This window comes from Colwellia sp. E150_009 (assembly GCF_053543955.1).
The window spans coordinates 57,672-115,342 of the sequence record NZ_JBHFOM010000006.1; the positions used below are offsets into that span (position 1 = coordinate 57,672).

General features: G+C 36.7%; 54 protein-coding genes (2 of these 54 cut by a window edge). 27 read left to right on the plus strand and 27 right to left on the minus strand.

Annotated features, from left to right (window positions below):
- Positions 1–233 carry the 5' portion of a hypothetical protein gene (locus tag ACE1OF_RS04445; RefSeq protein WP_448893037.1) on the minus strand. It extends 67 nt beyond the left edge of the window, so the window shows 233 of its 300 coding nt (coding positions 1–233); its start codon is at positions 231–233; its stop codon lies off the left edge, out of view.
- Positions 233–505 (minus strand): hypothetical protein, encoded by a 273-nt coding sequence (locus ACE1OF_RS04450; protein WP_448893038.1) that lies wholly within the window; start codon positions 503–505, stop codon positions 233–235. Before ACE1OF_RS04450 ends, ACE1OF_RS04445 begins: the two co-directional genes overlap by 1 nt.
- A gap of 269 nt (positions 506–774) precedes the next feature.
- On the opposite strand from ACE1OF_RS04450, the gene ACE1OF_RS04455 reads away from it, so the two are divergent.
- Positions 775–2,829: a TonB-dependent receptor gene (locus ACE1OF_RS04455; RefSeq protein WP_448893039.1), complete on the plus strand. Its 2,055-nt coding sequence runs from the start codon at positions 775–777 to the stop codon at positions 2,827–2,829.
- Between the two features lie 80 nt (positions 2,830–2,909).
- Here the strand turns inward: ACE1OF_RS04455 and ACE1OF_RS04460 are convergent, their stop codons facing one another.
- Positions 2,910–3,476, minus strand: a complete 567-nt coding sequence (locus ACE1OF_RS04460; protein ID WP_448893040.1) for a UbiX family flavin prenyltransferase — start codon at positions 3,474–3,476, stop codon at positions 2,910–2,912.
- Positions 3,477–3,754: 278 nt separating this feature from the next.
- Between ACE1OF_RS04460 and ACE1OF_RS04465 the strand changes: the two genes are divergently transcribed.
- On the plus strand, positions 3,755–5,659 hold the full coding sequence (locus ACE1OF_RS04465; RefSeq protein WP_448893041.1) for a methyl-accepting chemotaxis protein: 1,905 nt from the start codon (positions 3,755–3,757) through the stop codon (positions 5,657–5,659).
- Positions 5,660–5,807: 148 nt separating this feature from the next.
- The gene (gene ftnA, locus ACE1OF_RS04470; RefSeq protein ID WP_448893042.1) at positions 5,808–6,335 is read left to right on the plus strand and encodes a non-heme ferritin; all 528 of its coding nucleotides are present in this window, start codon (positions 5,808–5,810) and stop codon (positions 6,333–6,335) included.
- A gap of 204 nt (positions 6,336–6,539) precedes the next feature.
- Here ftnA and ACE1OF_RS04475 read toward each other — a convergent pair whose 3' ends face one another.
- Both ACE1OF_RS04475 and ACE1OF_RS04480 read right to left on the minus strand, forming a co-directional pair.
- Complete coding sequence (locus tag ACE1OF_RS04475; RefSeq protein WP_448893043.1) at positions 6,540–7,730, minus strand: NAD(P)/FAD-dependent oxidoreductase; 1,191 nt, start codon at positions 7,728–7,730, stop codon at positions 6,540–6,542.
- A gap of 153 nt (positions 7,731–7,883) precedes the next feature.
- Positions 7,884–8,519 (minus strand): NAD(P)-dependent oxidoreductase, encoded by a 636-nt coding sequence (locus ACE1OF_RS04480; protein WP_448893044.1) that lies wholly within the window; start codon positions 8,517–8,519, stop codon positions 7,884–7,886.
- Between the two features lie 141 nt (positions 8,520–8,660).
- Here ACE1OF_RS04480 and ACE1OF_RS04485 point away from each other — a divergent pair, with 141 nt between their 5' ends.
- Positions 8,661–9,554 carry a LysR family transcriptional regulator gene (locus ACE1OF_RS04485; RefSeq protein ID WP_448893045.1) on the plus strand — a complete coding sequence of 298 codons (894 nt, stop codon included), beginning with the start codon at positions 8,661–8,663 and terminating at the stop codon, positions 9,552–9,554.
- A 146-nt stretch (positions 9,555–9,700) separates the two neighbouring features.
- Here the strand turns inward: ACE1OF_RS04485 and ACE1OF_RS04490 are convergent, their stop codons facing one another.
- Positions 9,701–9,952: a MarR family winged helix-turn-helix transcriptional regulator gene (locus ACE1OF_RS04490; RefSeq protein ID WP_448893125.1), complete on the minus strand. Its 252-nt coding sequence runs from the start codon at positions 9,950–9,952 to the stop codon at positions 9,701–9,703.
- 8 nt (positions 9,953–9,960) lie between these two features.
- Positions 9,961–10,116: a putative quinol monooxygenase gene (locus ACE1OF_RS04495; RefSeq protein WP_448893126.1), complete on the minus strand. Its 156-nt coding sequence runs from the start codon at positions 10,114–10,116 to the stop codon at positions 9,961–9,963.
- A gap of 403 nt (positions 10,117–10,519) precedes the next feature.
- Here ACE1OF_RS04495 and ACE1OF_RS04500 point away from each other — a divergent pair, with 403 nt between their 5' ends.
- The gene (locus tag ACE1OF_RS04500; protein WP_448893046.1) at positions 10,520–14,476 is read left to right on the plus strand and encodes an ExeM/NucH family extracellular endonuclease; all 3,957 of its coding nucleotides are present in this window, start codon (positions 10,520–10,522) and stop codon (positions 14,474–14,476) included.
- 12 nt (positions 14,477–14,488) lie between these two features.
- Positions 14,489–15,103 carry a PEP-CTERM sorting domain-containing protein gene (locus tag ACE1OF_RS04505; protein WP_448893047.1) on the plus strand — a complete coding sequence of 205 codons (615 nt, stop codon included), beginning with the start codon at positions 14,489–14,491 and terminating at the stop codon, positions 15,101–15,103.
- Between the two features lie 205 nt (positions 15,104–15,308).
- Here ACE1OF_RS04505 and rpoH read toward each other — a convergent pair whose 3' ends face one another.
- The 4 genes from rpoH to ftsY form a co-directional block, all read right to left on the minus strand.
- Entirely contained in the window at positions 15,309–16,163 is an 855-nt protein-coding gene (rpoH, locus tag ACE1OF_RS04510) for an RNA polymerase sigma factor RpoH (RefSeq protein WP_448893048.1), read from the minus strand.
- Between the two features lie 266 nt (positions 16,164–16,429).
- On the minus strand, positions 16,430–17,407 hold the full coding sequence (ftsX, locus tag ACE1OF_RS04515) for a permease-like cell division protein FtsX (RefSeq protein ID WP_448893049.1): 978 nt from the start codon (positions 17,405–17,407) through the stop codon (positions 16,430–16,432).
- Entirely contained in the window at positions 17,400–18,098 is a 699-nt protein-coding gene (gene ftsE, locus ACE1OF_RS04520) for a cell division ATP-binding protein FtsE (RefSeq protein WP_448893050.1), read from the minus strand. Before ftsE ends, ftsX begins: the two co-directional genes overlap by 8 nt.
- A gap of 44 nt (positions 18,099–18,142) precedes the next feature.
- Complete coding sequence (gene ftsY, locus ACE1OF_RS04525; protein ID WP_448893051.1) at positions 18,143–19,504, minus strand: signal recognition particle-docking protein FtsY; 1,362 nt, start codon at positions 19,502–19,504, stop codon at positions 18,143–18,145.
- A 124-nt stretch (positions 19,505–19,628) separates the two neighbouring features.
- Here ftsY and rsmD point away from each other — a divergent pair, with 124 nt between their 5' ends.
- Together rsmD and ACE1OF_RS04535 are read left to right on the plus strand one after the other, a co-directional pair.
- On the plus strand, positions 19,629–20,225 hold the full coding sequence (rsmD, locus tag ACE1OF_RS04530) for a 16S rRNA (guanine(966)-N(2))-methyltransferase RsmD (protein WP_448893127.1): 597 nt from the start codon (positions 19,629–19,631) through the stop codon (positions 20,223–20,225).
- Between the two features lie 2 nt (positions 20,226–20,227).
- Positions 20,228–20,974, plus strand: a complete 747-nt coding sequence (locus ACE1OF_RS04535) for an MBL fold metallo-hydrolase (protein ID WP_448893128.1) — start codon at positions 20,228–20,230, stop codon at positions 20,972–20,974.
- 78 nt (positions 20,975–21,052) lie between these two features.
- Here the strand turns inward: ACE1OF_RS04535 and ACE1OF_RS04540 are convergent, their stop codons facing one another.
- The 3 genes from ACE1OF_RS04540 to ACE1OF_RS04550 all read right to left on the minus strand — a co-directional run bounded on the left by ACE1OF_RS04540 (position 21,053) and on the right by ACE1OF_RS04550 (position 23,810).
- Positions 21,053–21,652: a YjaG family protein gene (locus ACE1OF_RS04540; protein WP_448893052.1), complete on the minus strand. Its 600-nt coding sequence runs from the start codon at positions 21,650–21,652 to the stop codon at positions 21,053–21,055.
- Between the two features lie 105 nt (positions 21,653–21,757).
- Complete coding sequence (locus ACE1OF_RS04545; RefSeq protein WP_448893053.1) at positions 21,758–22,855, minus strand: hypothetical protein; 1,098 nt, start codon at positions 22,853–22,855, stop codon at positions 21,758–21,760.
- Positions 22,856–23,042: 187 nt separating this feature from the next.
- Positions 23,043–23,810 (minus strand): SapC family protein, encoded by a 768-nt coding sequence (locus tag ACE1OF_RS04550; protein WP_448893054.1) that lies wholly within the window; start codon positions 23,808–23,810, stop codon positions 23,043–23,045.
- 279 nt (positions 23,811–24,089) lie between these two features.
- Between ACE1OF_RS04550 and ACE1OF_RS04555 the strand changes: the two genes are divergently transcribed.
- Together ACE1OF_RS04555 and ACE1OF_RS04560 are read left to right on the plus strand one after the other, a co-directional pair.
- Positions 24,090–24,395 (plus strand): hypothetical protein, encoded by a 306-nt coding sequence (locus ACE1OF_RS04555; protein ID WP_448893055.1) that lies wholly within the window; start codon positions 24,090–24,092, stop codon positions 24,393–24,395.
- A gap of 134 nt (positions 24,396–24,529) precedes the next feature.
- Entirely contained in the window at positions 24,530–25,576 is a 1,047-nt protein-coding gene (locus ACE1OF_RS04560) for a CNNM domain-containing protein (RefSeq protein ID WP_448893056.1), read from the plus strand.
- Positions 25,577–25,618: 42 nt separating this feature from the next.
- Here ACE1OF_RS04560 and ACE1OF_RS04565 read toward each other — a convergent pair whose 3' ends face one another.
- Positions 25,619–26,485 (minus strand): LysR family transcriptional regulator, encoded by an 867-nt coding sequence (locus ACE1OF_RS04565; protein WP_448893057.1) that lies wholly within the window; start codon positions 26,483–26,485, stop codon positions 25,619–25,621.
- A gap of 100 nt (positions 26,486–26,585) precedes the next feature.
- Between ACE1OF_RS04565 and ACE1OF_RS04570 the strand changes: the two genes are divergently transcribed.
- The 13 genes from ACE1OF_RS04570 to ACE1OF_RS04630 all read left to right on the plus strand — a co-directional run bounded on the left by ACE1OF_RS04570 (position 26,586) and on the right by ACE1OF_RS04630 (position 44,463).
- Positions 26,586–27,710, plus strand: coding sequence for an S-(hydroxymethyl)glutathione dehydrogenase/class III alcohol dehydrogenase (locus tag ACE1OF_RS04570; RefSeq protein ID WP_448893058.1), 1,125 nt, complete (start codon positions 26,586–26,588; stop codon positions 27,708–27,710).
- Positions 27,711–27,845: 135 nt separating this feature from the next.
- Positions 27,846–28,703, plus strand: coding sequence for an S-formylglutathione hydrolase (gene fghA / locus ACE1OF_RS04575; protein ID WP_448893059.1), 858 nt, complete (start codon positions 27,846–27,848; stop codon positions 28,701–28,703).
- A 137-nt stretch (positions 28,704–28,840) separates the two neighbouring features.
- Complete coding sequence (locus tag ACE1OF_RS04580) at positions 28,841–30,658, plus strand: autotransporter assembly complex protein TamA (RefSeq protein ID WP_448893060.1); 1,818 nt, start codon at positions 28,841–28,843, stop codon at positions 30,656–30,658.
- Complete coding sequence (locus ACE1OF_RS04585) at positions 30,655–34,479, plus strand: translocation/assembly module TamB domain-containing protein (protein WP_448893061.1); 3,825 nt, start codon at positions 30,655–30,657, stop codon at positions 34,477–34,479. Before ACE1OF_RS04580 ends, ACE1OF_RS04585 begins: the two co-directional genes overlap by 4 nt.
- A 174-nt stretch (positions 34,480–34,653) precedes the next feature.
- Positions 34,654–37,734, plus strand: coding sequence for a response regulator (locus tag ACE1OF_RS04590; protein ID WP_448893062.1), 3,081 nt, complete (start codon positions 34,654–34,656; stop codon positions 37,732–37,734).
- Between the two features lie 10 nt (positions 37,735–37,744).
- Positions 37,745–38,134, plus strand: coding sequence for a response regulator (locus ACE1OF_RS04595; protein ID WP_448893063.1), 390 nt, complete (start codon positions 37,745–37,747; stop codon positions 38,132–38,134).
- Positions 38,115–39,836, plus strand: a complete 1,722-nt coding sequence (locus ACE1OF_RS04600; protein ID WP_448893064.1) for a diguanylate cyclase — start codon at positions 38,115–38,117, stop codon at positions 39,834–39,836. Before ACE1OF_RS04595 ends, ACE1OF_RS04600 begins: the two co-directional genes overlap by 20 nt.
- 194 nt (positions 39,837–40,030) lie before the next feature.
- Positions 40,031–40,639 carry a cytochrome c oxidase subunit 3 family protein gene (locus ACE1OF_RS04605; RefSeq protein ID WP_448893065.1) on the plus strand — a complete coding sequence of 203 codons (609 nt, stop codon included), beginning with the start codon at positions 40,031–40,033 and terminating at the stop codon, positions 40,637–40,639.
- 13 nt (positions 40,640–40,652) lie between these two features.
- Positions 40,653–40,910: a cytochrome C oxidase subunit IV family protein gene (locus ACE1OF_RS04610; RefSeq protein ID WP_448893066.1), complete on the plus strand. Its 258-nt coding sequence runs from the start codon at positions 40,653–40,655 to the stop codon at positions 40,908–40,910.
- A gap of 22 nt (positions 40,911–40,932) precedes the next feature.
- On the plus strand, positions 40,933–41,403 hold the full coding sequence (locus ACE1OF_RS04615) for a hypothetical protein (RefSeq protein WP_448893067.1): 471 nt from the start codon (positions 40,933–40,935) through the stop codon (positions 41,401–41,403).
- Positions 41,404–41,491: 88 nt separating this feature from the next.
- Entirely contained in the window at positions 41,492–43,030 is a 1,539-nt protein-coding gene (gene norR, locus ACE1OF_RS04620) for a nitric oxide reductase transcriptional regulator NorR (protein ID WP_448893068.1), read from the plus strand.
- Between the two features lie 276 nt (positions 43,031–43,306).
- Positions 43,307–44,107: a hypothetical protein gene (locus tag ACE1OF_RS04625; RefSeq protein WP_448893069.1), complete on the plus strand. Its 801-nt coding sequence runs from the start codon at positions 43,307–43,309 to the stop codon at positions 44,105–44,107.
- A complete protein-coding gene (locus ACE1OF_RS04630; protein WP_448893070.1) occupies positions 44,104–44,463 on the plus strand; it encodes a hypothetical protein in 360 nt (119 codons plus the stop codon). The genes ACE1OF_RS04625 and ACE1OF_RS04630 overlap by 4 nt, the downstream gene beginning before the upstream one ends.
- Positions 44,464–44,535: 72 nt before the next feature.
- On the opposite strand, the gene ACE1OF_RS04635 is transcribed toward ACE1OF_RS04630, so the two are convergent.
- Entirely contained in the window at positions 44,536–44,934 is a 399-nt protein-coding gene (locus ACE1OF_RS04635) for a group II intron maturase-specific domain-containing protein (protein ID WP_448893071.1), read from the minus strand.
- Between the two features lie 515 nt (positions 44,935–45,449).
- On the opposite strand from ACE1OF_RS04635, the gene ACE1OF_RS04640 reads away from it, so the two are divergent.
- Both ACE1OF_RS04640 and ACE1OF_RS04645 read left to right on the plus strand, forming a co-directional pair.
- On the plus strand, positions 45,450–45,683 hold the full coding sequence (locus ACE1OF_RS04640; protein WP_448893072.1) for a CopG family transcriptional regulator: 234 nt from the start codon (positions 45,450–45,452) through the stop codon (positions 45,681–45,683).
- The gene (locus tag ACE1OF_RS04645; RefSeq protein WP_448893073.1) at positions 45,670–45,933 is read left to right on the plus strand and encodes a type II toxin-antitoxin system RelE family toxin; all 264 of its coding nucleotides are present in this window, start codon (positions 45,670–45,672) and stop codon (positions 45,931–45,933) included. Before ACE1OF_RS04640 ends, ACE1OF_RS04645 begins: the two co-directional genes overlap by 14 nt.
- A gap of 392 nt (positions 45,934–46,325) precedes the next feature.
- On the opposite strand, the gene ACE1OF_RS04650 is transcribed toward ACE1OF_RS04645, so the two are convergent.
- Genes ACE1OF_RS04650 through ACE1OF_RS04665 form a run of 4 tightly spaced genes read right to left on the minus strand, consistent with a single transcriptional unit; the run spans position 46,326 to position 49,215 of the window.
- Entirely contained in the window at positions 46,326–46,763 is a 438-nt protein-coding gene (locus tag ACE1OF_RS04650; RefSeq protein ID WP_448893074.1) for an Rrf2 family transcriptional regulator, read from the minus strand.
- A gap of 12 nt (positions 46,764–46,775) precedes the next feature.
- Positions 46,776–47,954 carry a methyl-accepting chemotaxis protein gene (locus ACE1OF_RS04655; protein WP_448893075.1) on the minus strand — a complete coding sequence of 393 codons (1,179 nt, stop codon included), beginning with the start codon at positions 47,952–47,954 and terminating at the stop codon, positions 46,776–46,778.
- Between the two features lie 12 nt (positions 47,955–47,966).
- The gene (locus ACE1OF_RS04660) at positions 47,967–48,707 is read right to left on the minus strand and encodes an EAL domain-containing protein (protein ID WP_448893076.1); all 741 of its coding nucleotides are present in this window, start codon (positions 48,705–48,707) and stop codon (positions 47,967–47,969) included.
- Positions 48,697–49,215, minus strand: a complete 519-nt coding sequence (locus ACE1OF_RS04665) for a hypothetical protein (protein ID WP_448893077.1) — start codon at positions 49,213–49,215, stop codon at positions 48,697–48,699. Before ACE1OF_RS04665 ends, ACE1OF_RS04660 begins: the two co-directional genes overlap by 11 nt.
- A gap of 200 nt (positions 49,216–49,415) precedes the next feature.
- Between ACE1OF_RS04665 and ACE1OF_RS04670 the strand changes: the two genes are divergently transcribed.
- Positions 49,416–50,558: a cytochrome P450 gene (locus ACE1OF_RS04670; protein ID WP_448893078.1), complete on the plus strand. Its 1,143-nt coding sequence runs from the start codon at positions 49,416–49,418 to the stop codon at positions 50,556–50,558.
- Positions 50,559–50,591: 33 nt separating this feature from the next.
- Here ACE1OF_RS04670 and ACE1OF_RS04675 read toward each other — a convergent pair whose 3' ends face one another.
- From ACE1OF_RS04675 to ACE1OF_RS04705, 7 genes are read right to left on the minus strand one after another with little or no spacing between them, the layout of a single operon-like run.
- Entirely contained in the window at positions 50,592–50,900 is a 309-nt protein-coding gene (locus ACE1OF_RS04675) for a cytochrome C oxidase subunit IV family protein (protein WP_448893079.1), read from the minus strand.
- A 5-nt stretch (positions 50,901–50,905) separates the two neighbouring features.
- Entirely contained in the window at positions 50,906–51,475 is a 570-nt protein-coding gene (locus ACE1OF_RS04680) for a cytochrome c oxidase subunit 3 family protein (protein WP_448893080.1), read from the minus strand.
- The gene (locus tag ACE1OF_RS04685; protein WP_448893081.1) at positions 51,462–52,280 is read right to left on the minus strand and encodes an AAA family ATPase; all 819 of its coding nucleotides are present in this window, start codon (positions 52,278–52,280) and stop codon (positions 51,462–51,464) included. Before ACE1OF_RS04685 ends, ACE1OF_RS04680 begins: the two co-directional genes overlap by 14 nt.
- Positions 52,270–52,533 carry a hypothetical protein gene (locus ACE1OF_RS04690; protein ID WP_448893082.1) on the minus strand — a complete coding sequence of 88 codons (264 nt, stop codon included), beginning with the start codon at positions 52,531–52,533 and terminating at the stop codon, positions 52,270–52,272. Before ACE1OF_RS04690 ends, ACE1OF_RS04685 begins: the two co-directional genes overlap by 11 nt.
- A gap of 55 nt (positions 52,534–52,588) precedes the next feature.
- A complete protein-coding gene (locus tag ACE1OF_RS04695; RefSeq protein ID WP_448893083.1) occupies positions 52,589–54,472 on the minus strand; it encodes a nitric oxide reductase activation protein NorD in 1,884 nt (627 codons plus the stop codon).
- A gap of 46 nt (positions 54,473–54,518) precedes the next feature.
- Positions 54,519–55,919, minus strand: coding sequence for a cbb3-type cytochrome c oxidase subunit I (locus ACE1OF_RS04700; RefSeq protein WP_448893084.1), 1,401 nt, complete (start codon positions 55,917–55,919; stop codon positions 54,519–54,521).
- A 9-nt stretch (positions 55,920–55,928) separates the two neighbouring features.
- The gene (locus tag ACE1OF_RS04705) at positions 55,929–56,375 is read right to left on the minus strand and encodes a c-type cytochrome (RefSeq protein WP_448893085.1); all 447 of its coding nucleotides are present in this window, start codon (positions 56,373–56,375) and stop codon (positions 55,929–55,931) included.
- 349 nt (positions 56,376–56,724) lie between these two features.
- Between ACE1OF_RS04705 and hemN the strand changes: the two genes are divergently transcribed.
- Positions 56,725–57,671, plus strand: the 5' portion of a protein-coding gene (gene hemN, locus ACE1OF_RS04710; RefSeq protein WP_448893086.1) for an oxygen-independent coproporphyrinogen III oxidase. 454 nt of this gene lie beyond the right edge of the window; 947 of the gene's 1,401 nt are visible here — the first part of the coding sequence; its start codon is at positions 56,725–56,727; its stop codon lies beyond the right edge, outside the window.

The following is a 57,671-nucleotide window of genomic DNA, read 5'->3' on the forward strand; positions in this document are numbered from 1 at the left end:
ATCGCTTTCAAACCTGTTTTAAATAAATAGGTAAAACTTAAAATTAACAACCAAATAGGGCTTATTAACCACATATTAAACTGCACTTTAACAGGAGCATCAATGCCTCCAGGGCCATACCAAGCAAATAGAATGACCAACGCATAACTTAATGACAAACCAAGTATTATTCCCGCAAACGTTTTTGACCACCAATGCGGTTGAATTTTCTCACTTGCTAATAGCCTTGCCATCACTCTTCCCCTTTATTTTTGCAAAAAAACTGATTTAATGTCAGCAAAGGAATGCCTACAAGCGCAACATTTAAGGTAAAGAGCCAAGTAAATATTGCTGCGCTAACAACAAATAACTGCAGCCAAATCAATAAAACCAATAAGCAGCACACAATACCAATTAAGCGCCAACTTTTAGTTAGTGGACGAGTAATGATGTGTTGGTTTTTGTTTGAAAGGTAGAGTAGCGTCGCCCCCAAGAGTGTTACCAATAACCCTAAAAATAGCCACATATGAATTTTTCCTCTCACAGAACATTGTTTACATCTCGTTATAATTCGCATCATTTGTACTGTTATTAAATGTTTATTAAAGCATATTCAGGTAAACAAACATAAGTGATAACGCCTGATAACGCAGGGTGAAATTTCAATGATGTATTTTACCAACATAACAATGAATGACAATCATTTTTATTTGCATTGGTGTTTGTATTGGCGTAAATTAGCGCCCATTAAAATTATAAAACTCTAAATTAATAAAACTTAAGGTTAAGACTTACATGAAAAACTTAATATTTAAGATCAGCACACTCTCTGCCGCTTTACTTAGTATACTCTCCACACCCTCCGTTTTTGCTGAAGATGATGCGGGTCAACTACAATCAATGGAGCAAATCACGGTTTTAGGTGAAAAAGCAGAACGTAGTTTAAAAGACACAAGCTCATCAGTTTCTGTCATCACAGAAGAAACCCTAAAAACAATGCAAAGCTTAAGCATGAGTAATGCCATTTCAGATATTCCAAATGTGGTTGTATTGTCAGGTGCAACGCCAGATATACGTGGCGTTTCGGGTAATGGTAGCGCCTCTGGATTTAATGCCTTTAGTGGTGGTGCCAAAGCTCGCGTATCTACCTTAATTGATGGGGTAGTTGAGCCTTTTGTTGCCTTTGTTACGGCTGACTCTGGTATTTGGGATGTTGAACAAGTTGAAGTTTTTCGGGGTCCACAGTCAACCAGCAATGGTCGAAATAGCATTGGTGGTGCAGTTTATATAAAAACAAAAGACCCATCATTTGATTGGGAAGGAGCAGCACGCTTAGGTTACCGAAACCAAGACAGTTATATAGACTCATCTTTTGTAATTTCTGGCCCATTAGTCAATGAAGAACTAGCCTTTAGAGCATCATTCCAACGTCTTGACGGTGACACCGTTGACAATCCCATTATTTTTGAAAACAACCCCAGTGAACATGATCTAAACGCAATCACAACAAATAGATTAAAAACCAAATTATTGTGGAAACCCAAGGCTATTGAAGACTTCGCAGCGATGCTTACCTACTCAACCAATGATGAAAAAGGTAATTCAGGCCGTAAATATTATGCTGGAGATGATCCTTATGCTTTTGAACCAATTAACCCTACTTATATGGACACTGAATCAGAAACCATCAGCATAAAGCTTGACTATGTCATTAATGACTCTATCTCAATAGATTTTTTAGCCGCAATCATGGATTTTGAGTGGGCGATGAGTGTCTATGCAGAAACAGAGGCCACTGAACAATTTGTAAAAATGGACGAGAATAACACCACTGTTGATATGAAAATAAACATTGGAAATAATAATCCAGTAGTTAATGGTTTTATAGGCTTAGCATACTTTGAACGCGAGCAAGATTTTTATAGTGAAGGACAATTTCCATATAATGGTGATGATGCCAGCGAATCAGAAGCTATTTATGGCGAAGTCAGCTATAAATTTGCTGATAATTGGACAGTAATTGTTGGTGGACGAATTGAAAGAGAAACGCAAAAGCGTGATTTTTCGATGCCTAGCAGTAATATTTACAATGCTAAATTAGATAATAGCAAAACCATTAGCCTACCTAAATTAGTTCTGCAATATCAAATTTCAGATGAAACAACATTATCTGCCAGTGCTCGTCGAGGTTACAACGCAGCTGGCGGCGCGTTAAACTGGGCAACACAAACATATTATTATTACGACAAAGAAACCGTTGATACGTATGAATTTACGGTACGCAGTAGTTTAACTAAAGACGTAAATTTTACGGCTAATGCTTTCTTCAATAACTTCGACGGTTATCAAGCGCTTAGCTCAACTCGTGCCATTGTTAATATGGACCACGCGCAAACTTACGGTGCAGAGCTAGATTTATCAGCCATGATCACCGATGATTTTCAAATACATGCTGGCTTAGGATTATTAAAAACTGAAATTAAAGACGCTGGTGAAAATTATGCAGATGCTACAGGCAACGAGTTGAATTCTGCACCTGAAATTACAGCTAAACTTGGTGGAAAATACTGGCTAACTGATGAATTAAACGTTGGTATTTCTGTTAATTATGTAGATGAGTATTTTGGTGATTTTGCCAATACCAAAGAGCGTATTGCCGGTGGTTATACCCTAACCCGTCTTAATATAAATTATACCACTGATAATTGGTTAATCTCGGCATTTATAAACAATGCACTTGATAAACAAGAACTTGTAAGTAATGAACCCATAGGAAGATCATACCCTAAAGGATACTCAGCCGTTGTTGACCCAAGGAATATTGGCGCTTCAGTCACTTACTCATTTTAATCGGCTCAATTTCACAAAACAGCGTAAAATAATAATTGGTCAGCTTCTCATACACATGTAAAACTGACCAATAAAACAAATCAAGTCTGCTGTCCATCCCAGCGCTTTATCGCATGAGTATCTATATCAAACAAATCAAGCACTCTCGCTACGCTGTGATTAACAATATCATCTACGGTTTGAGGTTTATTATAAAAAGCAGGCATAGGCGGAGCAATAATTGCGCCTAATTGAGAAGCTTCATACAATAATTTACAATGCCCGGTATGCAAAGGAACTTCTCTTGGCATTAATACTAATTTACGGCGTTCTTTAAGCGTTACATCAGCAGCACGTACAATTAAGCTGTCAGCATAAGAATGCACAATAGCAGACAATGTTTTCATCGAACAAGGCGCAACTATCATACCATCCGCCTTAAATGAACCACTAGAAATAGCCGCCGCTTGATTTTTATTACTATGAATCACATCAGCAAGTGCCTCAATTTGCGAAAGGGTATAATCTGTTTCAATACTTATATTTAACCGTGCGTACGAACTCATCACTAAATGTGTTTCTATACCTTCAACCTTTTTAAGCATTTCCAATAAGCGAATGCCGTAAACCACTCCACTTGAACCACTTATACCTATAATTAAACGCATTAATTAAGCCCCATAAAAAAAACAAGTCTATGAATGTACATAGATTTCACCTATGCCTATCATAACATAGGCTACTATACTTAATGATAATTTAACCTGCTATACTTTCTGAATATACGCTAAGTATTATTCTAAAAAAACAACTTAAAGTATTGATGAGACTAAAAATGAACATTATTTTACGCCCCGCCACGAATTTAATGAACAGGTTAACCTATTTACAAAAATTCGTTCTAATCAGCCTAATATGCTTAGTGCCTTTATTAGCGCTAGCATATATGCAATTAAATACTCTACATAAAGCTAAACTAGTAACAGAAAAAGAATTAAACGGTTTAACCGAATTACGTAGCACTTTATCTTTAGTATCACTTGCAGCTGAACGACGTGATTTAATATTAGTACGTAGCGATAACGCTAGCGTAAATGTTGAGCTTGATAAACGTATTCAACAAAAAGAGACTGATTATATTCAGCTATTGAAATCTGTTGAAAGAAAGATCGTAAACAATAACAATGCAAGTACCCTATCGTTAATTAAAAAATTAACTAATGATATCCAAGTTGATCATAGAACTGAGGCAACAAGGATGACCATGGCCGAAAAATTTGAAGTGTTCAATCAAACAGTATCGAATACTTGGGGGCTTGTTCGTGCTATAGCTAACGATACTGGCTTGTCTAGAGACCACAGTGAAAAAAACTTCTTTCTAATGAAACTTATTATTGATGAGCTAGAACTCGCCATCAAGCACCAAGGTATGCATAGAGGATTCGCTAGCATTGCCTTTAAAACAGGCGGCTTATCAAGCCAATCTTTAGATGCGTTTGATGAACTCTTAGTCTTTTTAGAACAAGACGCTAAAAATATAGAATTGAAATTACACCCACTATCTAACGATAACCAATTAAAAAACATTAGCCATAACGTAGTAAAACAACTACAACTTGATGTAGTCGCATTAGACGATATTCTATTAAATGAAATGTTTGATCAACCTTGGGAGGACTACTTTACTCACGGTGTAACAGCATTAAAAATTATCAATGATTTTTTAGAGCAAACCATCGCATCTATCGAAGATGATTTACAAATAAGAGCCGCAAGTCAACTGCAAGACTTTTATATACTTTTAATTGCTTGTTTACTTGTTTTAGCCTTTGTAAGTTACCTAATGCTAGGCTTTAACATGTCGGTTAGACGTGGTATCGATTCTATTTTAATGGTTGCGCGCGATGTTTCTAAAGGCGATCTTAGCGCCCAAGTAGTGCCCAAAAGCACCGATGAAATAGGGCAACTCGCTGAGGCATTTAACCAAATGACTCATAATATTCGTAACCTCATTAGTGAAGTTACCAATACATCTGACGTCGTGGTTACCCAAACATCCAAAGTCGATGATATTGCCAGCCAAAGTAACCAAGCCATTGCATTACAAAGCAATGAAATAGAGCAAATTACAACAGCAGTAAATCGAATGTCTAATAGTGTGCAAAGAGTCGCTAAAACAAGTGCAGAAGCATCAGAAGTATCGATTCAAGTAAACAATGAAGCCAACTCAGGAAACCAACTTGTCGCTTCTTCTTTAGAAAGCATAACGTTACTTTCAACCAATATTGACCATTCCATGAAAATGATTGAACTATTGGCAAAAGAAAGCGACGGTATTTCTGTTGTACTCGATGTAATAAAAAGTATTGCCGAACAAACAAATTTACTTGCGCTAAATGCTGCTATTGAAGCCGCGCGTGCAGGCGAACAAGGCCGTGGTTTTGCTGTGGTCGCTGACGAAGTTAGAACATTAGCCCAACGCACTCAACAGTCAACCCAAGAAATAGAACAAATAATACTCCGTTTACAATCAGGTGTTTCAGACACCTCACAATCAATGTCTATCAGCCACGAAAATGTTGGCAAAAGCGTTTCATGGTCGGAAGAAGTTGGTGAAGCATTAAATCGCATATCGGCATCTGCTCAATCTATTGTTAACTTTAATGCCCAAATAGTTAAAGCAACAGAAGAACAAACCACCGTTGCAAAAGAAATAGACAAAAAAATTATTGCAATAAATGACCTAACTAGTCAAACGGCCGTTGGCGCGAAAGAAACAGCACAATCATTAGACAACATGGTTACACAAACAAACCACCTAAAAGATGTTGTACACACGTTTAAAATTTAATCGCGATTTATTAATTGTTAGTTAAAAAAATATGTTCAGAAGATAAACGCAGTTATTATACAGATAAATTCTCTAATACGTTGTTAATTGATTATTATCTATGTCAAAGTATACAACTGCACTTATGATATAAAAGACGAGATTACACATGTTAAAATCAACAATGGTTACCCAACTCAACGCTCAAATTAATTTAGAGTTTTATTCATCAAACCTTTATCTACAAATGAGCGCTTGGTGTGAAGAAAAAGGCTTTGAAGGCGCCGCTCTATTTATGCGTAAACACGCCGATGAAGAAATGGGACATATGACACGTCTTTTCACGTATGTAAGTGAAACAGGTGCATTACCCATTTTAGGTGCAATAGAAGCGCCACCGCATGAATTTACCTCACTAGCTGATGTATTTGAAAAAACCTATGAGCATGAGTGCTACATTACTGAAAGAATTAATGCCTTAGCGCATCAAGCATTTACCAATCAAGATTATTCTACCTTTAACTTTTTACAATGGTATGTTTCTGAACAACACGAAGAAGAAACCTTGTTCAAAAGTATTTTAGACAAAATAAACTTAGTTGGTCATGATGGTCATGCATTGTTTTTTGTAGATAAAGACCTTGCAGAAATGGCTAAAAAAGGTAGTACAAGCATAATGACTGAAGGTAACGCATAAAATCTCAGCCGTAATGAAAATGGGCAAGATCTTATTACCTTCAATGGAGAAATTATCAGACGTCTTCACTCTCGTGCTCAACCTAACGAAAAGATTAAGTTGAAAGCGCGAGATCCTAACTGAATCTGGTGACCACAGTTGTCAAATATAAAATAGAACGCGCGATGCTCGGTCGGTATTTCTCAAGGAAGTTTTAAATAAAAATCATGCATTTTGCCCTGCAACCCAACCGCTACTCCAAGCCCACTGAAAGTTGTACCCACCAAGCCATCCAGTGACATCAATAGCTTCGCCAATAAAATATAAGCCAGATACTGATTTAACTTCCATTGTTTTAGACGATAAGTTATTAGTATTGAGTCCCCCAATAGTAACTTCAGCCGTCCGATATCCCTCAGTTCCCGAAGGTTTTATTCTCCATGAGTGAATATTATCTGCTATTGATTGGACTTGTTTATGGTTAAGCTGTTTGATAGGTAAATTGGGAATTTCAAATAAATCCATCAGCTTTTCTACGAACCTTTTAGCAAAATGCTTCGACAGCAAGTTTTTAATAGATACATTGGGTTGTTCAGATAAAGCCTGGGTAATAATATTCTGTATATTTTCATTAGGAAGTAAGTCTACTTCAACTATATCGCCAGGATTCCAATAAGAAGATATTTGTAATATCGCTGGCCCTGATAAGCCTCTATGGGTAATCAACATGTCTTCAGCAAAGGAGGTGTTGTTTGTTGTTACAATAACATTAGTGGATATACCTGAAACCTCAGCTAAGACATCTTTTAATGCAGGATCTAATGTAAACGGAACTAAACCAGCTCTTGTTGGTAATATTTCAAGACCAAACTGTTCTGCTATTTTGTATGCAAATGGAGTTGCTCCTAACTTCGGCATAGATAAGCCGCCTGTAGCAATAATTAAGCTTTGACATTGATAATCAGCTTTACTAGTTTTTACTAGAAACTCACCTGATACTAGCTTTTCAATACTCAGTATTTCAGTTTGATAACTAAAATTAACGGCGCTTTTCTCGCACTCAGAAATAAGCATCGCTACAATTTCTTTAGCGGAATCATCACAAAATAATTGCCCTAATGTTTTTTCATGATATGGAATATTGTATTTTTCTACCAATGCAATAAAGTCCCACTGAGTGTATTGGTTAAGTGCCGACTTACAAAAGTGAGGGTTTTCACATAAGTATTTTTCTGATTCTATGTAGTAGTTAGTGAAGTTACAGCGTCCTCCTCCAGAGATTAATATTTTTTTACCTGGTTGCTTAGCATGATCAAGAATAACTGTTTTCTTTCCTCTTTCACCAGACTTCGAGGCCGCCATAAGACCTGCAGCCCCCGCTCCAATTACAACAACATCGTATTTCAACACTTTCATACTCTTAATATTACCTTTAATACAATTATACCATTACTACCTGAATAACTTATAACATTGGTTATTTAAACGTTGGGTTAATTTATTGATCGCAAAAAACCGTCCTAAAAACGGCTTTTTACTTTAAGCTTTAAGTTATTTATTAGCAGCAAACTAATAAGCTACACCAATACGCGTATTATGATGTATTGATTGTTCAGCTTTATCTAATAATGCTACTGCATAATCTTGAACAGATATTTTACTATCTCCACTAGCGTCAGTAAGTAAATTATCTCCGCCTGTTCTATAGCTTCCTGTGCGTTTACCAGGAAATATTTCTGCAGCAGGACTCACAAATAACCAATCTAAAGTACTGTTACTATTTTTAAATACGGTTAATGCTTGCCCTTGGGCAATGGCTTCATCTTTATAATCAGCTGGGAAGTCAGGTAACGATACAAGTTGAACATTTGGTGCAACTTCTAAGCTTCCAGCGCCACCTACCCAAATTAAGCGCTTGGCATTAAAAGAGGGTAAGTCATTTAATAATCGTTGCGCAGCTTGGGCTACTATTCCATGATTGCCTTTAGCTCTCCCACCTATGGATGCGATGACAACATCAGCCCCATCTATCGCTTCTTTTAACCCATTACCATTTTCTAAATCAACTGAATGCGTGATAACGCCAGCTTGAGTTATTTTATTTGCCTCGCGGCTAATGGCCACAACGTGATGTTTTCTCATTAAAGCTTCCGCCATAATAGTTGAGCCAATCCAGCCTGTTGCACCAATAATTGCTATTTTCATAATATTCTCCAATGTGTTTAAAGTTTGCTTAACCCGAACATCAGGTTATTTATCTTGGAATTGATTATGAACTCGATATTTATTGAAATAAATATCGATTTATGCAAATAATTGTTTCATAGAGTGAAACAGTAGATAGATATGGATAAGTTTGAAGCCCTGAAAAGTTTTGTTGAAGTCGCTAACACTGGTAGCTTCACCGAAGCTGCAACACAGTTAAATTTAAACCGAGTTAAAGTCACTCGTCATGTGAAAGAAGTGGAAGATTGGTTAAATATTCGTTTATTACATCGTACCACTCGAAAAGTTAGTTTAACTGCACCTGGCTTAGATGTTTTACAGCATTGTGAAAGGATATTAAATGAAACAGCTAGTTTAGAAAGCTTGGCGCGTAGTCATAATGAAGAGCTAATTGGCGAAATTCGAATTGCGAGCCCAATAGGTTTAGGACAAAATTTACTTTATGACATGGTGGCAGAGTTCACGGCAGAAAACCCGAAAGTTGTCATTCAACTTATAATGTCAGACAAAAATGCATTATTGGTAGAAGAACGTATAGATCTTGCCTTGCGATACACTGAGCAACCAGATGAAAGCTTTATTGCTCGTCGATTAATGCGTATCTCAAGTGCACTGTGCTGCTCCCCAAAATATTTAGAAACACATAACAAACTTACTCTACCTCAACAACTTGTTGATCATAATTGCTTAATTCATATACCTCATCGCTATTGGAACTTCATTGAAGGGCAGCAGTTATTCTCTATACCAGTAAAAGGAAGTATTCAAGCCAATGACATCGGAGTATTAGTTAAAGCTGCAGTCAATGGTGCAGGGGTTGCTTATTTGCCATGCGACTTGGCAAATCCATTTTTAGAAGGTGGTGAATTAGTGCAACTAATGCCTAATATTCCGTTGCCTGTTATGTCACTTTGGGCTGTATACTTGTCCCGCAGTTATCAGCGACCAGTGGTGAGGGCATTTATCGACTTTTTGGCTAATAAATGGCAAAGGGATATCAATGTTTTTAATTAAGGTTGTCAATTTATTATTTGTGTCTCTGAATTCAAAGGAACTGAATATGCACTCAGTGCATACTATGATTTCAAAGATAAAATTAACAGTACTACAAATTAACACAAGCCGTGAATACTATTCTAAATCTAAATACTGCACTTTATTTATTCCATTAACTTATTTATTTCCTTGAAATATCCAGGGATAACTTTAGATAAACAGATAATTCCTTTTGGGATCAGCGCAATGTTTTTTGCTCTTTTATCGGTTTCGTCATTACTCGATATTAGTAACCCGTCCTCAATTAGCCTTTTCAATGTCCTTATCAGTACAGGCCGCGATACATCTAAGCGTGATGCTATTTCATTTACATAAAGGCTATCTCTATCAGGCTCTCTATCAATAACAATAAGTATTAAAAACCTTAATTGTGAATTGTATAGGCCATGTTATGGTGTAACTGCAAAGCATACTCATCAATCCACTCTTCGTATAAATACAAGCTACCCATTCCATCTTCATGGAGTGTGAACTCTAAGCACCCAGGTTCATCTCGAGTCTGCAACATAATCCCTTTAATTGCATCTTTTGATTTCTCAAAGTATTTCGGCTATGGTGTGATTTTGGCAAAAACAAACATATGTTTATTCATTAGTATTTCCGACACTTAAAAAGTAAATTCAAGCTTTATATGCTTAACCAATTGGATTTATTTTATCAATAACACCTATTTTACAGACAATTAACATTTGACCAATTAGTCAATATTTATAAAATTGTCATGATTGAATAACAAAACAGTAACATTCGTTGTTTAGAATTTAATCCCTTTTTAAATAAAAAGGCGGTGTTTAATCCTAACTTCTTGGATATAAACACAAAAAACGAATAAACAATACAAATTATCTTTTCATAGATAATTCATTTAAAACCAAACATATAGTGTCGCTTTATCACACTTTAACAATACAGAGAGAAGCACAATGCAAGAGAAACGATTGGCCTTTCGGCAGAAACATTCACTTGACATAACGATAACTGAAAAACCAAAATCTCCGATAATAAAAGCAATGCTCATCTCAGCATTTTGCTTTTCTGTTACCCAAACAGCATTTGCAGCAAATGTTTTCATTAATGAAATTCATTATGACAATGCTGGTGGAGATGTAGGTGAAGCGATAGAAATCGCGGGTTTAGCGGGTACTGATTTATCAGGATGGCAAGTTGTTTTATATAACGGCAATGGCGGTGCAACCTATAACAGTGCACTAGGACTTTCAGGCGTTATTCCAGATCAACAAGATGGATTTGGTGCGGTTCAATTTAGCTACCCTGCTAATGGACTTCAAAACGGTGCACCAGACGGGCTTGCCTTAGTTGATGCAAACGGTGATGTTGTTGAGTTTTTAAGTTATGAAGGAACGCTTGTTGCTACAAATGGTCCTGCAAATGGCTTATTGAGTACTGATATTGGTGTTGCTGAAACGAGCACCACTCCTATTGGTTATTCATTACAGTTTAATGGTACAACTTGGCAAACTGCTAGTGTAAATACCTTTGGTGATGTGAATATTGGGCAAACTTTTACTGGCACCAATAGCGGAAATGGTGACGGCGATAACAACAATGGTGATAACAGCAATAATGCAACAGTAACCAATGCCTGTTTTAACTGCCCAGATTTGAGCCGTATCGCCAATGCAGCTGAATTTAATGATGCAACTTATTATGCACAAGTTATTGATGCAATTAACGCAAACGACAGCGCCGAAAATATTAAAGCAGATATTAACGAAGTAATATCTGCTAACCATAAACAATTATCTTATTCAGAAGTATGGACTGCTTTAACGGTTACCGATGAAGACCCATTAAATGCTGATAATGTTATTTTATTTTATCGCGGCATAACTAAGCCTAAATTTGCTAATGGTAGTGGTAGTCAATCAACAAACCAAGATAACTGGAACCGTGAACATACTTGGGCAAAAAGCCATGGTTTTCCTAGTTCAAGTGCTTATGCTTACACAGATATTCATCATTTAAGACCAACAGATATCTCAGTAAACTCGTCACGTGGCAATTTAGATTTTGATAATAGTGATGCACCATTAGCAGAATCACCAGAAAACCGAGTTGACAGTGATTCGTTTGAACCTCGTGACCAAGTCAAAGGTGATGTTGCTCGTATTGTGTTCTATATGGACACTCGTTATGCTGGCTTTGACTCGGTAACACCTGACTTACAAGTAGTCGATGCTTTAACTTCTACAGGTGAACCAAAGCTAGGAAAATTATGTACTTTGTTAGCATGGAGCGAAGCTGACCCTGTCGATGAGTTTGAACAAAACAGAAATGACAGCATTTATGAGTTCCAAGGAAATAGAAACCCTTTTATTGACCACCCTGAATGGGTTTCAATGCTGTATTCACAGTCTTGTGATGGTTCAAGTCCAGTAGAACCTGATCCCACTGATCCTGTAGACCCTGATCCTGTCGATACAGCTATTGACTTATACATCTCAGAGTATATTGAGGGAAGTAGTTTCAACAAGGCTGTCGAAATTTATAACCCAACCAGTGAAATTATTTCATTAGCGGGCTATACCTTTAAGCTATATTCTAATGGCAGCGCTACAGCAACAGGCACTTATGCTTTAACTGGTGAAATATTGCCTCATGATGTGATTGTGTTAGGTGGAACACAAATAACAGATGATAGTGAATTAAAACCCTATATTAACCGATTTACGAGTGCAGTTAATTTCAATGGCGATGACTACATAGAGTTACTTAATGGCGACAACATTATTGATAATGTAGGTATTTATGCAGTTAAGCAATCTTGGGGAGCTAATACCACCTTGGTGCGCTTAGCCTCAGTGACGTCAGGAGATACTGACAGAACTGATGCATTTGATAAAGCTGCACAATGGGAATCTCACCCAAGTAACACATTCAATTTCTTAGGTTATCATTTAGTTGATACCACAGAGCCTGATACTGGAGAAGAACCCACATTAGGTGTGTGTAATGATGAATCTAATAAAATTCATACCATACAGGGCAGTGGCTTTGAATCCCCCGTTATTGGCGAAACAATGACTATTGAAGGCGTGGTAACAGCCGTAGTGCCAGGTTTGAAAGGGTATTTTGTTCAAGAAGAAACTACTGATATAGATGCAAATAACGCAACATCAGAAGGAATTTTTGTTTACTCTGATAGTTCTGAAAACTTCCCTATCATTGGCAATAAAATACGTATTCAAGGTACAGTTAAAGAAAATTACGGTCGTACACAATTAACCGCTACCACAGACTTTTTAGATTGTGGTGTTGGTGAAGCTATTAATCATACCGTAGCGACATTACCAGTAATAAGCTCAAACGATTTGGAAGCCATTGAAGGCATGTTAGTGAGTTTTGAAGACACATTGTCTGTCAGCGACACATATAACCTAGCAAGGTATGGCCAACTAACGCTTTCTAACGGTCGATTAATTCTACCGACTAATATTTATCCTGCAGGCACAACACAAGCCATTGCCTTGGCAGATAAAAACAGTAGAAACAGAATAATTCTGGATGACATGAATAACGCACAAAACCCTGAAAATGTGCCATTTCCAGCGCCTGAGTTAAGTTATCAAAATACTTTACGTTTAGGAGATACCATTTCAGGCTTAACTGGGGTTATTGACTATAGCTTTAGCGAATTCCGTGTTTTACCTACTCAAACACCTCAGTTTATGGCAACAAATGTCAGAACATCTAACCCTGAATTTAACGGTGCAGGGTCATTAAAAATCGCTAGTTTTAACGTACTCAATTACTTTAATGGTGACGGTACTGGACAAGGTTTCCCAACGTCAAGGGGGGCAGATACTGCAGAAGAATTTACTCGTCAAAGTAACAAAATTGTTGCCGCACTGATTGACATAAATGCCGATGTAGTCGGTTTGATGGAAATTGAAAATGATGGTTTTGGTAGTCATAGTGCAATCGCTGATTTAGTTGATAAGCTAAATACTCAGCTTGGTAACAATACATACAACTATGTAAACTTAAACCAAACTGGTATTGGCAGTGACGAAATTACTGTTGGCTTTATCTATAAACCATCAACTGTTTCTTTGGTGGGCAGTGCCATAACAACATCACAATCACCATTTGATTTTGGCAATCGTCAACCGCTTGTTCAAACCTTTAAAGAAATTGCTAGCAATGAAGAAGTAACCATTGCTGTTAACCACTTTAAATCTAAAGGAAGTTGTGACAGTGCTACTGGAAACAATGCGGATCAAAGCGATGGTCAAGGCTGTTGGAACGAGCTTAGAACACAAGCGGCCAATAGTTTAGTTAGTTGGTTAAACACTAATCCTACGGGGTCAATTGATAGCGATATTCTTATTATTGGCGATTTGAATTCGTATGGTAAAGAAGATCCTATTAACGCAATAACCATGCAGGGTTATAAAAACTTAATTTCTGATCACCTTGGTATTGGTGGTTATTCTTATAGTTTTGGAGGTGAAGTGGGTTATTTAGACCATGCTTTAGCATCTTCTGACCTAGCGCCACAAATTGTTGATGCTACTATCTGGCATATAAACGCTGATGAACCGCGCATATTTGATTACAACACTGAATACAAGTCTACTGACCAATTAACCAAATACTATGGCGACGATGCTTATAGAGCATCAGATCATGATCCCGTTATTGTGTTGCTAAATTTAAATTCAAGTGAAGAATTGGTTGGTGATTTTGATGGCGACAACGATATAGATCAACTTGATATTCGCCAATTTACCACACTGGTTCGCAGTACTAACACACTAGATATTAAATACGACTTCAACCGCGACAACAGCGTGAATAATAGAGATGTTCGAGCAATGATGTCTTTATGTACTCGCACTCGTTGTGCCGTAGAATAAGAGGAAATAAAAATGAAAAAATTAACAATGTTATTAACCGCTTTTCTGTTTTCATTGAGCGCTAACGCAACTTTGATCACGGTAGAATTAAATAATACTGACTATAATGTTGGCGATGTTCTCAGCGCAGATATCGTTATTTCAGAGATCGAACTTGATTCAACATTTCAAAGAATAGTGGGTGATTTTGAATTTAATTTAAATTTTGACAACACCGTTATTGACTTTATTTCAGCAAGCTTTGGAGACAAACTCGATGTAGACCCAGACCCATTTTGGGCAAGTGACCAATCTATTATCTCTTCGTTGGGCAGTGTTTTTCTATCAGAAATCAGCTATGCGTTAGATTCTGATTTATTCTTTGCACAAGATGGTTTAACCAGTTTTGTACTGGCCAGTATTGATTTTAATGTTATTGGAACAGGAGCGAGCTTTGTCAACTTGTCTGAGGTTGCCATTGGCGATGCCTATGGCAATGACTTTTTAGCTGTAAATGCCATAGGGCAAACCTATTCAGTAAAAAATGGAAATTCTGTTGGTGTGCCAGAGCCATCAACAGTTTTTTTGATGCTAATCGCGATGGTTTTTTTCGTTATACGACAAAAACACATTAAATCTTCACACTAGTTGTACTTCATATTAGTGTGCTAAATGAGAAACATTCAGTGAAAAATAATTCACGATAATGTTTTTACATTACTATTTACATCACTAAGCAAAGCCCTTATTCATTGAATAAGGGCTTTTATATTTTACCTTATACCGTAAAAACAAAAAAACCAGCAAAAGCTGGTTTTTAAAATAGTGTATAAAGCACTAGGTTAAAATAATGTTATAACACCATAGTATTTTTAAGTTTGTTGAGAGCGTTTTTCTCTAATTGACGCACACGCTCCGCTGAAATTTGATATTTATCAGCTAAATCTTGCAATGTAGACTTATCTTCAGCCAACCAACGAGTGTTAATAATATCTTGGCTACGTTCGTCAAGCGCTACTAATGCAGTTGATAAACGATTATTAGCATGGCTTTCCCAGTTCGCATTTTCTACTTCAACAGCAAGGTCTGATTGCTTGTCTTCAAGATATAAAGCGGGTGAGAAATTACCTGCACTAGCGTTGTCATCATCATCGGTAGATAGTTCAAAGGCTTGGTCATGGCTGCTCATGCGATTTTCCATTTCCAATACATCTTTAGTACTAACACCTAATGTTTCTGCAACGGTATTTACTTCGTCATTGCTAAACCAACCTAAACGTTTTTTGTTTTTACGTAGGTTAAAGAATAACTTACGTTGTGCTTTAGTCGTTGCTACTTTCACAATACGCCAGTTTTTTAATACGTATTCATGAATTTCTGCTTTGATCCAATGTACGGCAAAAGAGACTAAGCGAACGCCTACCTCTGGATTAAAACGTTTAACGGCTTTCATTAAGCCCACGTTACCTTCTTGCACTAAATCTGCTTGGGCTAAACCATAACCTGAATACCCTTTTGCAATATGAATTACAAAGCGTAAATGCGACATAATCAGTTTTTGTGCTGCTTGTAAGTCATTTTCTTCATAAAGGCGAGTCGCGAGATCTTGCTCTTCTTCTGCAGTAAGCATTGGAATGCTATATGCAGATTGCATGTAAGATTCAATACTGCCACTTCGTGGTACGGTAAGTTGCATTGTATTACTCATTTAAATAACCTCTATACTCTACTAAAATTTTTTGCTCAAAATAATTTTTCGTGCTCACCATTATAACATAATGCTAGTGTGTTAACTATATTATTGGCAATACAGTCAAGATTGAGCGAGCACAAACATTATCGTAATAGAAAGGGCAAAACAAGGCTATCTTTCAATTTTTTTATGACAGAGATGTTAAATAATATTGCTGATATATTTTATTGTTTATAAACAATAAGATAGCCTGCTTAAAATACCGTAAATGAAAAAAGAAATTACTCGGCATTTGGTTCAATCGCACGTATGTGTTTTCGTACTGAAATATAACTCCCCACTAAACCCAAAATAACTGCTACAGCAATTAGCAATAGTGCTTCGTTTAAGGCTAAACCTTGCAGCTGAAAGTTACTTTGGTATAGGTCTGTTAGGTTACTGATAGCGCTGGTTAAGTGGTAGGCAAGTAATGTAACGGCTAACCAAGATAATATACCACCGAAAATACCATACCAAACACCGCTATACAAAAAAGGTCGTTGAATAAAACTGTCGGTGGCTCCAACTAATTTCATTACCGCTATCGCCTCTTTTTGATTGAGGATAGCTAAGCGAATAGTATTCCCAACAATAAGCACAACTGATGTACATAAAAGTAATGCCACACCCATCACAATATCTTCAATTAACTGAGCTATTGCTTCTAGGCGCGTTAGCCATTCTAGATCCAACTTACCTTGGTCTACTTCATGTTCTTGTTTTAGCTTTGCCAATAATTCATTGGCCGCACTTGGTTGGCTGGAACGCTCAGTTGGAGTAACTAAGATAGTGGCAGGTAACGGATTTTCATCAAGATACTCAAGGGATTGGCCAAAACCCGAAAGTATTTTAAATTCTTTAAGCGCTTGTTTGGCAGAAATATAATGCACATCACTCACCTCTGTATATAACTTAATACGTTTTACGAGGTTTTGAGCACTTTTGTCACTCGTGGATAATTTCAGAAATAGTGTAATTTGCGAGGCACTGTCCCATTGTTCACTAACCTGTTCAGCATTTTTAACAAACAAATGTAATGTAGCAGGTAAAGCCAAACTAATACCTAATACAAATACTGTCATAATAGAGGTAAACGGTGTTCGCCATAAATCACCTAAGCTGCCAACGGCTTGTTGTAAATGACGAATAGGCAAGGTTAATAGGCGTTGTAATAGCGAACTACGCTGACTTAGGCCACTCGAGTGTCGATTACTACTCATACGCAATACCTTGTGCTTGTAAACCTTCAACAATACCGTCGTTTATCATGGTACCTTCTTTTAACGTTAAGGTGCGATATTTCATTCGTGCTATCAAGCCAAGGTCATGCGTAGCAATTAATACAGTTACCCCTGCTGCGTTAAATTCTTCAAAAAGACTAATAATATCAAGTGATAATTTGGGATCTAAATTACCTGTAGGTTCATCAGCAAGTAAAATTGGCGGCTTATTGACAATAGCACGAGCAATACCTACACGTTGTTGTTCACCACCAGACAACATATGCGGAAAGCATTTTAATTTGGCGCTTAAATGCACTTTGTCTAATGCAGTTTCAACACGCTTTTTAATTTCACGGTGGCTGACCCCTTCAATAATTAACGGTAAAGCAACATTGTCAAAAACGGTACGGTCTTTTAATAAATTATGGCTTTGAAATATCATACCAATACCACGGCGTACATAGGGTATTTGATTGTATTGAATGGTTGCAAGCTCAGTATTATTGACCAAAATACTACCCGAACTTGGTTTTTCCATCATAGATATTAGTTTTAACAACGTACTTTTACCTGCTCCTGAATGCCCCGTTAAAAAGGCCATTTCACCAGCTTGCAAGGTAAAGTTAACTTGCTTTAAAGCAAGAAAACCACCAGGGTAAGTTTTATTAACATTGTGAAAGCTAATCATAATTATTATTTTTAGGTTTGTTTTTAAAATATTTTTTTAGTCTATTACTCTTTAGCAAACAAAGCATCAATAAAATCATCTCCATTGAATGGACGAAGATCGTCAATACCTTCCCCTACACCTAAATAGCGAATAGGAATATTGTATTTATCAGCAATAGCGAAAACAACACCACCTTTAGCGGTTCCGTCTAATTTAGTTACTGTTAACCCAGTTAAACCAACAGCTTCATCAAATAATTTGGTTTGACTTAATGCGTTTTGACCTGTGCCAGCATCAAGGGTTAACATGACTTCATGGGGAGCATTAACGTCGAGTTTTTTCATTACCCGAACAACTTTTTTCAGCTCTTCCATTAAGTGGGCTTTATTTTGTAATCGTCCTGCGGTATCGGCAATAATAATATCTACTTTGCGTGCTTTAGCGGCACTTATCGCATCAAAAATTACCGAAGCGCTATCTGCACCTGTATGCTGAGCAATAACAGGAATGTCATTGCGTTCACCCCATACTTGCAATTGCTCTACTGCTGCAGCTCTAAACGTATCGCCTGCCGCTAACATAACAGATTTACCTTCAGCTTGAAATTGTTTGGCTAACTTGCCAATCGTTGTGGTTTTACCTACACCGTTAACACCTACCATTAACATAACAAATGGTTCGTCACTTTCAGGTATTTCAAGAGGTTGACTTACATTTTCAATAACCTTTTTTAACTCAATTTTTAGTAACTCGTATAATGCTTCAGCATCTTTTAACTGTTTTCTATTTGCACTTTTAGTTAACGAGTCAATAATTTTCATGGTGGTTTCAACACCAACATCGGCTAACAACAAGTGAGTTTCTAGCTCTTCAAATAGCTCATCATCAATTTGTTTACCTTTAAACAAGTCAAATAAGCCACCGCCTAAATTAAGGCGAGTTTTACTTAAACCTTGTTTGAGGCGCGCAAAAAATCCAAGCTTAGTTTCTTTAGGCTTTTCAGGTTGTTTAACGGGTTCTGCGGTAGTTTTTAATTCAGCTTCAAGAACTTCTGTTAATGTTGGCTCAGGATTTTGCTCTGTCGCTATAGAAGTATTTTGTGCTAATTCCGCATCATCAGATGCACTCTCGTCAAGTGTGCTCAACTCGTGATCTAATGCTGACTCTGACGTTGGCTCTGACATTGGTGTTGACGCTTGTTCTGTTTCTTGCGCTAATGTTGCCGTTGTTTCTGGATCTTGTATGTCCGCCTCGGCAACCACATCATTAACGATGGGTTCGCTAATCGATCCCTCATTTATAGATTCTTGCGCTTGATCATTGGAAACTTGTTCTGGTGAAGTATTTTCATCTTCAATCACTTGATCTTTCTTATCCTGACCAAAGCCTAACCAGGAAAACATACCTTTTTTTTTCTTCGACACTTGATTCGACCTAACAGTATTGATGTATCAAAGCGAATACCATGGAAGGTTTCAGTTCGCTTCAATATCATTATGGTGTAAAATTGCCGCTATATTAGCATTAATAATGATAACTGTCAGTGATATGAATCAAGCGCGAAAACAACAAAATAAAAAGGCGGCATCAGGCAATATTCGTATTATTGCAGGTAAGCATAGAGGCAGAAAACTTCCTGTGCTGATGGCCGATGGTTTACGACCAACAACAGACCGCGTGAAAGAAACACTCTTTAATTGGTTAATGCCTTATATTCACAATACTCATTGTTTAGATTGCTTCGCTGGTGCTGGTAGTTTAGGTTTTGAGGCGCTTTCGCGGGGTGCTGCAACGGTGAAATTAGTTGAGTTAAATAAAAATGCCGCCAAGCAATTATTAGCAAATAAACAGTTACTAAACGCTAATAACGTAGATATTGTTCATAACAATGCTTTAGATTTTCTAAAAGCGCCAGCAACAAGCACCTTTGATATTGTTTTTATTGATCCCCCTTTTAGACAAAATTTAGTTGCGCAAACTTGTGAATTATTGGCGCAAGGTTGGTTAAACAACCAAGCATTAGTGTATATAGAAATGGAGTCTGAAAGTAGCCAACCGCTTCCACACAATTGGCATTTATTAAAAGAAAAAATTGCTGGGCAAGTGGCTTATCGCTTGTATCAATACAACGGCATTACACAATGATGATTAAGCTTCATCAATTTGAAGGCTATATTCAAACTATTTTATTAGCTGAATATACAAACAAATTATTGCTTCTAGATGGCTGTAGCCGTGCAGATGTATCGCTAATTAAGCACTTTATTAACGATACATTACAAAAACCACTATCTGATTTACAGTTAATTGTTGTCACGCATATGCACCCTGACCACGCAGGCGCAGCAAATAAACTACGTAAAATAACAGGCTGTAAAATTGCAAGCGCTAATGTAAAAGGCCAATGGTATAGCGGTGTAGATGGAAAATTAATGCACATTGCAGATTTACTATTAACCCGTTGGGTAGCCAATAAGAAAAAACAGTCTCAACGTTGGTTATGGTATTCAAGTAAATTATCGCCCGACTATAAGCTAAATGACGGGGATAGTTTACCGGGCTTTGAAGATTGGCAAGCAATAACAACACAAGGCCATACAGACAGAGATTTATCACTGCACCATTTACCAAGTAACAAGGTGTATGTTGCTGATTTAATTGTATCAACTAGAAAAGGTTTTATTCCTCCATTTCCAGTGTTTTACCCTGAACGCTACCGTTGTTCATTACAAAAAATAGCTAAATTGAAAGCAGCGAGTATCATTTTAGCTCATGGTGGTGAGGTTAACTTGTCTATGCAAGACTTTGCACAGGTAATACAAAAAGCGCCCCAAATACCGATAACACATTGGCGTGCGATGAAAACTCAATTCAAAAAAATCATTGGTTACTAGTTTTTAAATTTCAATCAGTATTCTGGGTATTATATGCATGTTGGCCGCGGCGTACTCTGTTTAAATAATAATGTAACACTAGGTTATTTCAATACCCAAATTAGACAGCCCTTCTGCCAAAACCACTTCTTTAGCTAACTGACATGTACGTTTGCTTTCGGCAGAAAATTTTAAAAAATCAAATAATTCATTTTGCGTTTCCTTCTCCCAAACGGCTAACGGATGAGCTTCTATTTGGGAAGAGTCTATTTCTGCTACGCCTTCATCAATCAATAGCAGTTCAACATAATAACTTACGCTGTTTTCAGATAAACGACTCACACTACTAATGTCTTCATGATTTTTATCTTTACCGTGCGACTGAATAAGCTGCAATAAAGACATCATCGCCATACATACATCAAGCGCAGGAAAAACACCAAAAAAGTCAAATGCTTGAGGATCAGGAGTTTGTTCTTCTAATTTGGTTAGTTGAGCTTCAATATTAATTTTAATTTGATTTTTTTTATCCAGCCATTGCCATACCAAATCAAGTTGGTTGCGCAGTACAGCAAAGTCACCAAAGTGGCTACTTTCACTGAACATTTGATAATTTGGTAACATACGCTCTAACAGTGCGCTAGCAAAGGCAACCTGATGCCAATGGCTTAGTTTTGTGAAAGGAAGATAAATGGCCAAATAAGATCTCGTTTCAAATAAATAATAACAAGCTGGCATTATAAACGAGGAACCCTAGCCAAACCACTTCAATTTATGTTTGTTTTCTCAATGGAATGGCAGGCATTACACGGCATTCTTAGACAATTGCTTTTGCGCATACTCAAATTTCAACCGGTATTCTGTGAGTTGACTTTCTAGATCATGAATTTGTTCAAGATATTGCTCTTTACTCTGATTATATTGAGTAATTAATTCACTGTTTTCATCACGTAAATATTTTATTGTTTCTCGCACTTGATCGTTTTCTTTTTCTTGTTTTTCTCGGTTAGCATTTAACCTTTTTAGCACAACATCTTGCCCTTCTTGCGCTAATTTAACTTGTGATTTAAGCGAGTCAATTTCTTTTTGGTATGCTTTAACCTCTGATTGCTCTGAAAGCAGATTATTAACCAATGCTTTATTCTTATTTTCTAATTGTGTGAGTTTTTGCTGTGTATCTGTTTGTGTTTTCTGCTGTTCTTCTGCTTTGCTTAAAAAGTTGTTTTGTTCTTGCATATGTTGTTCCTTCAACTGAATTTGTTCATCTTTTAATTGATTAAACGCTTTTTTATGTTCACTTATTTCATTCTGAGCTTGTTGCAACTGTGTTGTAGCCTGCATTAATTTTTGTTCTAGCGCATCTGTTGAATTATTGAGCTGGCGATCATGTTGTTTTTTTATTTCTGCCAAATCTTTCGCTGAGGTTGTTAGTTGCTGGGTAAGTTCTGAAATTTGTTTTTTCTGCTCAAGTAATATTGCAGCTTGTTGCTGTTCTGTTTGCTGTGATTTTTCTTCACTTTTTTGTCGTTGTTTTTCAACTTGTTCTAAGCGCCCGATTAATACCTGCTCTTGCTTCGTATTCGCGATTAGCTTTTCATTAAGTGCCGATATTTGCTTTTGTTGGTTAACTACAGTTGCTTCTTGCTGTGCAATTATCGCTTGTTGAGCCTTATCTTGCTCAGCAAGTTGTTTTTTCTGGCGAGCTGTTTGCCTTTGTTCTTCAAGCAAAGCCGCATTAAGGTGTGTATTTTCTTGTTCAATGGTTGTTGATTTAGTAGGCTCTTTTTGTGTAACTGTACACATAAGTTGTGTTAGTTTTTCTTCTACGTGAATAAATACATCACTTGCTAGGTTCTGTATTTTTTCTTCCATTTCCTTGGATAGCTTATTATTTTCGTCCATTGTTTTTCACTGTCAAAAACTTCATGTTTTTAAATTAGCATAACAAAGCCCGTATCGAAATAAGGAATTTAGTTTATTTTATATTAAAAACTAAAAAAGGAGCCAACGCTCCTTTTTATATGTATCGATTATATAACCTAATAATTTTCGTAACTTACAAAATAAATAAGGTAATAATACTCAATAATTAGCTTTCGTTCGCAGCATTTTGACTAACGGGAACAATTTGAACGCCTGAAACTTTTGCATCAGATACACGATTACGTAACTGAGCTAAATGATTCACTTGTGTTAATGAACCCAACATTGAGTAAATAGGCACAAATAAGCCACGCTTATGAAAATCTACTACTTTATCATCTGATAAGTTTTTAATTTTCTCTTCATTAATGGTGAACAAACCTACTAATTTCTTTTTCTCACCGCTACTCAATGCAATATTTAATTCAAGTTCTTGCAATAAATCGTTGTCTTGCATTTCTTTGATAAAGTTTTCTGTCATACGTTCATTATCATACAAACGTCCTAATGCTTGTTGTACATTCACAAGTACTTCAGATTCTTTACCGTCGTCTTCAAACAACGCTAGATCTTTATCTTCACCGATAAATTCGCTTTCAATATCAACACATGCTGTTAGGGTATTTTCTTTTTCTGGATCAAGCCCTAATGAAAAAGGCACCATAGAGATACTTTGTGGCATTGATAAAGCAAGCCATTTATCATCTTGATAATATAAATTTTCACCCGCTTCTAAGCCCAACATACCCACACTACGATAACGGTCTGAATCAGGATTTTTAACAAATACGATAGGAAAACTTGCAGACGCTTGCGCATATTCAACAGCAGCAACAGGAATTATGTGCTGCCCCGCAACGTGTGCAATGTTGCGTGTACTAGCAAGCTTTAACTTTTGATGTTGTTCTTTTTTTACTGGAACGAAGTTCGCCATAATTTTTTCTCTTGTTTGGTGCAACTATTCTCACAATGCTTGAATGTAAGGGCACATTTTTATAATAGTGTAATTGAATGAAACTAATTACTGTGTTCTTTCTCTTTGTACCATAAGTTATGGAGACAGCTGTTTTCGGTTTCAATGCTAAATGTAAAAAAAGTTTATAAAAAACATGAAATCCATAGATATTTCAAAATACTTGTTCGATACTAATACTACGTTAATTAGGTAGTTTTTATTTAATGACTTCTTATACAAGGCTAAACTAACAAACCTATGATGTTGAAAATATTTTTTTGTTTTGTTTTTGTTGTTTTTACTCATTCAGCTGTCGCTCAGCCGAAGGTGAGCGTGCAGCATCAGCGCAATGTTAATAATTTAGCTGAAATTCAAATAACAAACCAAACCAGCAAAGCATTAATTTGTTATGTGGCAATCGATGGCCATAAACTCTATTTTCGTTTACAAGCTGACCAAGCATCTCAATGGTATAAAGCAACAGATATACGGTTTAATTATACTAGTTTTAGTACCTGGTGTGATTATTTATCATTATACCCAGAATACAATAACAATAAATAAACGCTCAACAATTAAAACGAATTAAATAAAAAAATAGCAATAATTCACATGTAACAAAATAACATTTTAACGGTTTTATATAGTAGTATGCGAATGTTTACTTTTTATTAATTAGGGATATAAAAAACTCTTCTATGGCTTTACTTATAACCTACCTTGTTGTTGCCATCGGCGTGTCCTTTATATGTTCTATTTTAGAAGCTGTCTTATTGTCAGTTACGCCAACCTTTGTTGCACAAAAGCTTAAAGAAAAAAAGAAAGGTGCAAAGAAATTAGCGCAAGTTAAAGACAAGCTTGACCATTCTATTTCAAGCATCCTAATTCTTAATACGTTTGCCCATACTATGGGTGCAGCTGGTGTTGGAGCTCAAGCCATACGTATTTTTGGTGAACAAAAAGAAACATTAATTGCCTTTTTGTTAACCTTAAGTATTCTTTATTTTTCCGAAATTATTCCTAAAACACTTGGCGCTAACTTTTGGCGTAATTTAGCAATTCCATCAGCTTATGTAATTGCCTTTTTAGTTAAACTTGTTTATCCCTTTGTTTGGTTTTCTTCTTTAGTTACCAGAATGTTTAATCAAGGCAATCCTGATGTTATTACCAGAGAAGAATTACTTACTGTTGCCGCACTCAGTCATAAAGGCGGCACATTAGATCGTCAAGAAAGCCAACTGGTTGAAAATATATTAAATTTACGAGAAGTTAAAACAGAAGATATTTTAACACCACGCAGTGTCGTGCACGCTTTAGCCAAAGATGTCACCGTAAGTGAAACTATTTCTAATGATAAAACAGCTAATTTTACCCGAATACCCGTTTATGATGGCACCATTGATAATGTTACAGGTGTTGTAATAAAAGCGGCATTATATGAGCATGAAAGACAAGGTAATGGTTCATTTGCCCTCGATAAAGTTATTACCCCTATTTGGCGTGTTTCGGAGAGTTTACCCGTATTAAACTTGTTAGATTTGTTTATTAAAAGAAATGAACACATATTTATTGTTGAGGATCATTTTGGACAAACTGCTGGTGTGGTTTCCCTTGAAGATGTTATTGAAACTTTTTTAGGGCGTGAAATTATTGATGAAAGTGATCAAGTAGAAAATTTGCAAAAGTTAGCAAAATCTAATTATCGAAAACGATTAAAACATAAGTCTTCGAAGAAAAAAAATTAATAAACTCTCGCTAATTAATAGTCTCTCGCTAATATACAGAGCTCATTTAATATGTTTTGACAAGTATTCCACTAATAAACGTATTTTGGGTGATAAATGTCGATTTTGCGGATACACAGCCCATATTCCCTCATCAGGCTCTCTAAAATTGTCTAATATGGTCACTAATTCTCCTTTTTGTAGATATGATTGAACATAATAGTCAGGTAACTGCACTATGCCTAAGCCTTTCAACGCAGCATCAACTAGACTATAGCCGCTGTTATAGCGTAACCTGCCCGTAACTCGAATATTCTTTTCTTTACCTGCTTCTCTAAAGTGCCAATAATCTAATGTACCTAATAAACAACTGTACTTATTAAGCTCAGCCAGCGTATGAGGTATACCATATTGTTGTAAATAAGTAGGCGATGCACACAAATAATTGGTACGTTTACCCAGTTTTTTTGCCATAAGTGTTGAATCAGCTAGCTTGCCAAGCCGAATAGCCAAATCATAACCCTCTTCAACTAAAGCAACTTTTTGATTAGTTAAATTAGCAAAAACCTCAATCTCAGCATGTTTCTTCATGAAATCATTAACCAATGGCATGATCATCTTCTCACCATACGTTATGGGCGCTGTCAGTTTTATTTTGCCTTGAGGCTTTGATTGTAAATTTGTAATGGCACGCTCTGCCGCATCTAAGCCATCAAGCACGCTACGGCAGTGTTGATAGAATATACGACCTTCTTCGGTCAATGATACTTTTCGTGTTGTGCGATAAAGTAATTTGGTATCTAAACGATTTTCCAATGCGCTCACTTGACGACTCACCTGAGCCGTAGAAATTGCCATTTTTTTCGAGGCAAGTGTGAAGCTTTCACTCTCTACTACATGCACAAATTCACTAATACCTTCCCACTGCATGATTGTTACCTATATGTAAAAGTAATTTACAAAATAGCTATATTATCATTACTGAAGAAACAAATATAATAATCAGCATACTTTAGTCATGGAAATTATTATGTCAGATCAATTTATTAAATCAAAAGCCGCTATTGCTTGGGGTCCCAAACAGCCTTTATCAATCGAAGAAGTCGATGTAATGCTACCGCGTAAAGGTGAAGTACTAGTTAAGGTGATTGCCTCGGGTGTTTGCCATACCGATGCATTCACCTTATCAGGTGAAGATCCTGAGGGTATTTTCCCTGTTATTTTAGGCCATGAAGGTGGCGGTATTGTTGAACAAGTTGGCGAAGGCGTTACTAGCGTACAAGTTGGCGATCACGTGATCCCTTTATACACACCTGAATGTGGCGAATGTAAATTTTGCTTATCTGGCAAAACCAATTTATGTCAAAAAATTCGTGAAACTCAAGGTAAAGGGTTGATGCCTGATGGCACTACTCGTTTTTATAAAGACGGTGAGCCTATTTTTCATTATATGGGGTGTTCTACTTTCTCTGAATACACTGTTTTACCTGAAATTTCGTTAGCAAAAGTAAATAAAGATGCGCCATTAGAAGAGGTTTGCTTGTTAGGTTGTGGCGTTACCACAGGCATGGGCGCAGTAATGAATACCGCCAAAGTTGAGGAAGGGGCAACCGTTGCCATTTTTGGCTTGGGTGGCATTGGGCTATCTGCCGTTATTGGTGCAACCATGGCAAAAGCTAGCCAAATTATTGCTATAGACATTAACGAAAGTAAATTTGAGCTAGCAAAAAAGCTGGGCGCAACTGATTGTATTAACCCTAAAGACTTCGACAAGCCTATTCAAGATGTGATTGTAGACTTAACCGATGGCGGTGTTGATTATTCATTTGAATGTGTCGGCAATGTTAACTTGATGCGTTCTGCATTAGAGTGCTGCCATAAGGGTTGGGGTGAATCAGTGATCATTGGTGTTGCAGGTGCAGGGCAAGAAATATCAACTCGACCATTCCAACTAGTCACAGGTCGAGTTTGGCGCGGCTCAGCTTTTGGTGGCGTAAAAGGTCGTACTGAACTGCCTGATTATGTAGAACGTTATTTAGCAGGTGAATTCAAATTAAGCGATTTTATTACTCACACTATGGCATTAGAAGGTATTAATGACGCGTTTGATTTAATGCATGAGGGTAAAAGTATTCGTAGTGTTGTTCATTTTTAGTAAGCATTCACTTTTCCAATATTTTTGAAACAACATCTCATATATCAAGTAGCCCTTTATTAAATAGCTACTTGATAGTTAACATTCATTTTGATCATTATAGATTTGATCGGAACAAAAGGTAGTTATGTGATCATGACCCATTTAATTGAAAGCTCTCTCGTTAATATCAGTATGAATAAAAGCTTTGACGGTTGGCACAAGCAATATAGTCACCAATCCCAAACATTAAATTGCGCTATGCAATTTGCTATTTATTTACCACCACAAGCATCTAATGGCACTAAAGTTCCTGTATTATATTGGCTTTCAGGGCTTACTTGCACAGATGAAAACTTCATGCAAAAAGCTGGCGCATTACGTATTGCGGCTGAATTAGGCATGGCGGTTGTTGCGCCTGATACTAGCCCTAGAGGCGATAACATTGCTAATGATGACAACTACGATTTAGGACAAGGTGCAGGTTTTTATGTTAATGCCACTCAAGCCCCATGGAATCGTCATTATCAAATGTATGATTATATAGTAGAAGAGCTACCCAAACTGGTTGAAGCCACTTTTCCTGTATCAACTAAACGTGCAATTAGTGGTCATTCTATGGGAGGACATGGCGCATTAACAATAGGCATGAAAAACCCTGAGCGATACTCTTCAATATCCGCCTTTAGTCCAATCAGTAACCCCGTAAGTTGCCCTTGGGGGCAAAAAGCCTTCACTGCCTATTTAGGTAATAATAAAGATATTTGGCGTCAATTTGATGCAAGCGAATTAATGAAGCAGGCAACAGAATTTATACCTATCAGAGTAGATCAAGGTGAAGCTGATAACTTTTTAGCCGAACAATTAAAACCTGAAACTTTACAATCTGCGGCAAAAACTAACAATTATCCTTTAGCGTTATACCTGCACGAAGGTTATGATCATAGCTATTACTTTATTGCCAGTTTTATTGAAGAACACTTGCGTTTTCACGCTAAACATCTTAATAACTAATCTTTCTTATTATCGTAGTCACAGTACCATTAATAGCGTAATATTTGCAGGAGAGTTATTGTATAAAGATCAGATAAACTGGTCTTTATCACTAAGTAAACATCTTCAGGAATATTTTCTCATTAATGATTTTGCTAATGATAGATCACATTAAAGCAATTGGGGTGGTTTTTAGTTATAAAATCAAAGCTATCGCCATGGTTTTAGTGTTTTCTTCTGTTGCTAATATTGTGTGCGCAAGTAATTTATCCGTTACGCTTAATGATGAATTACCCAATACAGTCAAAAAAAACATTTTCTCTTATTTAGGTAAATTGCCCGACTCTGAATTAGAGCGTTCTGCCTTTATTTACTCAGCCAAAAGTAATATACAAAAAGCGTTACAATCCTTAGGATATTACCAAGCAAGTGTCGCCCTTGTGGTAAAAAAAGACCCTTGGTTCCTAATTATTACCATTAAATTACCTAAACCTACTCTACTCGATAGCATTAACGTTAGCATTGTTGGAGAAGCAAAATATGATACTGCATTTACTACCTTACTAAACAATCATGACTTGACACAAGGCGAGACACTTCATCATGGTAAATATGAAACCCTAAAAGCTAATTTATTGTCACTAGGTCAACAACATGGATATCTCAATGGCGTTTTAACAAATAGTAATATTACCATCAAAGATGATTATCGATTAGCAGACATTACAATACTGTATGACAGCGGGCCAAGGTTTAAATTTGGTGATATTACTTTCGATGCATTTGATCTAACACCAGAGTTATTTTCCAATTTAATTCCTTTTGAAGCCGATAGCTATTATAGCGCGCAAAAGCTGCACAAATTGCAATATCAGCTACAATCAACTCAGTATTTTAGCAATGTTATTACTGTGCCTGCTGAGAAAATAGCAAACTCAACTACACATCAATACACAGTTCCCATTCAGGTGTCATTAACGCCCGCAAAAAGCCATCAGTTTGATTTGGGTATTGGTTATGCCACTGATACAGAGTTTCGTTTATCTGCAGGTTGGCGCACACCACGCATTAATAAATATGGGCATTATCAAGAAACAAAATTAGAATACTCTGCTTTAAATCCAACGGGAAAGTTTATTTACAATATCCCCATCAATCATCCTTTTGAAGATGTGCTGCGCTTTAAATTAACCGTAGAAAATGAAGATTATGCTGATTTCACCACAAAGTTTTATTCAGCTCAAATGGGACGAGTAACCAGTAAAAACAACTGGAATAGACAAATTTATATTCGCTACCACAAAGAGTCATGGGATTATGACCTTGATGATATAAAACCCAATATTATTTGGTCTGAAAAAGATAACATACGCTACATTATACCAGGTGTTACTTGGTCTAAAACCACTCGCAAAGGGTCTGCGTTAGACCCTAGCTCAGGGTTTAGGCAAACTTATAATATAGAAGGTGCACATTTAAACGCAGGTTCAGACAATAGTTTCTTCAGATTTCAAGGCAGATGGCGTTATATTACTACCCTAAAACCTAAACATCGTTTGGTTACAAGAGCAGAACTAGGTGCTATTTATATTGATAAAGATGCTGAATTAGCCCCTTCACTACGTTTTTATGCGGGGGGAGATCAAAGCATTCGTGGTTTTGCTTATCAGTCTATTGGTTCAACAATTCCTTCATCATCAGATTCTGAAAAAGCGGTTCCTATTGTTGTTGGGGGCACAAGGCTAATACTGGCAAGCATTGAATACCAGTATTACTTGAATGATAAGTGGCGGCTTGGACTTTTTTCTGACGGAGGCAGTGTTGCTGATCAAGGCGAATTTGAACCCGTATACTCATTAGGTACTGGTATACATTATATGTCACCCGTTGGTGCCATTAAATTCGATTTAGCCTACGGAATTGATGACGATGATAAAAGTTGGCGTTTGCATATTAGTTTAGGAGCTGAATTATGAGTTGGCGTCGTCTAAGCTATAAAATCACTCAGTATTTGGCAATAACCCTGTTTTTTATCACTATTTTATTAACCACTCCTTGGGGAACTCAGGTAACGCTAGCCATTATAAATACGTTTAGCCCAATATCGGTTGATTACCGTAGTGGCTCATTAATTCGCGATCTGCAATTAAACAACCTACACATAGCGTTAGAACATCTTGATATTAACATTAGCGACATAGAAACACGGGTTGATTTTTCTTGCGTGTGGAAAAAAACGTTATGTATAAAATCTGCCTCAGCAAAAACGTTAGCGTTGCGTTATACAAGCAGTGAAGGGAGCACCGAAACAAAGACAAGTAATGTAGAAACAGCAACCACGCTTTTTAAAATGCCCTTCGCCATTAATATTAATACAGTTACTTTAGACAAAGCACACATTAGCCTAAATAAAACAAATATTTATGCTAATCAATTACAGACAAAGATGGTAATTAGACAAAGCCAATTTACCCTATTATACCCTTCTGTTAAGCAGTTAACCGTACACCTAAACGATACACAAAAATCGTCAGAAAACACTCAGAACTTCACTTCCTCATTAACTAATGCTGTTGCACAATTACCTGATGTTAATTTCCCCCTGTCACTTAACATTGAAAAACTTCAGGTTAATAGCCTAGACATTGCTAAAAATAATCAAGTAGAAGAACAAGAATATTTATGGCAATCAAGCAATAACCACCTTAGTGCCACTTGGTTTAATTCTGATCTTCGCATTCGTGAATTTAAAACAACCACACCAATGTTTTCAATCACTGAGCTTACTGCAAAGGCTAAATTAACAGCGCCTTATCAAATAAACAGCAAACTCATTAGTCATATTCACCAATTAAAACAATGGCCTGAAATAGACGATACAAGGCTACAATTATCATTACAAGGTTCACTTGAAAACCTCGATATTGAACTAACTAGCACAGACAGTTTAACGTTAAGCAGTAAAGCAAATATCAATTTAGTTAATCCTGACATACCATTTAGCGTCACCATAGACGCTGATAATATACCACTGCCCTTATCTTTAGCCCAATATGCCGAGCCTTCTGCGTTGTCTTTAACGTTGTCGGGTAATATACAAACACAAAGCCTTGATCTAACTAGCTCCGTATCAAGTTACGGTTACCATAATGCTTACGTAAAACTTGCCGCAACACACCAACAAGGGCATCTAAACATTAAAAAATTGCTGATAGATGAGCATGATTCTGCCAGCCAATTAAACTTACAAGGTAGCATTACATTATTACCATCAGATTTTAATTGGCAATTATCAATGCATTCAACGGGTATTTCACTGCCAATAATTAACATACAAAAGCTAACTGAAATGCTAGAGCAGCAAACAAAAATGGATAGCTTTACTTTAAACATGCCTGAAACCATATCAGGTCGAATACAAGGGCATATTACTAGTGCAGGGGCATGGTCAGAAAAAGAATGGTATGCCAACATAAAAGATACCGATATTGCAGGCTCATTCAACAATACACCATTCAAAATAAAAGGTGATATCGGTTTAACCCCTTCAGGCCATGTTAGCCAAGGAAAACTATTTATTAGCGCAAATAACAGTGAATTAACACTGATCTCCGCAGATAACACATTTTGGGATCTTACAGGTAATGTAAAAGTAAATAATGTGAATCTATGGTATCGCGAGATACAAGGTACATTTAGCAGCGATTTTTCAATCAAAGGAAGCAAAGACAACCCAACTATTCGCTTAAGTACAATTGCTTCAGCATTTAATTGGTCAAAGTGGCATAGTGATACTTTGCATATTAATGGGGTTTATTCACCTATGTTAGATCATCAAGTTGAGTTAACCCTTTTAAATAAAAAACTAACATGGATCAATAAAGACCACAGCATTGAAATGAGTGATTTCACACTTAAACTGTCAGGTGACGCTACACAACACCAACTTCAAACCCATTGGTTAGGTGATATTAGTGGACAACTTGAATTGACGGGGCATTTTGATAACAGTTTCACAAAGTGGCATAGCACTATTGAAAAAAATATCTTAACGTATAAAAATTCAGCCTTAGAAGGCAATAAATCTTTTGCTGTGAACTTTGACTTAGCCAAAAGACGCGGCACAATCGCCAGTCATTGTTGGAAAACATCAGGTGTAAGTGCTTGCTTACCTAAACAGGCTATTATTGGCAATATTGGAGAAATCACCGCTCAAATAACGGTTGATATTGAAGTTATTGACGAATTATTCTTACCAAAAGAGTTTGATATAATTAGCCAACTTAATGGTGATGTTAAAATAACATGGTCACCACAGCAATCAATAAACACCAAAGCTGATTTTTATTTATCACCTGGTTATATCACCGTCAGCGATGAATTTAATGTACATACTTTATCACAATGGTCTACAGGTGCTTTTTCATTTGTACTCAACAATCAACAACTAACAAATAAAATTCAATTAATTGATATCAATAACCAACCACTGATCAATAGTAATACAGTAATGAAATTAGTTGATGATTTTCCCGTTGACGCCCAAATAATATTGCACGAAGTAGACTTACAACCTTTTCAATCAATGTTAAGCAAAGTGGTCGACTTACAGGGTAAATTAACCACAGATATTGCCATTAGCGGTACATTAGCAGCGCCCATAATGAACGGGGATATCAAACTCAATAATGGTAAAATACAACTAGAACAAAATGCCAATGTTATTGATAACTTATCAACCGACTTAAGTATTCATAACAATAAAGCAATATTAAACGGACATTTTTTATTAGAAGATAAAAGAGCAAATATAACGGGACAATTGTCATGGCAAGATGACTTAACTATCAACCTAGATTTAAGCGCAAAAGCAATACCATTGGTATTCCCCCCCCAATTAATCATGAATATGTCACCAAGTTTAAATTTTTTGTATGCTAAAGATGTACTTACCGTCAGCGGTAATATTGATGTACTCGAAGGGAATTATAATATTGATAAGCTGCCTGAAGATAGTGTGCCATTGAGTGATGACGTTATTATTGTCGACCAAAATGGTCAAGCAATAGTAAAAAAAACCACTAACATCAATATAAAAACTAACGTTAATGTCAATATTGCAAAAGCCTTTACCGTTAGCGGACAAGGGTTACAAAGCCACTTATTTGGACAGTTACAAATAAGTCAGCAAGAAAAGCAGCCTATACAGCTCTTTGGCAGCATTCAATCCGACAATGGCGTTTTTCAAGCGTATGGGCAAAAGTTACAAATAGAAAAAGGTGACATTACATTTAATGGACCAACAAATAATCCTTATATTGATTTGCGCGCCAGCAAAAAAATTCAAGCGGAAGATATTACTGTTGGCATTCAAGTAGCTGGCTTAGCCGATACATTATCTATGCAGCTGTACTCAACACCCACAATGCAAACGCCTGAAATACTATCATATCTTGTAAGAGGTAGAGGTTTAGACGCTGATACAGGAAACAGCACCACCGCAGCGGGATTATTGGTGGGAATGAGTATCACTAATAATATTGGTTTATTTGAACAAATTGAAAAATTACCATTAATTAACAACCTTGCCATTGATACTGAAGGCGTGGGTGAACAAACGCAAGCCACAGTCAGTGGTTATGTAGGTAACCGTGTTTATTTAAAATATGGTATTGGTGTTTATGAACCCATTAATGAACTCACCGTAAGAATGTACATGTTTAATCGTTTTTGGCTAGAAATTGTTAGCGGTATTGAAAAATCTACTGATATTTATTACTCGTTTGATCTTGAGTAAAGGGGAAATATCTATTGACTCATATAATTCATGTATTAATAGTCACTATATAACGCTGAGAGTAGATTTTTATTATCTTTTCAACTATTTTGTACTATTGTTAAGATGTACTCATTTTTTGAGGGGTTGTATGTGATGGATTCACTTTATAAAGAAAAATCAAAGAGATAAATTATGAACAAAAAGTCTCAATTTGGATTACGAGGCAAGGTCACTCTTGGTTTGGCATTTATACTAGTCACCTCTCTCTTGGTTACAAGTCTTTCAAGTTACCTACAATCTCAACAAGTTGCCGAACGCAAAGCCATAGAGTTAGAAAAAAATAAATTAGACGTTTTAAACCATATTATTCAAGGCTCATTAAAGAGCCATCAAAATACACTCTTGTCATTAAAAGAAGTACCCGCACTTCAGGCTATTTTACGTGCCCAATTGAATAATGGGGTTGATCCACAAAGTGGCGATTCATTAATTACATGGAAAAAGCGCCTGCAAAGCATCTTTTCAGCATTTATTGCCAATAAAATAGAATATTTACAAATTCGTTATATTGACGATAACGGTGATGAAATAGTCAGAGTTCAAACGGGTGAGTTTAATCAAATAGAAGTGGTGAGTGACGATTTACTTCAAAATAAAGCCAATGAGCTTTATGTTATTCAAACCCTTAAAATGCCACATGATCAAGTCTATTTTTCTAATGTCTCCCTTAATCGTGAACATGGTGTTATTCAAGTTCCTCATCAACCTGTTTTAAGGCTTGCAGCACCCGTGCTTTCAGAAAATAACCAAGTACAAGGTATTATTGTTATTAACCTAGCAACAGAAAAGCTGTTTGCTGATATTAAACTAATTAACCAAGGAACGTCTCAGTTTATGGTGGATGAAAGAGGAAATTATATCTTACATAACCAAACAGAAAAAACCTTTGGTGAAGACAAAGGGCTAAATTACAACTTTCAAAAAGACTACCCGCAACTCGCTTCTTTGAGCAATGAAAATGACCAATTTATGCGCCGTTTTAACGACGTTGAAGAAATACTCGGTTTTGATAAAATTTACTTCTCCCCATTTGATAAAACACGGTATTGGTTATTAGTACAGCGAGTACCTGAGCATGTTGTTTTTGCTGATATTCAAGCATCACTCAATCAAATGTTACTTGTAGGTTTAGGGATAGGCATAATTTCACTGGCACTAATTATGTGCTTTGTTTCTCGTAGAATTATAGCGCCAGTACTTAACCTTGCAGAGGCTGCAGAACGCCTGCAAGAAGGGGATTTATCGATTCGCCTTAATACCTCATCAGTACATGACGAATTTCGTATTTTATATGGCATGATAAACACTTTTACCATTAAACAACAAAGCTTTACCGCCAAACTACAACAGGAAATTGAGACACAGACCGATAAGTTATCAGCTATTATTGAGAATGTTGTTGACGGCATTATCACCATAGACAATAAAGGTAAAATTAAAACATTTAATCAAGCCGCACGTACAATGTTCGGTTACGACAATGTCGAAGTCATTGGTCAAAATATCAAAATGCTGGTACCAGAGCATTATTACAGTGAGCATGGCAACTCTATTAATAATAAATTAGCAACAAAGATTAAAAACAACATAGGTATTGGCTGTGAAATTGTCGGGATTCGTAAAAATGGTTCAGAGTTTCCACTCGATTTAGCTGTCAGCGAAGTAAAAATAAATAATACCGAGCATTATATTGGTATTACTCGAGATATCACCGAGCGTAAACGTATTGAATTAATGCAAAAAGAATTTATTTCAACGGTCAGCCATGAGCTAAGAACACCATTAACCTCTATCAGTGGTTCATTAAGCTTAATTCTTGGTGGCGTTACAGGCGAACTGTCAGATAAAACTCGCTCTTTGATCACCATAGCAAATAATAACAGTAAACGCCTTATTCACCTGATCAATGACATTCTTGATATCGAAAAAATTTCAGAAGGAAAAATGCAATTTGATTTTGCTGTAACTGACTTAACTCCTCTGGTAAAACAGTCACTTGAAGAAAACAAGGGTTACGCTAAAAAACTCAATGTTAGGTTTAAATTAATTAATGAACCACAAGAAGAAATACTGGTGAGAGTAGACGAACAACGCTTACAACAGGGAATATCAAACCTTTTGTCAAATGCAGCCAAATATTCACCTACAGGAGAGCAAATTGACATTAAAATAGAACAAATAGGAGAAAATATACGAATATCTGTACATGATAATGGTAAAGGGATCCCCGAGGAATTCAGATCAAAAATATTCAATAAATTTGCACAGGCTGACAGCTCAGATACACGCCAAAAAGGGGGCACAGGGCTAGGATTAAATATTACACAAGCAATTGTATTAAAACATAAAGGTAGCATTGGTTTTAGCTGTGACAAAGGCAAAGGAACCACTTTTTATATTGATTTGCCATTATATATTGCGCATTCTGTAAAAGAAGCTGAAACAATAAGTCATATAAAGCACAATCATAAGCCGTTAATCTTAATTATAGAAGATGATCGTGACGTCTCTAAATTACTTAGTATTATGCTTAAAAACGAAAATTATCTATTAGATCATGCTTTTAACTATGACGAAGCCATTCATAAAATAAACATAAATAACTATGATGCTATTACATTAGATTTAATGATTCCTGGTGGTAACGGCATTAATATTTTACAAGTGTTGCGTAACAATAAAGCCACCATGGAAGTTCCAGTTATTGTTGTTTCAGCTTTTATTGATAGAATTAAAAATGAAGTAGCATGTGAAGCTTTTGGCATAGTGGATTGGCTTGAAAAGCCCATTGACAACAATAAATTAGTACAAGCTATTAAAGCGTCACTGGCTGATAAAAATAATGAAAGAGGAAACATTTTACACATTGAAGATGATCCCGATATTACTGCTATCGTTCTTTCGCTTTTGGATAATGATTTTAACGTGATTAATGCCAGAACATTATCACACGCCAAAAAGTTAATTAATAACAATATTTTTGATCTAGTACTGCTAGATATTGGTTTACCTGATGGCTCAGGCTTAGATATATTGCCATTACTTAATGATGATAATCATCAAGTTCCTGTAATTATCTTTTCTGCTCAAGATGTACCCAAAGAAACAAACTCGAAAGTATTGATGACATTAGTAAAATCTAAAACAAACAATGAGTACCTTTTAAAGCAAATTAAACAAGCGATACACCATAAGCAATCAATCGACGATTAAAGGAGAGAATATGTTAGAACGTATCTTGTATGCTGAAGATGATGATGACATTCAACAAATTGCAATAATCGCATTAGAAGCGATAGGTGGCTTTACCCTTAAAGTCTGTAACGATGGTGCTGAAGCATTGGCAGCAATAGAGCATTTTACTCCCCAGCTATTGTTACTAGATGTAATGATGCCCAATATGGACGGGCCTAAAGCCTTTACAAAAATTCGTGAAATAGAGGCGTTTAAAAATACACCTACTATTTTTATGACTGCAAAAATACAACCTGAAGAAGTTAATCAATATCTTAAAATGGGGGCTAGTGGCGTTATTGTAAAACCTTTTGATCCTATGACATTAGCAGATCAAGTGCGCGATATTTGGAAAAAAAATGAAAAACAAAATGACTAAAAACAGCAAAAAAACCAATGGAAATATTGAAGAAACGGCCAAAACAAAGCCCAGTACCCAAGAGGCATTAACCGCTCTTACTAAAGCTGTTGCTAAAAATATTCCAAATAAAATTGCTGATATCAAGGAATGTTGGCAAAAACTTAAAACCAATAACAACCATACTGATGATATACAGTTACTTCATCAGAAAACCCATACTTTGGCTGGCACTATGGCTACCTACGGGTTTGAAGCCATTGCTGACAGGGCAAAAGAAATGGAGTTAATCGTACAAGCATTTCTTGAAAATACTACACAACCTTTCCCTTACTCTGAATTAGAGGCTTTGTTAGAGAGCATGGAAAAAGCTGCTGTTGTATGCTCCTACAGAAAGTTTGCCCAAACAAGTTCAATAACAGTTTCATTAACGCCCACCGAGACATACAACGCTAACAACAAAACTATTTATTTAGTGGATGACGATGAAGATTTTCTCAAAAAAATAGAATTACAAATAAGCAATTTTGGCTATGATGTTCTTAGCTTTTCAACATTAGCTGAGTTTGATATAGCCCTAAGAAAACAAGAACCTAGAGTCGTTATTATGGATGTGATGTTCAACGAAAAAAACAATGACGGCATTGAACATATTAGAAAGATTAATAGTACAAGAACCCACCCTTTAAAAACAATTTTTATCACAGGCAGTAATAATTTAAGTACGCGCTTAGGCGCTGTTCGTGCTAACGGAAAAGCTTATTTTACCAAACCAGTTTTAGTTGAGCAGTTAGTTGATGCACTCGACAAGCTAACACACCAACAAAAAACAGAACCTTTTCGCATTGTTATTGTTGATGATTCAGTTGAACAGTCAAGCTTTGCAGCCTTAGTCTTACAGCAAGCAGGAATGGAAACAAAGGAAGTGAACGGTCCTTTAGAATTATTAACTGTTTTAGCTGAATACCCCGCTGATTTAATTTTAATGGATCTCTATATGCCTGACTGTACAGGTCTTGAACTTAGTCAGGTCATTAGGCAAATTGATACCTATATAAACATACCTATTGTATTTTTGTCTCATGAAAAAGACTTAGGTCAAAAGTTAAGTGCTCTAAGTTTAGGTGGCGATGATTTTTTATCCAAACCAGTTAAAGCATGGCACTTAGTGTCTGCTATATCTAACAGAGTTATCCGTGGCAGAACTCTACGTAAATTTGCTGAAACTGACGGATTAACTGGGCTTTTAAATCACAGTAAGGTAACAGATCGATTTGAAATTGAACTTTCTCGAGCGAAAAGAGAAGGAAATCCACTTTCATTTGCAATGCTTGACCTTGACTGTTTTAAACAAGTCAATGATACCTACGGACACCCAGCAGGTGACCGGGTACTTAAAAGTTTAGCTAATTTACTAAAACAACGGTTACGCAAGTATGACATTGTAGGTCGTTATGGTGGAGAAGAGTTTGTGGTAATTTTACCCAATACCAACCTAGAAACGGCCCGAAATATTATGAATAAATTACGCATAGCTTTTAGCGAAATCAACCATAATCATGAAAATGGAACATTCAATAGTCAATTTAGCTGTGGTATTTCAGCCTTCCCTGACTTCACTAACACAATTTCTATTGGTAACGAAGCCGACAAAGCACTTTATGAAGCAAAGGAAGGAGGTAGAAATAAGGTTGTATGTAGAAAAAACAATCATAAGGAATAATATCTGCCAAGCTAGTTCATTTGCACTTTGATGTAGTCCATATAACACCATATTGATGACAAAATGACATCGAAAAATTACGCGCCATCTGAAATAAAACATAATACTCTGATATTTAACCACTTTATTTTTTGGAATGATTTTTGCTCAAGACTCTTTATAAATTAACATTTAATTTATAAAGTTGAGGACAAATGACTGCTATTGTACTTTTTGATAAGAACGTATCTGAAAATCATTATATAACCGAACAAAAATTACCTGGCGACTTTGCCATGTGGATGTTTATCGCAATGGAACTCAGCGTATTCGCAATTTTTTTCATTGCTTTTGCCGTAACTCAACGGCTACACAGTGACATGTTTACTTTAGGTAGATCAACGCTCAGTGCTTCCGTTGGTTTTTTTTGCACGCTCACTTTAATTGTTAGCAGTTATTTTGTTGCCTTATCGGTAGAAGCAATAAGAAAAAATAAAAACTTAGTAGCCAGTCGCCACCTAATTCTAGCGATGCTTGGCGCAACAATTTATTTAACCTTAAAATTATTTGAATATAACCATTTAATTAACCTCGGTTATGACTTATCAACTAATTCATTTTACACGCTGTATTTTTTCATCACAGGTTTTCATTTTATGCATGTATTGTTAGGTATGATTATTTTGGCTTATATGGGAGTAAAAGCACGAAAAAACAGCTATTCACCAACAAATTGTAATGGCTTTGAAGCAGGTGCTTCGTATTGGCATATGGTAGATCTTGTTTGGATAATTGTGTTTTTTCTTATCTACATCATTCACTAATTTAGGAAGTATTATGCCTCGCTTAATAAACAACATTCATTTCTCTGCTGTGGCGTTAATTTTATTAACATTAATCAGTACCTTATTGGCTCAATCTTTAATGCCTGTTAATTTACTTGCTGTATTGGTTACCTTATCTGTGGTGATAAAAGGTCAACAAATTGTTGATATATTCATGGAGTTAAAAAATGCGCCTACTAAATGGCGTTGGTTCCTGTTAAGTTATATTATTTTAATTCCAAGTATATTAGCCATCATCATATACATTTGAATAGTATTTTAAGGATATTCTCTTGAAAAAAAATTTACTTATATTCACCCTAAGCTTCATTTTATCAACCTTGACACATCACAAGGTAACTGCTGTAGAGCATGAACATCATGCTAGTGCCAGTGAGAAAGAATTATCACTAAACAAAGGTGATAAATGGGCGATAGACAAAAGCTTACATATAGGTATGACTAATATTAAAGATGAAATAGCCGAAAACCTACCAAGCATTCATTATAATAAATTTACAAATGAACAATACGCTACGCTAGCCATCACGTTAGACAAACACCTGAGCTTTCTTTTTGCAAATTGTCAATTACCACCATTGGCAGACGCGCAGTTACATACTTTACTAGCAAAAATTATACGAGGTGTTGACAAAATAAAGCACTCAGACAATAAAAAACAAGGTGCCGTGTTAATTATTCAGGCATTACAAGAATATCCTCACTATTTTGCTGACCCAAACTGGCAAAGTTTGAAACATTAATTAAGTTTTTCTGGGTCAATAAATACAACCCAATAAGATTCAATTATACTATGATTTCATTCTTCTTTTTTACATTGGAATATTACTGGTGCTTGAGAAAACGCTACTAAAAATTGCTTTAGATTTAAGCCTAAGTTTACCAAAAAAAGCCCATTATCAGCGGTTAATGCAAGCTGTGAATGAAGTAATGCACTGTGACGCTGTTGCTCTGCTAGAGCTACAAGGTGATGAGCTTGTGCCTGTTGCCGTTGACGGTTTATCCCCCGAAGTTTTAGACATGCGTTTTTTACCAGATGAGCATCCAAGATTAAAAGCCATTTTATCATCCCATAAGCCCATTCGCTTTGACGCTGACTCAAGCTACCCTGACCCATATGATGGCTTGCTGTCAATGGATCCTAAACGAGTACTTGACGTTCACGACTGCATGGGCTGTTGTTTATATGTGGAAGAAACCCTTGTTGGCGTGCTAACGCTCGATGCCTTGCAAGTTGGCGCATTTAGTGATGTTGATGATATTAGTGTGGCCACATTAGCTGCACTTGCTGCCGCCACTATTCGTAATGCCAATTGCATTGCAGGCTTAGAAAAAAGTAATGAGAAATCATTATGTTTAACACATGAATTAGTCAAAGACGCACACAAAGCCAAAGGGGATGGTTTTGTCGGTGAAAGCCCTAAAATGTTAGAGTTAAAAAATGAAATTCAAGTAGTGGCAAGTTCAGATCTATCCGTATTAATTACTGGCGAAACTGGGGTTGGTAAAGAAGTTGTAGCGCGTACAGTGCATGCTCAATCTCGCCGAAGTGAAGAAGCCATTGTGCAAATAAACTGTGCTGCTTTATCTGAAAGTATTGCCGAAAGTGAGTTGTTCGGTCATGTAAAAGGCGCTTTTACTGGTGCCAATAAAGATCGTATGGGTAAATTTGAACTAGCAAATAATGGCACTTTATTTTTAGATGAGATAGGTGAATTATCATTAAATACCCAAGCAAAATTACTAAGAGCACTGCAAGAAGGCGAAATTCAACGGGTTGGAGCTGATAAAAATATTTATGTTGATGTAAGAATTATTGCGGCAACTAACCGAGATTTATCAGAGGAGGTCGCCCAAGGTAGGTTCAGAGAAGATCTATACCACAGGTTAAGTGTCTTTCCACTTAATGTGCCTCCCTTACGAGGAAGAATTGATGATATTCCGCAGCTAAGCAATTTTATATTAAATAATTTAAAAGGCAAGATTGGCACTAATAATGTTAGGGTTAGTAAATCTGCAATGCATCAATTATTACAATATGACTGGCCAGGTAATGTTAGAGAATTACAACATGTACTGATGCGTGCGGCTTTAAGAGCCGTCGCTAGCGCAGAAGGTAAAGTAGGAATAATTGAACCCAAACATCTGGGGTTAGACTTTGTTATCGATAGCCCTAGCGATAATGCCAGTATTACGCCAGTAATTTCTACAGACAACAGATCATTTAACGATATCGTTGCAGATTTTCAACGACAATTAATTACACAGGCGATGGAAGAAAACGATCATGTTTGGGCAAAAGCGGCACGCCAACTTCAGCTAGACCGAGGTAATTTATATCGTCAGGCCAAACGATTAGGGTTAACCTAATTAAATCTACGCTTTAACAGATATTAAACACTACATCTAGTAGCTGGTTGGGCTAAGTGGATAGCCCTTATTAATATACAGTTTGACATGTTTCCGTGTTTCCTCCATAAATATGGAATAATTCATAGAGGATGCTTTTAATGGGTCTTAATGAAAGTTATAAAGTATTGATTTGTTGACTTTATAAAGATAATATTTATTTTTATGGCTGAACTCTTTTTAAGCGAAAATATAGAAAACGTCGGTCTAATAAGCTGTTAGCCGTACGGAGAGCATATGGATAACCTCGACCATTATAAAAAAATATTCAACAGTGTAGGCTGGTTTATTCCGACCTATGTGCCACTTGGTTTCCTGGGTGGTGTAGCCAAGCAAATTCAAGAAAATAAGGTATGTGAGAAAAGCTTAGCGCCGTACTTAGCCTTGATCTACTCGGCAGATAATTTGGCCGCCATGGTATCAGAGCGTTACCATGCAGTTCCTTATACCGACGAATATCAAGAAATTATTGCTGAGTCCGTTGAGGCTCACTTTCTCGGCCTCAACCATGTGGCCGTCTCTGGGCTGATGCCCGTAATTGAAGGTGCCGGGCGAAGGCTCGCCGACAGCCGTTCTGTAGTAGTAACGAGCATTAAAAGCGTTTTCCAGAATCTGGCGGTTGATTGTAAAAATGAGGTTGTAGCTAAAAATATTGGTGCTGTTGGTGAAATCATATCAATGATGGACGCATTCATTGAGCTTACCGATCAGAACTTATATATAAATTCAGACCACTATCCGTTAAGTGACAACACGAACCGTCACGGGATTTTACATGGAGCATTTGATGACGCAGATTACGGGCATCCGTTAAATTTTTACAAATCCATAGGGGCAGTTGATTTTCTTTGTTTTGTTTCAGCACTACGGGCGCCTGTATCTTGCTTTGCCCCATCTCCAACGGAATCGTCCAAGAGGCTAGCATCTTATTACAACCTATGTTCGCAGCTTGCACAGAAGAAACCAGCAGCGGCTAACAAAGCAATGCACGCGACGAGCGCGTGGTTGTGGCGTTATGTTTCTTTGAGGGTTTCGTGAAAATTTATACTTTAGTGGCATTAGCTGTATTTGGATCTATTTGCTTTTCTGGTGGTTTTTTTCTCGGTCAGCATACTTATTACGACGATAAATCTTTGGATCTATTAAAACAAGGATATATGGATTACTTGGATAATGCTTCTGAGTCTCAAAAACTTGGTAGTGATTTAATGTTAATCGACTTACTGAGAAAGTGTGAGACCGAGGATTGTTCTGGAGTCATAGATGAAGTATTTTTACCGCAAATTAGAGAAGTCGTGGATAAATTTGAAAATGGTGGTTACAAAGGTTTTCAACATATGCTGATAAAGTCAGATATTGAGAAAGCAAAGAAGTTGTTAGCACCCGAAACATAAATCGGGTAGCCGGAGGTTTCTACCCTCCAGCCCCCACACCACCCTGCATGCGGATCCGCACAGAGTGGTTCATTAACCATGATGGATTTTAATCCAGATATCCCTAAGTGATACTAAACCTGCATTAGCTAAATGCTCGTTGCTTAATGCCAGATTTATTCCTTTGGTTTTCGCACTACGCCAAACCCCTTTTCTTGTCGCTCCACAGCTCAACGCTAGCGCTAGTGGGACACCCCGTTTTAATAGATTATTCACTTTGGTTCTTGGCTTGCGCCATTGTCGCCAATAACACATTCCTATTCTTCGGCGGATCCATTGATCTAAATCGACACATAACTGATAACCGTTGGCAATGAGGAAATAGTTTCCCCATCCTCGTAAATATCGGTTAAGGCTGGCAATTTGCTTGCTCATGGCAATACCCCAATTTCTGTTTGTTAACGTGCGCACGCGGTGTTTAAATCGCTGCAATGAATTGCCATGTATATTGATACGCCCGTATTTGAAACCAAACCCTAAAAACTTGATCTCTTTTACCGCACCAACACGACTTTTCTTTTCGTTAACAATGAGTTTGAGAGTTTACTGTAAAAACAAGCTCATACTGGCTAAAACGCGTTCACCGGCACGCTTACTTTTCACTAAAATGGTGAAATCGTCTGCATAACGGGCGAAGTAATGTCCTCGTTTTACTAACATTTCATCAGCTCGCCTTCTTTACTAACAGAGAGGCTAGCGGCTTCCTTCAGATCATTCCTCACGGAAAAGCCCTTGCCATTCGCTAGTAGTTAGCCTTTAATAACAGTCAGTTACTTAAACGGTGATCTTCCTACAGAGGACTTTCACCTCATTAGTTCATACCCATGCTGGGCGTACCAAGTCACTTAAAAGGACAAAAAACAGTTGGCTTTTTGCAATATCGTGACATCATGACGCTATAGTGCTATGGTGCTATATGTTCTAGTCGAATTAATGGAGACATAATCATGAGTAACCTATCAAAACGTTCTACCGTTTACTTTGAGCCAGATATACATCAAGCACTAAAAATGCGCGCTGCTTCAGCTCATTTATCAATTTCTGAGTTAATAGATGAAGCTGTTCGTTTATTAATGCGTGAAGATCAAGAGGATTTAGCCGCTGTATCAGCAAGAGCCAATGAGCCTGATATTTCATATGAAGATTTATTAAATGATTTGAAGTCACATGGAAAAATATAGAATAACGTTTAAAAAGTCAGTGGCTAAAGATTTACGAGTTATACCTAAAAACGATATAAAAAAGATCCTAAGTATAATAGATACATTAGCTGTAAACCCTCGAGGTGAAGGTTGTATTAAACTTTCAGGGCAGGAAAATTATCGAGTTCGCCAAGGTTTGTATCGAATAGTGTATGAAATAAAAGATGATATACTTGTAGTTAATGTAGTAAGAATTGCTCATAGATCACAGGTGTATAAAAGCAACTAACAACTCAATTCAGTAGGACAAAAACAGTTGGTTTTGCTCCTGCGTCGCATAAAAGTGCAATTCAAGCTTATACAAAACTTGGTTTTTCTATGGCTGATTATCCAAATGAAATACCATTGGAAAATTGTTTTTATATGGTGAAAGTATAAATTCACCTAACAAATAAGAATAGGTGTCGCGCAGCCGTCACCTTATTCGGGTGTTGAACAAGCCCGAAACTCTACTTATATAGTAAATAGTGATTTATTTGTTGAAGGGATCACAAGCAATTACTTAATCGCAAGAAGCACGAAGTTAAGACGTAAAATATCGTGATTTTTCATCGGTTTATACCCATCACACTTCAAGAGGCAGGTTTTAACAGATATTAAACACTAAGCCAAAAACTACTTTTACAGTGCTTGGCTTGTAATCCAAAACTGATTAAGCTGCTGTTTATTGATAACGAGATCAGCCAGTGTGTAATTATCCATCGTTTTTAAAAAGGCCTCCATCGCTTTCGCTAATGCTTTTTTCAATTCACATACTCCCACTAGCTGACAGGAAGATGTTACACAGTCAACACCATCTAAATGGTTTTCTAAGTGCCTTATTACATCACCTATGTTAATTTTCTCTTGGGGTAAAGCTAAACAAATTCCGCCATTTCGCCCCCTTATGGTTGTTATATAACCATACTTACTTAGTTGCCCCACTATTTTTACCGTATGATTTTTTGAAATATTATATACTTGAGATATTTCAGACACACTACTAAGTTGTCCAACGGGTAAACTTGAAAGATACATGAGTGTTCGCAACCCAATATCAGTAAAAGCAGTAAGCCTCATCGTTCATTTTCCTTATTGAGTTTTAAATGTTGCAAGTTGTTCAACAATATTATCAGAAACATCATTTAAACGCTTACCTTGTATTTCTAAATCATTACAATCATTAGCATTTGAATTAGAAAGTTTTTTTAACACCTGTATTTCTTGAGAAACCTCAACAACCAGTTGATGAATATAACTTATATCAACATTATCATTAGCCTGATCTTTACTTTCTCCTTGCCCAATTAAATTTAAAATGCTGTCAATATTTTCACAAGCACTATCTATTTCTTTTTGGCTTGTACTTGAATGTAAAGAAAGATTACTTAGGTTTTTTGATTGTAATTCCATTTGTTCTCCTGCCTGACGCACAGCAGTAGAAATACCAGCAATAATTTGGTTAATTTGCTCTAAGCTATTTTGAGTTGACATAGCCAATTGTCTAACCTCATCAGCCACTACAGCAAACCCTCTGCCATGTTCCCCTGCCCGAGCTGCTTCAATAGCAGCATTTAACGCTAAAAGGTTTGTTTGGTCAGCAAGTGTATTAATAACCGACACCACGCCACCAATAGAGCTAACTTGCTCTGACAGTAATTCAAATTTATGACCAAGATTTTCGCTGCTCTCTACGTAAGTTTCAATAATATTGGCCATACCACTCATAGCGTCATTAGACTGTTGCAAACCTTGTCTGGTTTTACATACCTGTTCTTGAGTTTGTTCTGCTTTAGTCTGTAAAGCAAAAGACTTCTCATCCAATATTTCAAATTGCAAAGCAATATTGTCTACACGCTGGTCTTGAACTTGAATACGCTCAGCTATATTGTTGGTTTTAAATGTCAATGCATTAGCAATTTCATCTGAGGTATTTGCTTGAGTTTGAATGTCTGTTAACGCATTTTTCACATTGAGCCTGAATGAATTTATAACATCTAATATTTTACTCATTTCACTGTTGTAATTACTATTCACTTTACATTCTTGTGACAAATCTTTGGTTTCAAATATGCGTAAATATGTCGTTATTTCATTTAATGAATCTACTCCCCAAAATTTTTCATCTAAATCATGAATAATCAACAAAACAACAATAGTGTATTGTATTAATTGTGAATAAAACTGTTCGGTAAATAATAACGCATTAATAAACAGTAAAATGGCACTTAGCCAATGAATTGATCGCATTCTTAAAAAAAGTGAACGCATAATAATCTCCAGTTAAATAAAGGTTGTAGAAGGAAGTGCTGATAATTTTTGGGGCAAGGCATACAAAAACCCTTGTATTAAATCAACCCCAGACCAGCGAACAAAATCAGATTGAATTGTGCTTTCAATCCCTTCTGCAACAATGATGCACCCTGTAGATGAGCACAAGTTAACTATTTCACGATAAAAACTAGTTGCCCAAATATCAGTTGGAACACGTTCAATCAGTTTGATATCTAATTTAATAATATCAAACGGTGTTTGGCTTAAACGTGATAAGTTTGAATAGCCTGAACCGAAATCATCCATCGCAATCATAAATTGCATTTTTTTTAGGTGACGAACTCGCTCTAATACAATATCGCTTTTAATATCATTTTCACAAATCTCTAACACTAAAGCATGCCTTTGTTCTGGACGTAAAGGTTCTAATGCATTGTTACACAGTTGCTTAAATAAATTTTCATCTTCAATTAATGATCCTGCTATATTTATCCAACTTGTACTTTGCCCTACATTGGTTATGTTGAATTGGGTAATGTCTTGAATTTGTTGACATGTCATATTCAATAATAAGGTTGGGTTTTCAAATAAAAAAGGAACAAGATCAACCATAGGAATAGGCGTGTTATCATGCGATAAAAAACCTCGACAAAGCACCTCTTTACCATACACAGTATCAAGTGACGCTGTAATTAGGTTTTGAGTATACCAAGTCAAATAAGCCTTATTGCCAAAATAATTAAATTTCATCTTCATGCCCTTTTTCTGTCATTTGAGAATAAATAAAATCCTCATCATTTAATCTGTTTTTTATTTCATCAAGAAAATAAATAATCCGTTCACTTTGACTATCTGTAACTAAGCAATTACCAAAAGATAGTTTCAATGAATGAACATAGTCAGTTGTTGCCCTGCAGATTTTAAATAGTGCATCAAATCCCTCGTTTAGGTAATTTCTTTGCTGTGATAACGCCTTAGTTTCCGTCAACATTGGTAGTAAAAATTGCGCCTCTAATTCAAGGTGCGTGAGTACTGCTTTGGTTAATTTCTTTAACTTGACGTCGAGTTGAATCAAATTACAGCTATTGGTGTTTAAAAGTGAATTAACAGCACCAATTTCAAAATCTAACTCAATATGCTGAGCCATGAGTGTTTGTGCCCATGGTGAAAAAGGCCACTTACTCAACTCTGTTTTGCTAGTACAAGGCGTCATGGTTGACTTACTAATCTTATTTAGAAAAGAAACAATATTTGTCACCGTAGTAAATCCTTAATAACTCAAGTTGCATTTGAAATGCATATTATATAACATGCATTTCAAATGCAACTTTATTAATTAAAAAGATAAAATTAATGTTATTTATTTAATCAATAGAGTTGCCGGACAAACACACAAATTTTCTATGAAGTTTATGATGAGTTTTTATATAATCATCTTTTGAATATAAAGGAGTTCACATGAGCGATCACATGCCAGACGATCTTTCTATCCAAGGTAAAGATTTACGCGCTTTCACTGATACATTACGCGTTAAACATCCCGTTATTAAAAACATGCTAGGTGAATGGGTATTGCTCAAACATGCTGATGTGGTAACGGCAGCACTTGATCATGAGCGATTTTCGAGCAAAGTTTCTCAACATCTCCATATACCTAATGGGTTAGACGGAGAAGAGCACAGTGACTATCGAAAAATTATTGAACGATATTTAACTCCAAAAGCACTGACACCGTATATTCCCGTTTTTGAGCAAACCGCTACCCAGCTCATGAATGAATTACCCCTAGATATTACCTTAGATGCAGTAAATGACATCGGCGCTGTCTTTGCGGTACGTGCTCAATGTAAATGGTTAGGCTGGCCAGCAAAGCTAGAACCTAAATTATTAGCATGGATGGAAAAAAACCATGCAGCTACCCGCTCTGGTGATCGGTCAAAGATGGCTGATGTGGCAGAACAATTTGATGATATTATTCATTCAGTTATTGCTCCACGTCGTGCCGTTGGTAATAACAACTTTGATGATGTTACCAGCCGACTTTGCCAAGACACTATTTACGGTAGATTATTAACAGAAGAAGAAATTACCTCAATTTTACGTAATTGGACTGGCGGTGATTTGGGCTCTATTGCGTTGTGTGTTGGTGTTATTGTGGCTTATGTTGCGCAAAATCCTGAGTCGATAGACTACCTTCGTACAGCAACTGCAACAAAAATTGATGCCTTTATTAATGAAGTATTACGTTTAGACGATCCCTTCGTATCAAACAAGCGCATTACCACCTGCCCAGTAAAAATTGGTGGTCAAAACATTCCAGAAGGCGCACGAGTTAAACTCAACTGGACGTCAGCTAATCGTGACGAAGCCGTTTTTGATAACTCCACCTTTGAACCACAAAAAAATGCGGATGCAAATCTTATTTATGGCATAGGAAAACATGTTTGTCCTGGTCGATTACTGGCAACATGGGAACTAAGAATAGCATTACAAGCACTGCTTGCCTCGGTAAATACAATTACCTTAGCGCCAAACCAACCATTAGAGCGTGAAGTTGCGCCTGTTGGCGGTTATAACAAGGTACCCATTATACTTAGCTAAACTTATTGAGGCTAGATCAGCGCTAAATTAACGCTAAACACCGAGAAATGATACCTGTGAATATGCCACGATTCCACCTACTAAGGTTGTCATGGCATAAAAATAACCTTTTATAATTTTTCTAAAAAGCGGCGCAGCATGCTTAAGCCCCATAAATTCCTCAATTATCCAATGCCCTTTCATCATCACTATCGCACAAACAAAAACCGTCGCGATAACCGCAGTATTTTTGGTTTCTGCAATAATAGCACTGATTAATGTTAATCCTACAAGACGCAGCCAAATATTAAATGTTGTTTCGGTTAAATAGCGTTTTATTCGCTCATACTGATTAGTTTTCAATGTCTTTACCTCAATACATATAACAATGGAAAAATAAGAATCCAAACAAGATCAATCATATGCCAATAGCTTGCAGCACTTTCTAAGCCTTCATAATTAGATTTATTGTAATAGCCTAACGCAGTCAGTATGGTGACAAAAATGATAGTGCACGTGCCAATTAATACATGGAGCAAATGATTAAAGGTAATGTAATAATAACTGGCAAAATAATAGTTAGTGCGAGGACCAATGCCAGCCTGCTCATTTAAACGATACTCCCACGTTTTAATACCGCAATAGGTAAGGCCAGCAGAAATAGTCAGCAATAACCAAAACACCGTTCGCTTTTTATCATCACGTTTTATAGATTGCATAGCGCGGGCAACAAAAAAACTACTACTGAGTAAAACCAGCGTATTTAATAAACCTGTGAATATCGGTATGTGCGTAGGGCCTTGATAAAACTCTACGGGGTAGTAGAGTTTTGCCAGCAAAAAGGCGATAAAAAAGAAGCCAAATTCAGTTAATTCTGCATAAATAAAAATCCATGCAGCTACCGAGCCAGGCACTTTTATTCTATTAACAGTAAGCACTAATCACCTTTTTTAATGCACTAATAGTTTCAGGCTCATCACTCAAAGGTTCAACAATACAATACTGGTACGCTTTATTAATAGGGCAGCCCGACTTGATCATTTTTGCGGCGTAAATTAACAAGCGTGTTGACGCTGCCGCTTTAATGTCTATATCACTGAGCCTACGCAAGTCGGTTGCCAAAGCAACTAATTGCTGGGCATTTTGATAAGAAACACCTGTTTCAGTAATAATAATATCGATTTCTTTCTCAACACTCGGATAATCAAAGCTCAGACTAATAAAGCGTTGCCGAGTACTAGGTTTTAAGCCTTTTAATAAACTTTGATAAGACGGATTGTAAGAAATAATCAGCATAAAATCTTTATGCGCTTTAATGACTTCACCCGTTCGCTCAATGTAAAGTTCGCGTCGGTGATCAGTCAATGAATGCAATAATACTGTGGTGTCTTTTCTGGCTTCAATTATTTCATCTAAATAACAAATGCCGCCTTCTCGCACGGCTTTTGTCATAGGTCCATCTTGCCAATAGGTGCCGTTGCTATCAATTAAATGGCGGCCTATTAGATCAGCAGCACTGAGATCATCATGGCACGAAATAGTATAAAGCGGCTGCTCAATTTGTTGTGCCATATACTCAACAAAACGGGTTTTTCCACAGCCCGTCGGTCCTTTTAGCAACAAAGCAAGATAATTGCTACGTGCAAAATGAAACATATCAATTTCGTCGTCTTGTGCTTGATAAAATGCTGTGTTTAACACAGGGGCTTTTTCTAGCGTCTGAGCCAATGAACTAGCTTGCATTGTTTTCTCCTAATATGGCGTTAAGATCATGAGATTGATAAACACAATTAAGCTGCATAACACAATCTAACAAGGCTTCACTGTTCTGTGGATGTTGTAATGAATACGACAAGATAAGGTGTCTATTTTTATCTAAACTGAGTTTAGACAGTGTGTATTCAAAGCAATGAATCACTCTATCGGCTGTTCTCCTAGCTATTCTATTTAATAAAGAAGTGTTATCTTTTGGCTGATGATATAAATTTATTTGCATAATAATCTCCTTAGGAGCTCGGTTATTTACACGCTTAGCTGTGTGCTAGTTTTAACTAGCCAAGGGTTAAGTTGGCATAAATTTTAGGTAATATTTTGGCAAGCTGACTCGCATCTTGAACAATGGCAAAACCATGCTGGCCAAATAAGTAAGGCAAATAGTCGTTGCCTTTTTTGTCTATGGTCACGCAAAAAGGGGTTAAGCCTAATTTTTTTGCTTCGAGTATTGCTTGGCGCGTATCTTCAATACCGTAGCGACCTTCATACTGGTCAAGATCGTTAGGTTTACCATCTGACAGTAATAATAAAATTTTATCTTTAGATGTTTGTTCACTTAAAATTTGACTAGCTTGTCGAATAGCAGCGCCCATGCGTGTATAAAAACCCGGTTCAATACGAGCAATTCGCCCTCTGACATACTGGTCGTATGGCATGGTAAAGTTTTTAATAATATGAAAGCGCACATGATTATTACGAATAGACGAAAAACCATAGATAGCAAACGGGTCTGCTAATGAATGTAAGGCTTCTGAAAAAATTAACAGTGCCTCTTGAATACTATCAATAACTTTTTGCTCGTTATTAACATAACACTCTGTTGATAGCGATAAATCCGCCAGCAATAAGCAACTAACATCTCTATATTTGTGTTGATTATCAATGTAAAAATGTTGTTGATTACTGTCTTTAACAGGTTTGGTGTAATGATCTATCCAAGCATCTAAGTCTATTTCGTTGCCCGTTAACTGGCCTTTTTTCGGACGATTAGAGATAGCCAACATAGATAATAATTGCTGCACTTGCCGCGCTAATGTTTGTTGGTTAGCGCTGAGTTCAACGGGCGCTATTTCATCAGCTATCATCACTTGTAAGTTGCATACATTAGCGATCAATTGGTTTTTTTTATAATGCCATTCAGGTAGGGGAATGCCCTTACCTAAGCATAAATCATCATTTTCTTCTGCGGGTAAATCTAAGTTAAAACGAATACCTGCAGCACCCGCTTTTCGCTGCCTTGATAGATTGATGACGTCCATGTCTTTGGCTATTTGATCTACATCGTCTTCTTGGTTTTCAGATTGGCTACGATCTAAATCTATTTGTTCTGTCCAGGTTGATAATGCTTCCGCTTGGAACATTAGTAACCCGTCTGTCGCTTTTTCTTCATCAACATATTGCGCTTTTTTACGTTGTTTTAATTCTTTAATTTCTTTTTTAGATGCCGATTCTTTACGGTTTTCATCATTAGGATCATATGACGCTGGCTTGTTTATACCTTCTACGAGTGCAGGATATATCCAAAGCATATTGGGGTAGGGTTGTGACACCGTTGTAGCCAGTGAAGAAATATACTTTTCACCCTTTAAAGCCAACTGAATATTTTGTTCATTAGTACTATTAACTGGGTCTAACGTGTCGCAGTTGGGTCGTGTTAATAGGTAAGCGTCTACTAATTGATAATATTGTTTTTTTAACCCGGGATACTTTGCTAATATTTGAGCGGTAGATTGTTGATTATCACCTAACCAATGTGTCATTTTGGGCATAAATGCCGCTAAGGCGACCAGCCAAAAGTACAAAAATTCATTCAGTGATGACTCAGGAAAAAGTGCAATGTGTGGCGGCAGACGAAGAGTCGATTCATTTTGCCAAGCAAGATAAAAACGCTGATGACTGCCAGCAATTTTTTGCATGGTTGACCGTTTTATTTTGACACGACGAGGCTCACAGGGTTCAAATGTTTTACTACTATCGCCCCCCAAAGATCGATAAAAAATCTGTAACTGTGATTGAATATCGTCTAATTTAATGACACTATCAGGAAAGTCGGTCGACACTTGGCGTGTTAACCATTTATCCCAAAGCTTTCCAACAACTTCTTCCATTTTAACCTCGATAGTCGTTTTAGTATTAGTGCAAGCAGCATCAATTAAGTCCATTTAATTAATGCTCTGATTAGGGTTAGGTGTCAGTAATGAAACTCACCTAACTCGCGTTAACTTGTTCGCTTTGTGGCTCGTGTTCACCCACAAAGAAACTAACGAAATAAGCAACAAGACCCGCAGCAAACGTCACACCAAAGGCAAGCCTAGCCCAATAAAAAGACACAAGCTCATCTTGGCTCGACATAAAGCTTAAAGCATCACCTGATGCTGGCAGGCGTTGTAACGCTACTTGCCATGCTCCAGCGGCAGTAAGTGCGAGTGTAATACCGCACATGGAAATACACATTAACCAAAAACCAATGTATTCAACTTTTTGTGCTTTTTCGCAATTTCCTTTCGGACGTCCTCGCATAATGGGCATGGCGTAAGAAATGACACACATAACCACCATGGCATAGGCTCCAAAGAAAGCTAAATGGCCATGAGCAGCAGTGAGTTGTGTGCCATGTGTGTAGTAATTTACGGGAGCAAGGGTATGCAAAAATCCCCATACACCAGCGCCTAAAAAGGCCATAACCGCAGTACCTTTTGCCCAAGTAATAGCAATTTTATTGGTATGTTCAATACGACGTTCATTCACCATTTTAAAGGCAAACAATACCATCATGAAAAAGGGCACAGGCTCTAAGGCTGAAAAGATTGAACCCATCCACAACCAATATTCCGGTGCGCCAATCCAGAAAAAGTGATGACCCATACCAATCAAACCAGAAATAAGTGCCATCGCAATAATGACATATAACCATTTTTCAATATGCTCACGGTCAACCCCAGTTACCTTGATCAAAACATAAGCAAGTAAAGCACCCATGATTAATTCCCAAACACCCTCAACCCATAGGTGAACAACAAACCACCAGAAGAATTTATCAAGTGCCAAATTAATGGGGTTATAAAATGAAAATAAGAAAAACACCGCTAAGCCAATTAAGCCAGTGATTAACACCATATTAATAACGGTTTTACGGCCTTTAAGAATGGTCATGCCGATATTAAAAACAAAAGACAAGCAAACAATAACTATACCTATTTTGGCAATGGTAGGTTGCTCTAGAAACTCACGCCCCATAGTGGGTAAGAGTTCATTGTGAGTTAATTTGGCCAATTCAGCATAAGGCACAAATAAATAACCAGCGATAACCGCAACACCTGCCGCAGCAAATACCCAAAAGGTAATTTTGGCTAATTTAGGACTAAATAAATCAATGTTCGCTTCTTCGGGCACTAGGTAGTAACTTGCCCCCATAAATCCAAACAGCAGCCAAACTATTAGCAAGTTAGTGTGTACCATGCGGGCAACATTAAATGGAATATAAGGAAAACCAACATCGCCATTAATATATTGCATGCCCATTAATAGCCCAAAAACAATTTGACCCGCAAAAAGTAGTAAAGCAAAAATAAAGTAGGGTTTTGCAACCTGTTGTGAAGTAAATTTCATTTTTTAATATTATCCTTCAATGTTTGGTGGCCAGTTATTATCATCAATTCGTGATGTCCAAATGAGGAACTCTGCTAAGGCATCAGTTTCCTCTTTGGTTAAATTAAATTGCGGCATTTTACGACGCTTAGGAATGTCCATTGGTTGTGCATTAATCCAACCATTAAGATAAGCTTTAAACGCTTCTTCGTTACCAGCGCCCCGGCGGTCAAAAACATTGGCAAGTTCAGGGGCATAATAAGCACCTTCACCCATTAAACTATGACAACCGATGCAATTATTATTTTCCCAAAGCTCTTTACCCTGTATTACAGCGGCGGTGATATTCTCTCGGTGATCTCGTTTAGGCAGCTGCCGAACGGTATCTAGCGTTAAGCCAAAGAGTAAAAGTACAAAGAAAAAGCTGCCGCCATAGTAAATATTTCTGGCCATGCTTTTAGTAAATTTTTCTGCCATTGATAGCTCCTAATAAAATGTAATAACAACAACGATAGGGCAATCAATGTGCCAACTTGTAACTTACTGTTTTAAAATGAATTTATTTTATATTGTTTTTTCCTTAATTTGATTTGATGTATAAAAGACAACAATATGATGTCTTTTTAAAAGTGTTTTTCTCAAACTATTATTTTATTCAAATGGTTTTTTATTAGTGGGTAATAATAAAAAACATCACCGTGTTAAATTAACAACATCACAAGTAAATTTTTTATCATAAAAATTAAAAACCCTTATTAATCAATAGCTTTTTATGTTGGCGTTATATTTGCTATTAGATAGGTTTTAAGACAATAAGTGATACTTTATGAGTACAATAATAAATTTTGATGCTGACATGATTCGAAAATATGATCGACATGGTCCTAGATACACCTCTTACCCAACCGCAGTACAGTTCAATAGTGAGGTTAACAGCGACATATATATTGAGGAATTAACAAAAAGTAACCAAAGTAACAAATCACTTTCTTTGTATTTTCATATCCCTTTTTGTAATTCACTATGTTTTTATTGCGCATGTGCAAAAATTATTACCAAAAAACCTGAGCGTTCGATCCCTTATTTAGAAAGAATTTACAAAGAGTTGCGTCACCAAGCCGCATTGATAAGCCCTGAACGCGTTGTGGAACAATTGCATTTTGGTGGTGGTACACCAACATTCCTTAGTGACGAGCAATTTGAGGAAATTTTCGACCACATAAGAGAAAACTTTAATTTAGCGCCTGTTGAAGAGCGAGAATTCTCAATTGAAATTGACCCTCGAGCCGTCAGAGCCAGTACTATTCCTGTATTACGTAACCTTGGATTTAATCGTATTAGTTTAGGTGTGCAAGATTTTGATCCCAAAGTACAAAAAGCCGTCAACCGTATTCAGTCAGTAGAACAAACTTTTGATGTAATAGACTCAGCAAGAGCCGTTGGCTATAAGTCAGTCAGTGTTGATCTTATTTATGGTTTACCGTGCCAAACAGTAGACAGCTTTAAAACAACGTTAGATTTAGTTATGCAAAAACGACCTGATCGGTTATCAATTTATAGCTATGCCCATATGCCACATAAAGTTAAATCTCAACGTACTCTGAATGCCGCAGACTTGCCTGATGCCGCTACTAAGCTAGCTATTTTTGAGATGACGGTGAATTACTTACAAAATGTAGGTTATGTTTATATTGGTATGGATCATTTTGCCTTACCTGATGATGAATTAACACACGCTAAACAAAACGGTACATTACAGCGAAATTTTCAAGG

What these genes read in the sequence shown, in the direction of transcription:
- ACE1OF_RS04695 (WP_448893083.1), bottom strand. Translation starts at nt 54,472, where the DNA reads ATGGACTTAATTGATGCTGCTTGCACTAATACTAAAACGACTATCGAG.
- ACE1OF_RS04690 (WP_448893082.1), bottom strand. Translation starts at nt 52,533, where the DNA reads ATGCAAATAAATTTATATCATCAGCCAAAAGATAACACTTCTTTATTA.
- ACE1OF_RS04600 (WP_448893064.1), top strand. Translation starts at nt 38,115, where the DNA reads ATGAAAAACAAAATGACTAAAAACAGCAAAAAAACCAATGGAAATATT.
- ACE1OF_RS04580 (WP_448893060.1), top strand. Translation starts at nt 28,841, where the DNA reads ATGATAGATCACATTAAAGCAATTGGGGTGGTTTTTAGTTATAAAATC.
- ACE1OF_RS04555 (WP_448893055.1), top strand. Translation starts at nt 24,090, where the DNA reads ATGATGTTGAAAATATTTTTTTGTTTTGTTTTTGTTGTTTTTACTCAT.
- ACE1OF_RS04500 (WP_448893046.1), top strand. Translation starts at nt 10,520, where the DNA reads ATGCAAGAGAAACGATTGGCCTTTCGGCAGAAACATTCACTTGACATA.
- ACE1OF_RS04485 (WP_448893045.1), top strand. Translation starts at nt 8,661, where the DNA reads ATGGATAAGTTTGAAGCCCTGAAAAGTTTTGTTGAAGTCGCTAACACT.
- ACE1OF_RS04455 (WP_448893039.1), top strand. Translation starts at nt 775, where the DNA reads ATGAAAAACTTAATATTTAAGATCAGCACACTCTCTGCCGCTTTACTT.
- rsmD (WP_448893127.1), top strand. Translation starts at nt 19,629, where the DNA reads ATGAATCAAGCGCGAAAACAACAAAATAAAAAGGCGGCATCAGGCAAT.
- ACE1OF_RS04605 (WP_448893065.1), top strand. Translation starts at nt 40,031, where the DNA reads ATGACTGCTATTGTACTTTTTGATAAGAACGTATCTGAAAATCATTAT.
- ACE1OF_RS04705 (WP_448893085.1), bottom strand. Translation starts at nt 56,375, where the DNA reads ATGGCAGAAAAATTTACTAAAAGCATGGCCAGAAATATTTACTATGGC.
- ACE1OF_RS04505 (WP_448893047.1), top strand. Translation starts at nt 14,489, where the DNA reads ATGAAAAAATTAACAATGTTATTAACCGCTTTTCTGTTTTCATTGAGC.
- ACE1OF_RS04585 (WP_448893061.1), top strand. Translation starts at nt 30,655, where the DNA reads ATGAGTTGGCGTCGTCTAAGCTATAAAATCACTCAGTATTTGGCAATA.
- ACE1OF_RS04685 (WP_448893081.1), bottom strand. Translation starts at nt 52,280, where the DNA reads ATGCAAGCTAGTTCATTGGCTCAGACGCTAGAAAAAGCCCCTGTGTTA.
- ACE1OF_RS04570 (WP_448893058.1), top strand. Translation starts at nt 26,586, where the DNA reads ATGTCAGATCAATTTATTAAATCAAAAGCCGCTATTGCTTGGGGTCCC.
- ACE1OF_RS04650 (WP_448893074.1), bottom strand. Translation starts at nt 46,763, where the DNA reads ATGAGGCTTACTGCTTTTACTGATATTGGGTTGCGAACACTCATGTAT.
- ACE1OF_RS04465 (WP_448893041.1), top strand. Translation starts at nt 3,755, where the DNA reads ATGCAATTAAATACTCTACATAAAGCTAAACTAGTAACAGAAAAAGAA.
- ACE1OF_RS04450 (WP_448893038.1), bottom strand. Translation starts at nt 505, where the DNA reads ATGTGGCTATTTTTAGGGTTATTGGTAACACTCTTGGGGGCGACGCTA.
- ACE1OF_RS04595 (WP_448893063.1), top strand. Translation starts at nt 37,745, where the DNA reads ATGTTAGAACGTATCTTGTATGCTGAAGATGATGATGACATTCAACAA.
- ACE1OF_RS04660 (WP_448893076.1), bottom strand. Translation starts at nt 48,707, where the DNA reads ATGAAATTTAATTATTTTGGCAATAAGGCTTATTTGACTTGGTATACT.
- ACE1OF_RS04645 (WP_448893073.1), top strand. Translation starts at nt 45,670, where the DNA reads ATGGAAAAATATAGAATAACGTTTAAAAAGTCAGTGGCTAAAGATTTA.
- fghA (WP_448893059.1), top strand. Translation starts at nt 27,846, where the DNA reads ATGACCCATTTAATTGAAAGCTCTCTCGTTAATATCAGTATGAATAAA.
- ACE1OF_RS04460 (WP_448893040.1), bottom strand. Translation starts at nt 3,476, where the DNA reads ATGCGTTTAATTATAGGTATAAGTGGTTCAAGTGGAGTGGTTTACGGC.
- ftsX (WP_448893049.1), bottom strand. Translation starts at nt 17,407, where the DNA reads ATGAGTAGTAATCGACACTCGAGTGGCCTAAGTCAGCGTAGTTCGCTA.
- ACE1OF_RS04475 (WP_448893043.1), bottom strand. Translation starts at nt 7,730, where the DNA reads ATGAAAGTGTTGAAATACGATGTTGTTGTAATTGGAGCGGGGGCTGCA.
- ACE1OF_RS04670 (WP_448893078.1), top strand. Translation starts at nt 49,416, where the DNA reads ATGAGCGATCACATGCCAGACGATCTTTCTATCCAAGGTAAAGATTTA.
- ACE1OF_RS04655 (WP_448893075.1), bottom strand. Translation starts at nt 47,954, where the DNA reads ATGCGTTCACTTTTTTTAAGAATGCGATCAATTCATTGGCTAAGTGCC.
- ACE1OF_RS04700 (WP_448893084.1), bottom strand. Translation starts at nt 55,919, where the DNA reads ATGAAATTTACTTCACAACAGGTTGCAAAACCCTACTTTATTTTTGCT.
- ACE1OF_RS04550 (WP_448893054.1), bottom strand. Translation starts at nt 23,810, where the DNA reads ATGGCGAACTTCGTTCCAGTAAAAAAAGAACAACATCAAAAGTTAAAG.
- ftsE (WP_448893050.1), bottom strand. Translation starts at nt 18,098, where the DNA reads ATGATTAGCTTTCACAATGTTAATAAAACTTACCCTGGTGGTTTTCTT.
- ACE1OF_RS04590 (WP_448893062.1), top strand. Translation starts at nt 34,654, where the DNA reads ATGAACAAAAAGTCTCAATTTGGATTACGAGGCAAGGTCACTCTTGGT.
- ACE1OF_RS04610 (WP_448893066.1), top strand. Translation starts at nt 40,653, where the DNA reads ATGCCTCGCTTAATAAACAACATTCATTTCTCTGCTGTGGCGTTAATT.
- ftnA (WP_448893042.1), top strand. Translation starts at nt 5,808, where the DNA reads ATGTTAAAATCAACAATGGTTACCCAACTCAACGCTCAAATTAATTTA.
- rpoH (WP_448893048.1), bottom strand. Translation starts at nt 16,163, where the DNA reads ATGAGTAATACAATGCAACTTACCGTACCACGAAGTGGCAGTATTGAA.
- ACE1OF_RS04560 (WP_448893056.1), top strand. Translation starts at nt 24,530, where the DNA reads ATGGCTTTACTTATAACCTACCTTGTTGTTGCCATCGGCGTGTCCTTT.
- ACE1OF_RS04480 (WP_448893044.1), bottom strand. Translation starts at nt 8,519, where the DNA reads ATGAAAATAGCAATTATTGGTGCAACAGGCTGGATTGGCTCAACTATT.
- ACE1OF_RS04545 (WP_448893053.1), bottom strand. Translation starts at nt 22,855, where the DNA reads ATGGACGAAAATAATAAGCTATCCAAGGAAATGGAAGAAAAAATACAG.
- ACE1OF_RS04640 (WP_448893072.1), top strand. Translation starts at nt 45,450, where the DNA reads ATGAGTAACCTATCAAAACGTTCTACCGTTTACTTTGAGCCAGATATA.
- ACE1OF_RS04565 (WP_448893057.1), bottom strand. Translation starts at nt 26,485, where the DNA reads ATGCAGTGGGAAGGTATTAGTGAATTTGTGCATGTAGTAGAGAGTGAA.
- ACE1OF_RS04625 (WP_448893069.1), top strand. Translation starts at nt 43,307, where the DNA reads ATGGATAACCTCGACCATTATAAAAAAATATTCAACAGTGTAGGCTGG.